Annotated in this window: 49 protein-coding genes and 1 tRNA gene (2 of these 50 running past the window's edge); 32 read left to right on the top strand and 18 right to left on the bottom strand. The window is 59.4% G+C overall.

The window, feature by feature from the left end:
* Both LRS06_RS15000 and LRS06_RS14995 read left to right on the top strand, forming a co-directional pair.
* Nucleotides 1-805 carry the end of a hypothetical protein gene (locus LRS06_RS15000; protein WP_257872210.1) on the top strand. 1,148 nt of this gene lie to the left of the window's left edge, so only the last 805 of its 1,953 coding nucleotides appear in the window; the start codon falls outside the window, past its left edge; it ends in the stop codon at nucleotides 803-805.
* Nucleotides 806-951: 146 nt separating this feature from the next.
* Nucleotides 952-1,452 (top strand): hypothetical protein, encoded by a 501-nt coding sequence (locus tag LRS06_RS14995; RefSeq protein WP_257872209.1) that lies wholly within the window; start codon nucleotides 952-954, stop codon nucleotides 1,450-1,452.
* On the opposite strand, the gene LRS06_RS14990 is transcribed toward LRS06_RS14995, so the two are convergent.
* A complete protein-coding gene (locus LRS06_RS14990; RefSeq protein ID WP_257872208.1) occupies nucleotides 1,449-2,801 on the bottom strand; it encodes a D-alanyl-D-alanine carboxypeptidase/D-alanyl-D-alanine-endopeptidase in 1,353 nt (450 codons plus the stop codon). The genes LRS06_RS14995 and LRS06_RS14990 overlap by 4 nt on opposite strands.
* Nucleotides 2,802-3,367: 566 nt before the next feature.
* Between LRS06_RS14990 and LRS06_RS14985 the strand changes: the two genes are divergently transcribed.
* The 3 genes from LRS06_RS14985 to LRS06_RS14975 all read left to right on the top strand — a co-directional run bounded on the left by LRS06_RS14985 (nucleotide 3,368) and on the right by LRS06_RS14975 (nucleotide 6,855).
* Nucleotides 3,368-4,804 (top strand): Gfo/Idh/MocA family oxidoreductase, encoded by a 1,437-nt coding sequence (locus LRS06_RS14985; protein ID WP_257872207.1) that lies wholly within the window; start codon nucleotides 3,368-3,370, stop codon nucleotides 4,802-4,804.
* Nucleotides 4,805-5,898: 1,094 nt separating this feature from the next.
* Nucleotides 5,899-6,303 (top strand): transposase, encoded by a 405-nt coding sequence (locus LRS06_RS14980; RefSeq protein ID WP_257872206.1) that lies wholly within the window; start codon nucleotides 5,899-5,901, stop codon nucleotides 6,301-6,303.
* Nucleotides 6,304-6,855: an IS630 family transposase gene (locus tag LRS06_RS14975; protein WP_257872205.1), complete on the top strand. Its 552-nt coding sequence runs from the start codon at nucleotides 6,304-6,306 to the stop codon at nucleotides 6,853-6,855. It begins immediately after the preceding gene.
* Here LRS06_RS14975 and LRS06_RS14970 read toward each other — a convergent pair.
* Complete coding sequence (locus tag LRS06_RS14970; protein ID WP_257872204.1) at nucleotides 6,850-7,104, bottom strand: hypothetical protein; 255 nt, start codon at nucleotides 7,102-7,104, stop codon at nucleotides 6,850-6,852. The genes LRS06_RS14975 and LRS06_RS14970 overlap by 6 nt on opposite strands.
* 176 nt (nucleotides 7,105-7,280) lie before the next feature.
* On the opposite strand from LRS06_RS14970, the gene LRS06_RS14965 reads away from it, so the two are divergent.
* The 3 genes from LRS06_RS14965 to LRS06_RS14955 all read left to right on the top strand — a co-directional run bounded on the left by LRS06_RS14965 (nucleotide 7,281) and on the right by LRS06_RS14955 (nucleotide 12,046).
* Entirely contained in the window at nucleotides 7,281-8,924 is a 1,644-nt protein-coding gene (locus LRS06_RS14965; RefSeq protein WP_257872203.1) for a CTP synthase, read from the top strand.
* A 454-nt stretch (nucleotides 8,925-9,378) separates the two neighbouring features.
* On the top strand, nucleotides 9,379-11,202 hold the full coding sequence (gene yidC / locus LRS06_RS14960; RefSeq protein WP_257872202.1) for a membrane protein insertase YidC: 1,824 nt from the start codon (nucleotides 9,379-9,381) through the stop codon (nucleotides 11,200-11,202).
* Nucleotides 11,203-11,539: 337 nt separating this feature from the next.
* Nucleotides 11,540-12,046 carry a DUF6438 domain-containing protein gene (locus tag LRS06_RS14955; RefSeq protein ID WP_257872201.1) on the top strand — a complete coding sequence of 169 codons (507 nt, stop codon included), beginning with the start codon at nucleotides 11,540-11,542 and terminating at the stop codon, nucleotides 12,044-12,046.
* 63 nt (nucleotides 12,047-12,109) lie between these two features.
* On the opposite strand, the gene LRS06_RS14950 is transcribed toward LRS06_RS14955, so the two are convergent.
* Nucleotides 12,110-13,795 carry an ABC transporter substrate-binding protein gene (locus tag LRS06_RS14950; RefSeq protein WP_257872200.1) on the bottom strand — a complete coding sequence of 562 codons (1,686 nt, stop codon included), beginning with the start codon at nucleotides 13,793-13,795 and terminating at the stop codon, nucleotides 12,110-12,112.
* An 87-nt stretch (nucleotides 13,796-13,882) separates the two neighbouring features.
* On the opposite strand from LRS06_RS14950, the gene LRS06_RS14945 reads away from it, so the two are divergent.
* The 3 genes from LRS06_RS14945 to LRS06_RS14935 all read left to right on the top strand — a co-directional run bounded on the left by LRS06_RS14945 (nucleotide 13,883) and on the right by LRS06_RS14935 (nucleotide 17,311).
* Nucleotides 13,883-14,563, top strand: a complete 681-nt coding sequence (locus LRS06_RS14945) for a metal-dependent hydrolase (protein WP_257872199.1) — start codon at nucleotides 13,883-13,885, stop codon at nucleotides 14,561-14,563.
* A 96-nt stretch (nucleotides 14,564-14,659) separates the two neighbouring features.
* Nucleotides 14,660-15,466: a ParA family protein gene (locus tag LRS06_RS14940; RefSeq protein ID WP_196956364.1), complete on the top strand. Its 807-nt coding sequence runs from the start codon at nucleotides 14,660-14,662 to the stop codon at nucleotides 15,464-15,466.
* 243 nt (nucleotides 15,467-15,709) lie between these two features.
* Nucleotides 15,710-17,311, top strand: a complete 1,602-nt coding sequence (locus tag LRS06_RS14935) for a PA14 domain-containing protein (protein WP_257872198.1) — start codon at nucleotides 15,710-15,712, stop codon at nucleotides 17,309-17,311.
* Between the two features lie 113 nt (nucleotides 17,312-17,424).
* Here LRS06_RS14935 and LRS06_RS14930 read toward each other — a convergent pair whose 3' ends face one another.
* The gene (locus LRS06_RS14930) at nucleotides 17,425-18,183 is read right to left on the bottom strand and encodes an IS5 family transposase (RefSeq protein ID WP_257870962.1); all 759 of its coding nucleotides are present in this window, start codon (nucleotides 18,181-18,183) and stop codon (nucleotides 17,425-17,427) included.
* Nucleotides 18,184-18,376: 193 nt separating this feature from the next.
* On the opposite strand from LRS06_RS14930, the gene LRS06_RS14925 reads away from it, so the two are divergent.
* From LRS06_RS14925 to lepB, 4 genes are all read left to right on the top strand, one after another.
* Nucleotides 18,377-19,324 (top strand): ParB/RepB/Spo0J family partition protein, encoded by a 948-nt coding sequence (locus LRS06_RS14925; protein ID WP_196956366.1) that lies wholly within the window; start codon nucleotides 18,377-18,379, stop codon nucleotides 19,322-19,324.
* 37 nt (nucleotides 19,325-19,361) lie between these two features.
* A complete protein-coding gene (locus LRS06_RS14920) occupies nucleotides 19,362-19,973 on the top strand; it encodes a DUF5683 domain-containing protein (RefSeq protein ID WP_257873419.1) in 612 nt (203 codons plus the stop codon).
* Nucleotides 19,974-20,693, top strand: coding sequence for a 4-hydroxy-tetrahydrodipicolinate reductase (dapB, locus tag LRS06_RS14915; RefSeq protein WP_257872197.1), 720 nt, complete (start codon nucleotides 19,974-19,976; stop codon nucleotides 20,691-20,693). It begins immediately after the preceding gene.
* A gap of 154 nt (nucleotides 20,694-20,847) precedes the next feature.
* Nucleotides 20,848-22,026 (top strand): signal peptidase I, encoded by a 1,179-nt coding sequence (gene lepB, locus LRS06_RS14910; RefSeq protein WP_257872196.1) that lies wholly within the window; start codon nucleotides 20,848-20,850, stop codon nucleotides 22,024-22,026.
* Nucleotides 22,027-22,205: 179 nt separating this feature from the next.
* Here the strand turns inward: lepB and LRS06_RS14905 are convergent, their stop codons facing one another.
* Complete coding sequence (locus tag LRS06_RS14905; protein ID WP_257872195.1) at nucleotides 22,206-22,871, bottom strand: uracil-DNA glycosylase; 666 nt, start codon at nucleotides 22,869-22,871, stop codon at nucleotides 22,206-22,208.
* Between the two features lie 111 nt (nucleotides 22,872-22,982).
* Between LRS06_RS14905 and apaG the strand changes: the two genes are divergently transcribed.
* Nucleotides 22,983-23,369 (top strand): Co2+/Mg2+ efflux protein ApaG, encoded by a 387-nt coding sequence (gene apaG, locus LRS06_RS14900; protein WP_196956371.1) that lies wholly within the window; start codon nucleotides 22,983-22,985, stop codon nucleotides 23,367-23,369.
* 108 nt (nucleotides 23,370-23,477) lie between these two features.
* The gene (locus LRS06_RS14895; RefSeq protein ID WP_257872194.1) at nucleotides 23,478-24,308 is read left to right on the top strand and encodes an O-methyltransferase; all 831 of its coding nucleotides are present in this window, start codon (nucleotides 23,478-23,480) and stop codon (nucleotides 24,306-24,308) included.
* A gap of 185 nt (nucleotides 24,309-24,493) precedes the next feature.
* On the opposite strand, the gene kdsA is transcribed toward LRS06_RS14895, so the two are convergent.
* Together kdsA and LRS06_RS14885 are read right to left on the bottom strand one after the other, a co-directional pair.
* Nucleotides 24,494-25,318: a 3-deoxy-8-phosphooctulonate synthase gene (gene kdsA, locus LRS06_RS14890; protein WP_257872193.1), complete on the bottom strand. Its 825-nt coding sequence runs from the start codon at nucleotides 25,316-25,318 to the stop codon at nucleotides 24,494-24,496.
* Between the two features lie 111 nt (nucleotides 25,319-25,429).
* Entirely contained in the window at nucleotides 25,430-26,032 is a 603-nt protein-coding gene (locus LRS06_RS14885; RefSeq protein WP_257872192.1) for a TPMT family class I SAM-dependent methyltransferase, read from the bottom strand.
* Nucleotides 26,033-26,142: 110 nt separating this feature from the next.
* Here LRS06_RS14885 and LRS06_RS14880 point away from each other — a divergent pair, with 110 nt between their 5' ends.
* Entirely contained in the window at nucleotides 26,143-27,090 is a 948-nt protein-coding gene (locus LRS06_RS14880; RefSeq protein WP_257872191.1) for a hypothetical protein, read from the top strand.
* Nucleotides 27,091-27,252: 162 nt separating this feature from the next.
* Here the strand turns inward: LRS06_RS14880 and cphA are convergent, their stop codons facing one another.
* The 6 genes from cphA to LRS06_RS14850 form a co-directional block, all read right to left on the bottom strand.
* A complete protein-coding gene (gene cphA / locus LRS06_RS14875; RefSeq protein ID WP_257872190.1) occupies nucleotides 27,253-29,886 on the bottom strand; it encodes a cyanophycin synthetase in 2,634 nt (877 codons plus the stop codon).
* Nucleotides 29,887-30,142: 256 nt separating this feature from the next.
* Nucleotides 30,143-30,213, bottom strand: a tRNA-Cys gene (locus LRS06_RS14870).
* A gap of 154 nt (nucleotides 30,214-30,367) precedes the next feature.
* Nucleotides 30,368-32,476 (bottom strand): 30S ribosomal protein S1, encoded by a 2,109-nt coding sequence (gene rpsA, locus LRS06_RS14865; RefSeq protein WP_257872189.1) that lies wholly within the window; start codon nucleotides 32,474-32,476, stop codon nucleotides 30,368-30,370.
* A 166-nt stretch (nucleotides 32,477-32,642) separates the two neighbouring features.
* Complete coding sequence (locus tag LRS06_RS14860; protein WP_257872188.1) at nucleotides 32,643-33,323, bottom strand: hypothetical protein; 681 nt, start codon at nucleotides 33,321-33,323, stop codon at nucleotides 32,643-32,645.
* 90 nt (nucleotides 33,324-33,413) lie between these two features.
* Nucleotides 33,414-34,478, bottom strand: a complete 1,065-nt coding sequence (locus LRS06_RS14855) for an acyl-CoA desaturase (RefSeq protein ID WP_257872187.1) — start codon at nucleotides 34,476-34,478, stop codon at nucleotides 33,414-33,416.
* A 238-nt stretch (nucleotides 34,479-34,716) separates the two neighbouring features.
* Nucleotides 34,717-35,955, bottom strand: coding sequence for a DUF3298 and DUF4163 domain-containing protein (locus LRS06_RS14850; protein WP_257872186.1), 1,239 nt, complete (start codon nucleotides 35,953-35,955; stop codon nucleotides 34,717-34,719).
* 138 nt (nucleotides 35,956-36,093) lie between these two features.
* On the opposite strand from LRS06_RS14850, the gene LRS06_RS14845 reads away from it, so the two are divergent.
* Complete coding sequence (locus LRS06_RS14845; RefSeq protein WP_196956380.1) at nucleotides 36,094-36,963, top strand: alpha/beta fold hydrolase; 870 nt, start codon at nucleotides 36,094-36,096, stop codon at nucleotides 36,961-36,963.
* A gap of 135 nt (nucleotides 36,964-37,098) precedes the next feature.
* On the opposite strand, the gene LRS06_RS14840 is transcribed toward LRS06_RS14845, so the two are convergent.
* The 4 genes from LRS06_RS14840 to tsaD form a co-directional block, all read right to left on the bottom strand.
* Complete coding sequence (locus tag LRS06_RS14840) at nucleotides 37,099-37,593, bottom strand: HNH endonuclease (protein ID WP_196956381.1); 495 nt, start codon at nucleotides 37,591-37,593, stop codon at nucleotides 37,099-37,101.
* 100 nt (nucleotides 37,594-37,693) lie between these two features.
* Nucleotides 37,694-38,497 carry a C40 family peptidase gene (locus LRS06_RS14835; protein ID WP_257872185.1) on the bottom strand — a complete coding sequence of 268 codons (804 nt, stop codon included), beginning with the start codon at nucleotides 38,495-38,497 and terminating at the stop codon, nucleotides 37,694-37,696.
* Nucleotides 38,498-38,637: 140 nt separating this feature from the next.
* Complete coding sequence (gene smpB / locus LRS06_RS14830) at nucleotides 38,638-39,111, bottom strand: SsrA-binding protein SmpB (protein ID WP_257872184.1); 474 nt, start codon at nucleotides 39,109-39,111, stop codon at nucleotides 38,638-38,640.
* 143 nt (nucleotides 39,112-39,254) lie between these two features.
* A complete protein-coding gene (tsaD, locus tag LRS06_RS14825) occupies nucleotides 39,255-40,259 on the bottom strand; it encodes a tRNA (adenosine(37)-N6)-threonylcarbamoyltransferase complex transferase subunit TsaD (protein WP_257872183.1) in 1,005 nt (334 codons plus the stop codon).
* Between the two features lie 293 nt (nucleotides 40,260-40,552).
* On the opposite strand from tsaD, the gene LRS06_RS14820 reads away from it, so the two are divergent.
* The 11 genes from LRS06_RS14820 (at nucleotide 40,553) to LRS06_RS14770 (ending at nucleotide 54,886) form a co-directional block, all read left to right on the top strand.
* Complete coding sequence (locus LRS06_RS14820; protein ID WP_257872182.1) at nucleotides 40,553-45,136, top strand: translocation/assembly module TamB domain-containing protein; 4,584 nt, start codon at nucleotides 40,553-40,555, stop codon at nucleotides 45,134-45,136.
* Between the two features lie 204 nt (nucleotides 45,137-45,340).
* On the top strand, nucleotides 45,341-46,234 hold the full coding sequence (locus tag LRS06_RS14815; RefSeq protein WP_196956385.1) for an ABC transporter permease: 894 nt from the start codon (nucleotides 45,341-45,343) through the stop codon (nucleotides 46,232-46,234).
* Nucleotides 46,235-46,300: 66 nt separating this feature from the next.
* A complete protein-coding gene (locus tag LRS06_RS14810) occupies nucleotides 46,301-46,618 on the top strand; it encodes a DUF3098 domain-containing protein (protein WP_257872181.1) in 318 nt (105 codons plus the stop codon).
* A complete protein-coding gene (locus LRS06_RS14805; RefSeq protein ID WP_196956387.1) occupies nucleotides 46,619-47,407 on the top strand; it encodes an undecaprenyl-diphosphate phosphatase in 789 nt (262 codons plus the stop codon).
* A gap of 46 nt (nucleotides 47,408-47,453) precedes the next feature.
* Nucleotides 47,454-48,266: a tRNA pseudouridine(55) synthase TruB gene (gene truB / locus LRS06_RS14800; protein ID WP_257872180.1), complete on the top strand. Its 813-nt coding sequence runs from the start codon at nucleotides 47,454-47,456 to the stop codon at nucleotides 48,264-48,266.
* A 45-nt stretch (nucleotides 48,267-48,311) separates the two neighbouring features.
* Nucleotides 48,312-49,265 (top strand): bifunctional riboflavin kinase/FAD synthetase, encoded by a 954-nt coding sequence (locus LRS06_RS14795; protein ID WP_257872179.1) that lies wholly within the window; start codon nucleotides 48,312-48,314, stop codon nucleotides 49,263-49,265.
* A gap of 231 nt (nucleotides 49,266-49,496) precedes the next feature.
* Entirely contained in the window at nucleotides 49,497-50,198 is a 702-nt protein-coding gene (locus tag LRS06_RS14790) for a CoA transferase subunit A (RefSeq protein WP_257872178.1), read from the top strand.
* Between the two features lie 12 nt (nucleotides 50,199-50,210).
* Nucleotides 50,211-51,512 carry a serine hydrolase gene (locus LRS06_RS14785; protein WP_257872177.1) on the top strand — a complete coding sequence of 434 codons (1,302 nt, stop codon included), beginning with the start codon at nucleotides 50,211-50,213 and terminating at the stop codon, nucleotides 51,510-51,512.
* 43 nt (nucleotides 51,513-51,555) lie between these two features.
* The gene (locus tag LRS06_RS14780) at nucleotides 51,556-52,212 is read left to right on the top strand and encodes a CoA transferase subunit B (RefSeq protein WP_257872176.1); all 657 of its coding nucleotides are present in this window, start codon (nucleotides 51,556-51,558) and stop codon (nucleotides 52,210-52,212) included.
* A 209-nt stretch (nucleotides 52,213-52,421) separates the two neighbouring features.
* Complete coding sequence (locus tag LRS06_RS14775; RefSeq protein WP_231403192.1) at nucleotides 52,422-54,044, top strand: bifunctional GNAT family N-acetyltransferase/carbon-nitrogen hydrolase family protein; 1,623 nt, start codon at nucleotides 52,422-52,424, stop codon at nucleotides 54,042-54,044.
* Nucleotides 54,045-54,166: 122 nt separating this feature from the next.
* Nucleotides 54,167-54,886 carry an SDR family oxidoreductase gene (locus LRS06_RS14770; RefSeq protein WP_257872175.1) on the top strand — a complete coding sequence of 240 codons (720 nt, stop codon included), beginning with the start codon at nucleotides 54,167-54,169 and terminating at the stop codon, nucleotides 54,884-54,886.
* Between the two features lie 207 nt (nucleotides 54,887-55,093).
* On the opposite strand, the gene LRS06_RS14765 is transcribed toward LRS06_RS14770, so the two are convergent.
* Nucleotides 55,094-55,813 carry an RDD family protein gene (locus LRS06_RS14765; protein ID WP_257872174.1) on the bottom strand — a complete coding sequence of 240 codons (720 nt, stop codon included), beginning with the start codon at nucleotides 55,811-55,813 and terminating at the stop codon, nucleotides 55,094-55,096.
* A gap of 260 nt (nucleotides 55,814-56,073) precedes the next feature.
* On the opposite strand from LRS06_RS14765, the gene LRS06_RS14760 reads away from it, so the two are divergent.
* Together LRS06_RS14760 and LRS06_RS14755 are read left to right on the top strand one after the other, a co-directional pair.
* Nucleotides 56,074-57,024 carry a stage II sporulation protein M gene (locus LRS06_RS14760; RefSeq protein ID WP_257872173.1) on the top strand — a complete coding sequence of 317 codons (951 nt, stop codon included), beginning with the start codon at nucleotides 56,074-56,076 and terminating at the stop codon, nucleotides 57,022-57,024.
* A 25-nt stretch (nucleotides 57,025-57,049) separates the two neighbouring features.
* Nucleotides 57,050-57,671 carry the 5' portion of a hypothetical protein gene (locus tag LRS06_RS14755; RefSeq protein WP_257872172.1) on the top strand. The gene runs 296 nt beyond the window's last position, so 622 of the gene's 918 nt are visible here — the first part of the coding sequence; it begins with the start codon at nucleotides 57,050-57,052; its stop codon lies beyond the right edge, outside the window.

Here is a 57,671-nt window from a genome sequence, read left to right as displayed (position 1 = left end):
CTACCGGCGCAAGGATGGTACAGAGCCTGCTGCTCCCACAGGCGCAGAGGTGGGCGAAGCTTTTCACTATAGCATCAACCAGTGGCTGGCAGACCAAAACTCGCCTTTGCGTCTCTACTTAGCCCACACACCCGACGCTCAATCGGTGTACGGCAATGAGCGACTGGGTCTATTGATTATGACTGCGCAGCAACGTGAGCTATGGGGCACCGGCAGCTATTTCCTATCCCAGGAATCACACGACAACCGCTATAATTCAGCCAGCGTTGAGAAACTGCTGGATTGGTACACCACCTTGGGCCTGTTCTCCCATTTATCTGCGGCCGAAAAGACCCAGGGCCGCCAAGCCGCCTTGAGCGGGCTCCAGACCAGTGTGGCTGAAGTCTTGCTCAGTTATCCGAAAGTTATATATGCATTCGATTGGGAGTCAGCAAATCCGCCTTATCCTTACGCGGCGCATACCCAGGCTTTAGCTGCTATCTCCCGCGGCCTATTCGTACCGACTGCTATACAGGATGGCTTCGGCACCAAGTTTCCGACTCAACCGACCATTCCCTATAGCTTTTGGTTGAATGGACACTTTTACCGAACCAAGCTTACGGTGCATTCTGATTGGTTGGATAGCAAATTTATTGATCTGATAAATCACGCTTTAAGTGCGCAGAAGCAGGCGGGAAAGTTCTACCCTTGCCTGGATGGCGAAGGGTATATATTTCTGACTCCTGCGCAACATACGCTATTGCTTCAGCGCCAACCTGAGCTGTTTAAAACTCCTCATGAACAGACGGAAGAACTACCTTTCTAAAAATTTATCTAGCCCTACATAAATGCTTTCACTAATCCCTAACGTTAAGGCGCATATTTGCTATACTATTATCTACCGCCGATGATTCGCCTTCTTTACAGAAGAAGCACATGCTCTTTACCGAGCAAAGTATACTTTATATGTATATGATACCCATCACCCTGCTTCTCAGCCTGCCTCTACTGGCTTCCAAGCCACACTACGCGGCCTTACCCGCGTGGGCGCAGACCCAGTGGCAGCAGCAAAAGCTTGATCAAACGTTCAGCCGCAGCAACTACCTGCACACTGCCTTGCTGCAGGCTGACTTCAACGGGGACGGAAAAGTAGATGTGGCCATACCCGTAGTCCGGCGCGTTACCGGCAGCCAGGGCGTTATTATCTTCCACCAGGGACAGGCCGCGCCGTTCATGATTGGTACTACCAGCAACCCGACTGATGAGCTTCCAAAAGGAAGCTTAGCTTGGGCTACTCAGTGGAAGATTTTCACCAAGCGGAAGACGTACGAGGTGTATCTAGACAAGCAGGAAACCCTGCGGGAACGTCCTGTTACCTTGCGCTACTCGGCCATTGAATTTTCGGATGGCGAGAAAGGCGGCATTCTGTACTGGACGGGCACCCATTACCGGTGGCTGTACCAAAGCTGCTAAAGCCGCTCCCGCACCTGGGTCAGGATTCGTTCCATCTCGTTGCGCACGGCCGTGTCGTCGCCGGGGATGTTGTTGTTCAGGAAGCTGAAGGCCAGCACGCGACCTTTGCGGGTGCGCAGGTAGCCCGTCAGGTTGTGGATGTTGGTGAGGGTGCCGGTTTTGCCCCAGAGCCAGAGGCCGCGCGGGTCGCGGTAGCGGCGGCGCAGGGTGCCCTGGCGCCCGCCGGCGGCCAGCAGGTCGAACAGGCGCTTTTCGGGTACTTCGCGGTGCAGCTTCAGGAGCAGGGCGGTGAGGGTGCGGGGTGTAGTCAGGTTCAGGCGCGACAGCCCGGAGCCATCCACCCAGCGCAGCGTATCGGGCAAATCCGTGAGGAGCTGGCGCTGCACCTGCCGGATGACGCGTTCCGTGCTCAGGGAATCGGCACCCAGCTGCGTGGAGCACATCAGCAGCAGCTGTTCAGCCAGAAAGTTGTCGGACACCCGCAGCATGCGCCGGTACAAGGAATCCGCGCGTAGACCGTTTATGGTTTGCATATCGGCCCCAACAAAACCCGGCTGCCAGGGCAGCTGCCCCACATTTTTGCGTAGGGTATCCTGCAGCAGCGAGGACAGCAGGCCGGTGCTGGTCCGGAAAGGTGTTTCGTCAATCCAGCTTTTCTGGCTGGGCAGCACGAAAAAGCGGTTTTCCAGTACGGCCCGCCGCACATGATCGGAGGTGCTGTGGTACTGGGCCGGGGCCGGCTCCACGCTGGCCGTAAACACGGCTGGCAGCACCCGCGGCTGACTTTGGCCAGCGCGGGCGTAGAAGCGCACGGTGTTGCCGTAGATCGGAAAAGGGCCGCGCTCCGGCTGGTAGTAGTAATTGTAGTCGTCCCAGCTCCAGCCCGGCCCGAAGGTATCCACGCACGGAATGGGCATGTAGAACAGCTTTTCGGGGCGGCTTTGCAGAAACCGGAAGGCCCGACCGGAGGGCACGTCGCCGTGCAGCAGGGTAGGGTCGCCGGTGCCCCAGAAGATCAGGGAGTCGTGGCGCACCACGTAGCGCAGGCTGGGCAGGGAGTCGGGCAGCAGGTGCAGGCCCGCATAGAAGCTGAACAGCTTCATGGTGCTGGCTGGCACGAAGTAGTCTTCTTCGTTGAGCTGGTACACCCGCTCACCCGTGGCTACGTCTACCAAGCTCATGCCCACGTGGTGCTGCTGTAGTACCGGTGAGCGGCTGATAAGCTTATGCAGCCAGTGCGGCCCGCGCCGCAAAGCCACTTCGGCCTCGGCGTTTTCGTCACCGGAAGCGTTAGCCGGGCCACAAGTGAAGACAAGTGCAAACAGGAGAAGCAGATACAGGCGGCCCATGGCAGAGTGCGCCCGTTTATAAGCTTAGGCGCTGGCTGTTTGTGCATTCAGCACGCCTAATTAAAGCTTTACTTTAATAAAATGTCAAGTATTGATTTCGCAATACTAGTTATTATATCTGTATATCAATTAGTTAAGTATTAAAATAATTTTTCAAAAATACAGAAAGATCAGTTGATATGGTCACAGAAGCGTCATATGAAGTCAAGCTACTCTGCTCTCGGTAGCTACCGTAACCGTTTCTAGAACAGGGTAGAGACGCATACTTGCGTCTGCTTATCTGCACCGGCTGCTGTTCAACAAGGAGACGCAAGTATGCGTCTCTACAACCTCAATACACTGGTTCCAGAATTTGTCATAGAACCCCACTCCCCTACCCTGCTGCTATAGCATCTGTGGGGCGTATTGGTCGAGGCTGACAGGTCAACCTTTTCCCGCCGTGCCGGGTAAACCAAGTAGCAACGTTCAGCAGATGACATTCTAGGAAAGCAGGTAATACTGTCATTCCCCGTCGTCTGCTTACCCTGGCCCTACACGTTACCTCAATACCAACGCCCTTCTTCTCCATGGCCCTCACCAACGAACTATTGAATACCGTCCTGCGCCACGCCGGGCAGGAAGTGTCGCGCAAGGAGTTTCTGAGCTTGGCCGGGCGCGGGCTGGCCGTGGGCGTGGCGGCTACCACGCTGGCCAGCTGCCAGTCGGGCACCCCGGATGCCAAGGCGGCCGACGCCACGCCGACCACAGGCACACCGGCCTCGGAAGTAGAAGCTACCACCTATACCGCGCCGGGCGGGCAGAAAGTACCGTCGTCGGAGGCCGTGTCGCCGCCGGCCAAGGTGCCGGCCGATGCCAGCAAGCCGATTGAGCTGGAAGCGTGGAAATCGGATGTGGACCCCAAATCGGGACCCGTGCCAACGCCGCTGCCGCCGGATAAGCGAGTGGGCTATGCCTTGGTGGGTCTGGGGCATCTTACCCTGGAAGAGTTGCTGCCGGCTTTTGGAGAGTGCAAGAAGTCGAAGCCGGTGGCGCTGGTGAGCGGCTCGCCCGAGAAGCTGAAGAAGGTTGCCGCGCAGTACGGTATCAAGCCCGAGAGCTGCTACAGCTACCAGGACTACGAAAAGCTGAAGGACAACCCCGAGGTGCACGCCATCTACATTGTGCTGCCCAACTCCCTGCACGCCGAGTACGTGATTCGGGGCGCCAAAACCGGCAAGCACATCCTCTGCGAAAAGCCCATGGCCAACTCGGCCCGGGAGTGCGAATTGATGATTGACGCCTGCAAAAAGGCCAACGTGAAGCTGATGGTGGCTTACCGCATTCAGTATGAGCCCTACAACCGGCAGGTGCGCCAGATGATTCGGGATGCCAAGTTTGGGAAGGTGAAATACATCCAGACCCAAAACAGCCAAAGCTCAGCCAATCCCGACCACTGGCGCCACAAGAAAGCCCTGGCTGGGGGCGGCGCCCTGCCCGACATTGGGCTGTACTGCCTGAATACCTCCCGCTTTGTGCTGGGCACCGAGCCCACCGAGGTGTTTGCCTACAGCCACAGCACGCCCGGCAACCCGCTGTTCAAAGAAGTAGAGGAAATGATGAGCTGGCAGATGCGCTTCCCCGACGGCGTCATCGTCAACTGCATCACCCACTACAACACCCACGACTCGCGGTTCTACCGCGTGAATGCCGAGCGCGGCTGGCTGCACCTCGACAACGCCTACGCCTATCAGGGCCAGCGCCTGCAAACCTCCCACGCCGAGGGCAAGGTCAAAATACAGAACCAGATTACCCTACCCACCAAAAACCAGTTTGCGGCCGAAATGGACCACTTTTCGGAGTGCATCCTGGAAAACAAGCAGCCCCACACGCCCGGGGAGGAAGGCCTGCAGGACCACCGCATCATGGAAGCCATTTACCAGTCGGCGCGGGAAGGACGGCCGGTGAAGCTCACCGCCGTGAAAGGCCCGGATGCCTTCCGCGGCCCTGAGCCTAAGGAGGCGTAGCCGAAGGGGCGGTTAAACCTTTAAAGCGTCATGCTTGGACTTCGCTCAGCATGATGGTCGTTTGGACTCTGGCGCTTTTCCTCTCAAGCTCTTACACTAGATTTCTGAACGGTGTATCAGGAATGTAGAGACGCATATTTGCGTCTTCCTGTTGAACAACAGCTGTTGCAGAAGAGGAGACGCAAATACGCGTCTCTACATTCTTCGATGAACTGCTACAGCACGGGTTACACTGCGCTAAACTCGCGTCGGCGAGGATAGCTGTTGTTTTTTACTTAGAGCGTGTTTGGGAATTTATGAAAACGTCGTTTCTGTCATGCTGAGCCTGCCGAAGCATCTCTACCGCTTCGTTGAAAAAGCCCCAAACGAAGCGGTAGAGATGCTTCGGCAGGCTCAGCATGACGTTCTTTTCAAATTCCCAAACACGCTCTTATAGTATACTTCGCCATTGCATTCGTAATAGAATCTATACCTGCCCTTTTGGTTAGCAACATCCAAATAGGTTTTGTCCTTAATTTTGACTACAGTATCACCGGCCTGAATCCTTCTCCCATGTTTACCAAAGATTAAATACCATCCGCTGATATCAGTATATACGACTCTTTCTTTAGAAATAACATTATATCCAACTAGCCTAAAGTCTCGGCTGAACTCCGGAGTTTCAGCTACAATCATATTTATCGAGGTATATTTAAAACTATCAACAAGAGAGTTGCAATCTACATTGCAGGAAGTTAACACAAGGAATACAAAAAAGATATTTTTCATCATAACTCAATTAAAATTATCAATGAAATATTACCGAAAATAAACCAATTTATTGTTTATTCTTAATCAATTCTTACTTTTCTCTTCTACCACCTCAATCTCGCCTTGCCAAAAGCAAGCGACAATATGTTCCATATAAGGATCAACCGCTGTCGTATTCAAACACCATTGCCAATCCACAATATCTTCATTAGAAGGCATGACTAACTTTTTGCCATTCCCGAATTCAAGTGTCAAATTATATAGATCATCCAGCTGTATATCTATAACTATAGCGGTTTCGTGAACGGTGTAGCTGCTTTTACACAAGATACGTACCGCGTTGTATGCAAGCCTATTCTTTGGATTTGCGCCAGCGCGTGGCGCAGGCGCTGGCCGAGCCGGGTGCCCGGCAGGCGCAGGTGGCGGCCCGCTTTTGCGTGAGCCTGGCCTTCGTGGGCAAACTGCTGCGTCGGCAGCGGCACACCGGTTCGCTGGCGGCGCTGCCCGGCCGGGGCGGGCCGCCGCGGTGCCTGGACGCGACGGCGCAGGCCTGGCTGGTGGCGCAGGTCGGGCGCCAGTCGGACGCGACGCTGGCCGAGTTGCGCGACGCGCTAGCGGCCGACACGGGGCAGCGGGTGAGTGTGGGCGTCATCTGGCGCGTGCTGGACGAGCACGGGCTACGCCGCAAAAAAAGCCTGCACGCCACCGAGCGTGACACGCAACGCGTGCACGAACTGCGGCGCCAGTAGGTGGAAACAGTGAGCGCGCGCGGCGACGTGCACCGGTTTTACTTTCTGGACGAGACCGGTCTGCGCCTAGATTACACGCGGCGTTACGCGCGGGCCGTGGGCGGCCGGCGCGCGGGCGGGGCCGTGCCGCTGCGGCGCGGTAAGAGCCTGACGCTGATCGGGGCGCTGGGCGTGCGCGGGCTCAAAGCCGTGCAGGTGCTGGATGGAGCGTTAGACCAGCGCAGATTCGCCTTCTACATCAGCCAAGTGCTGGGTCCGCAACTGCGCCGCGGCGACGTGCTGGTGCTCGACAACCTGCCGGTGCATAAGCTCGGCGGCTTGCAAGAGGAACTGGCCCGGCGCGGCGTCGAGGTGCTGTTTTTGCCGCCCTACTCGCCCGACTTTGCCCCCGTTGAGCAGGCCTGGAGCAAGCTCAAAACCAAGCTCCGTCAGGCCCAAGCCCGTACCCGCCAGGCGCTGGAGCAAGCGTTGCAAACCGCCATCGACTGGATTACCAGCCGCGACGCCAAAGCCTGGTTTAACCACTGCGGCTACCACGTACACCGTTCATGATTCCGCTATATATTGCCGCATACATGCAGATACTACAGCACATTTACTAACGTTTTCCTTGTCAATAGCCTTTTGAAATGGCTCATAGTTGCTTTGCAGCCATTGATTCAACACCAATTCATCATCTGATATAATATTTTGAGTAACAAGATAGTAATCTCCAAAACACAAACTCCAGTTGTCTCCAATACTAAACCATGAGATAAAATTATTGCAAAGGGCTTCTTTCAGTATCTCTAATGCTTTCATGCTTCATACAAAGAGTCATTTACGACAGGCTGTTGAATCGCCAGCACCGTTGCTCCCCACTGTAATACTACCAAAGAAACCCAGCCTACGCAACCACGCTGCCTAGGCTCTCCTCCACCAAACTCCACCCCGTATAGCCCGCCACCCAACTCTTTACCGTACCTTTGGCTCCCGTTATGCCAGACCGAAATACCACTCTCCCGGCTGCAACGGCCAAATTCATTTTCGTAACGGGCGGGGTGACCTCGTCGCTGGGCAAAGGCATCATCTCGGCCTCCCTGGCCAAGCTGCTGCAAGCCCGCGGCTTCCGCGTCACCATCCAGAAGTTCGACCCCTACATCAACATCGACCCCGGCACGCTCAACCCCTACGAACACGGGGAATGCTACGTGACCGACGACGGGGCCGAAACCGACCTCGACCTGGGCCACTACGAGCGGTTCCTGAACACGCCCACCTCCCAGGCCAACAACGTGACCACCGGCCGCATCTACGACACTGTGATTCGGCGGGAGCGGGAAGGCGCGTTTCTGGGCAAAACGGTGCAGGTAGTGCCCCACATCACCGACGAAATCAAGCGCCGGATGCTGCTTCTGGGCCAGGATAACCGGTTCGACGTGGTGATTACCGAAATCGGGGGCTGCATCGGCGACATCGAGAGCCTGCCCTTCGTGGAGGCCGTGCGCCAGCTGCGCTGGGAGCTGCCGCCCAACGATTCGCTCGTAATTCACCTCACCTTGCTGCCTTACCTGAAGGCGGCCGGGGAGCTGAAAACCAAGCCCACCCAGCACTCGGTGCGTGACCTGCGCGAGGCCGGCCTCCAGCCCGACATCCTGGTGTGCCGCTCCGAGTACCCCATTCCGCCCGACATGCGCCGCAAGATTGCGCTGTTCTGCAACGTCAAAATCAACTCCGTCATCGAAAGCCTCGATGCCGACTCCATCTACTCGGTGCCGCTCCTGATGCTGAAGGAGCAGCTCGATGAGCGGGTTATCAAGAAACTGAAGCTGACCGGTGGGGCCGTGCATCCCGACCTCGAAGCGTGGAAGGACTTCCTGGGCCGCCTGAAAAACCCTACTGAGGAAGTCACCATTGCTCTGGTAGGCAAGTACGTGGAGCTGCCCGATGCTTACAAGAGCATCAACGAGGCCTTTGTGCACGCCGGCGCCCACAACGAGTGCAAAGTGACGGTGCGCAGCATCCAGAGCGACCATATCAACCCCGACAACATTGCCCAGCTGCTGCACGGTGTGGACGGGGTACTGGTGGCCCCCGGCTTTGGGGAGCGGGGCTTCGAGGGCAAGATTGAGGCGGTGCGCTACGTGCGCGAAAACCAGATTCCCTTCTTCGGCATTTGCCTGGGCATGCAGGTAGCGGTGGTGGAGTACGGCCGCCACGTGCTGAACCTGCCCGGCGCCAACTCCACTGAAATGGACGCGCAGACGCCCAACCCCGTCATTGCCATGATGGAGGAGCAGAAAAACGTAACCCAGAAAGGCGGAACCATGCGCCTGGGCGCCTACGACTGCGAGCTGCGCAAGGGCTCAAAGGCGGCCAAAGCCTACGCCCGCAACCACATCAGCGAGCGGCACCGCCACCGCTACGAGTTCAACAACGCCTACCTGGAGCAGTACGAAGCCGCCGGCATGGTGGCCTCGGGCCGCAACCCCGAAACCGGCCTGGTAGAGGTAATTGAGCTAACGAACCACCCCTGGTTTGTGGCCGGCCAGTTTCACCCCGAACTGAAAAGCACTGTGCAGAACCCCCACCCGCTGTTCGTGCGCTTCGTGAAAGCCGCCATCCAGCACCGGAAAGTCTGAGTTAATGTGCTAATGTGTTGGAATGTGCTGATGTGCTAATGAATGATGTGAAAAACGGGTCATTGCGAGCGAAGCGAAGCAATCCGTCCTGAGCAACTTACCGAACACTCTTCTACCAGAAAGCCCTTATTCGTGTGTAACGAGTAAGGGCTTTTCACGTCTCAGGGTTCAGCACGGTGTTCAGGACGGATTGACGCCGCTTTATACGCGGAATGTCCTTCGTCCTCGCAATGACAGGCGGCGGGCTTTTCACCTTTCAGGGCTTGTTACATTGCCCAGGACGGATTGCTTCGCTACGCTCGCAATGACACATATCCCCTTTAGCACATTACCCACATTTCAACACATTAGCACATTCCCTAAAATATTCGGCCGACAACTACGACCTTTGCGGAAGATTCGCCGGGCTTTGGTCGGGCGGGCCCAGCTACTTTTTTGCCTTACCCTCTTCCTGATGGATAGAAATTCAGCAACCGGCGCCTTTTTGATTGCGGCCGTGTTCATCGTGTACCTGTTTTTCTTTAAGCCGACGCCGCCCGACGAAAAACCCGCTGCCACTCCTGCTGCCACGGCCAAAGCGGCCGCTGCGCCTGCCCCCGCTCCGCTCGACTCGGCCGCTGCCGCCCGCAAGCTGGGCGCCTTTGCCGCCGCTGCGGCCACGGATACCGCCGCCAGCCAGACGCAGCTGCAAAACGACAACCTCACCGTCACCTTCAGCTCGAAAGGCGGACGCGTGCAGGCCGTGCGGCTGAACAAGTATAAAACCTTCTTCGGACAGCCGCTCGATCTGCTGGATGCCCGCAGTTCCTCGCTCGACGCCAGCTTCCGCACCCTCGACGGCAAAACCGTAAAGCTTTCGGACCTGAACTTCCAGCCCTCGGCCGCACAGGCTTTCACGGAGGGCAAAAAGCAGGGCCAGCGCCTCACCTTCACGGCCCAGGTGGCCGGCGGCCAGATTGAGCAGGTGTATTCCCTGCCCCAGGATTCGTACGAGGTAGGCTATGATCTGCGCTTTGTAAACCTGCAGAACGCCGTGGCCCAGCAGCCGCTCACGTTCACTTTCCTGGACAATGTGCGCCAGACCGAGCAGGATGCCAAGCAGAACCGCAACCACGCCACCATCAACCACTACCTGGCCTCCGACGACCACGGCGCGCTAAGCGAAGCCTCCGAAAGCCCGGAGGAGCTGGTAGTAAACGAGCCCGTGAAGTGGGCTGCCCACAAGCACGACTTCTTCGTGGCCGGCCTCATTGCCGACGGCACGCCATTCTCGACCGGCAAGTTTGCCTCTACGGTGAACCTGGCCGACTCAACCTACCTCAAAACCCTGACCTCCACGCTCACCCTGCCCATTGCCGATGTGCAGAACGGCAAGGCGCACTTCCGCTACTTCTTCGGCCCCAACTCCTTTAGCCTGCTGAAGGAAGTGACCCCTGATTTCGACCGCAACGTGTACCTGGGCTGGGGCTTGTTCCGCTGGGTAAACCGCTTTGTGGTGCTGCCGGTGTTTCATCTGCTGGAGCAGTTCATTTCTTCCTACGGCGTCATCATTGCCATTCTGGTGGTGCTCATCAAGCTCGTGACCTGGCCGCTGACGTACAAAACCTACGAAAGCCAGGCCCGCATGAAAGTGCTCAAGCCGGAAATCGACGAAATCAAGGAGAAGTACCCCGACGACCAGATGAAGCAGCAGTCGGAGACGATGAAGGTGTACCAGTCGGTGGGCGTGTCGCCGCTGAGCGGGTGCGTGCCCATGCTGCTCACGATTCCGATTCTGTTTGCCATGTTTCAGTTCTTCCCCAACGCCATTGAGCTGCGCCAGCAGCCTTTCCTGTGGGCACGGGACCTGAGCACCTACGACGACCTGATCAAGCTGCCGTTCGAAGTACCCTTCCTGGGCCGCCATCTCAGCCTGTTCACCTTGCTGATGACGGTTTCGACCCTGGCCATGACCTACCAGAGCAACCAGACGAACACGGCCATGCAGGGGCCTATGAAGTTCTATAGCTACCTGATGCCGGTCATCTTCCTGTTTGTGCTGAACAGCTTCTCGGCCGGTCTCACGTGGTACTACCTGGTATCGAACGTGGTGACGCTGGCCCAGCAGGCCATTACCCGCCGCTTCGTGGACGACAAAAAAATCCGCGCCCAGCTCGACGCCAACAAAGTCAAGAACAAGGACAAGAAGCCCGGCGGCTTCCAGGCCCGCCTGGCCGAGGCCATGAAGTCGGCGCAGGAAAAGGATTCGGAGGCCCGCAAGCCCACCCGCCGCAAATAACCGGCTGACCCTTTACCCGAAACGCCTTTTTGCCCGCGCAGAAAGGCGTTTCGCTTTTTACACTCATCATGAAGTGGTTTGCGAAAATGCGGTAGGGTGCGGGACTTGTCCCCGCCCGTCGTTGCACGAGTACGCTCGAACGGCGAGGCCGACGGGCGGGGACAAGCCCCGCACCCTACTTGATGACGGGTACAATACAGTCATGCTTCGGCTCGGCTTGTAGCAAAAGGTCGTTTTTTTCCGACTCAAACCGTTGCCTGCGCTACTTTTACCGGCAGGTCAAAACTCCGGTCTGGTTTTTGGCAACTGCGCCGACGTATCTTCCTTCCGCTTCTCTATGCGCCTTCTTGCTTTCTCCCTGCTGACTTTCCTGCTAAGCGGCGCCTGCGCCCAGCGCAGCACCACTGCCGCCCAATCGAACCTTACGGCGCAGGGTACGGCGGCTGAGGCTACCGCCGCGCCGCAAGCCAAGGGGCCGGCGCTTATCTTCCGCAAAACGCCCTGCTTCGGCACCTGCCCGGCCTATACGGCCACCATCTATGCCGATGGCCGCGTGGAGTACGAGGGCCAAAGCAATGTGCCGCTCACCGGCACGCACCAGTTGCGTCTCCCGGCCGATACTGTGGACTACATCCGCCGCGAGGCCGACCGTATCGGGTTTGCCAAGCTGCGGCCCGTATACACGGCCAACATCAGTGACGTACCCTCTACCTACCTGACCATGCCCCAGCCCGATGGCACGATGAAGGAAGTGCGGGTGGACGTGGATGCCCCCGCCGAGCTGACGAAGCTGCTGGAATACATTCACCAGCAGATAAAAAGCGTTGCGGTAGCCAAGAAGTAAGTCTTCGGCCTTCAGCAAGGAAGCCCCGCTGCCAGGTTGGCAGCGGGGCTTTTTCAGTTGAGGCTAACTTAATCTGCTCTTTACTCCTTGCGCACGCGCTCCAGCACCAGTTGGTTCATGGGGTTGGGCGTGAGGCCCTGGACGTTGTTCTGGGTAAGGCGCACCACTTCGTCGTAGTACAGGGCAATAACGGGGCTTTCCTCCACGATAATGCGGTCCATCTGCTGGTAAAGCGCGTAGCGCTTTTGCACGTTCTGCTCGCGGTTGGCCTGCTCGTAGAGCTGGTCGTAGCGGGCGTTGCGGAAGCTGGGTTTTATTGGGGCCGGCCGGGGCGAAGTTCTTGCTGTAAAACAAAGCCAGGTAGTTTTCGGCGTCGGGGTAGTCGCCCAGCCAGCTACGGGTGAAGAAGGCGGCGCGGCCGTTGTCTACCAGCTCGCCGTGGGCCGCGCCCTGGTTTACATCAATGTCGACTTCCACTCCCACTTCGGCCCACTTCTTCTGGTAGTACTCGCAGAACTCCTTGGTTTCAGCCACGGTGTTCAGGCGCAGGCGCAAGGGTTTGCCAGGGCCGTAGCCGGCGGCGGCCAGCAGCTGCCGCGCCTTCTGGGGCTGGTAGGTGTAGCCCGGCACCAGCTGCTGACTGAACGAAGGCAGCGAAGCTGGCACAAAGCCCGAGGAGCCCGGCTTGCCCACGTTGTTGAGAAAATAGGCCAGAAACTCGGGCTTGTTGAGGGCGTAATTCAGCGCCTGACGCACCCGCTTGTCGCGCAGGGCGGGGTTGGCGGCCTCCCCGCGCAGGTTGGCGGGGTCCTGCTGAATGCCGATGTACTCGGTGTTCAGATAAGGTACTTTCTGCAGCCGGAACTTGCCCCGGAAGTCTTCCCGGATGGTGCCGTCGGGGTACATAATCAGGTCGCGGGAGCCGCTGCGGATGCCGCTCAGGAAATCCAGCTTCCCCTGCATGAAGGTGAGGAACTCGGTTTTGCGGTCCTGGATAAAGCTGATCTGCACCGCGTCCAGGTACGGCAGCCGCTGGCCCTGGGCATCCTTTTTCCAGTACGTAGGGTTGCGGTGGTAGATGATGGCGTTGCCCTCGTCCCACTCCCTGAACTGAAACGGCCCGGTGCCTACCGGATGCTCCCGAAAGTCCTTGCCCCACTTCTGCACGGCCTCGCGCGGTACCACGTAGGCGTAAGGCATCGTCAGAATGCCCAGAAACGGAATGAATGGCTCCTTGAGGTGAATGCGCAGCATCGAGTCGTTTACGGCTACGAAAGCCGTGTCGCGCGGCTCGCCCTGGGCATCTTCAATCACCTTGCCCCGAAAAATCCAGCCCCCGGAGCTGGCCGTAGTTTTGTCGAGCAGCCGCTGGAAGCTGTACACGAAATCCGGAGCCGTAACGTGCCTTCCCTTGCCGCCCGCAAACACCTCTGAATCGTGAAAATACACGTCGGGTCGCAGCCAGAAGGTGTAGGTTTTGCCATCGGGCGAAATGGTGTAGCGCCGGGCCACCGAGGGGCCGGGCTTGAGGGAGTCGTCGAGCTCCACGAGGCCATTGTAGAGCTGTGTCACAGCCCAGGTATTGGCCTGGTTGCGGGCAAAGGCCGGGTCCAGCGAGGTCAGGCTTTCGGGCTGATTGTAGCGAAACACGCGGCGGCTGTCGGTGGGCTGCGCCGGCCCGGTGCAGGAAGCCAGGGCAGCAAGTAGCACGAACACAGAACCGGTAGCCGGGCGCAAAGTCGAAAGCATGGGAAAGGCGGAATCACGTATATTTGTAGCAAAGGTACCCGGTCTGGCCGATGCACTGCGCACCCGGTTTGCCTCTTTCCCCTTCGTATGCAGCTTACCTATTTCGGGCACTCGTGCTTTCTGCTGGAAACCGGCGGCAGCCGCCTGCTCTTCGACCCGTTTATTCGTCCGAACCCGCTGGCCAAAGACGTGGACGTAGACGCCATTGAGGCCGACTACCTGCTGCTCAGCCACGGGCACGGCGACCATGTGGCCGACGCAGAGGAAATCGGCAAGCGCACCGGCGCGGCCCTCATCGGCATGTTTGAGCTAGCCAACTGGTTTGGAGCCCGGGGCCTAAACGCCCGCTACGGCATGAACCTCGGCGGCACGCTGCGCTTGCCCTTCGGCACGGTGAAGATGGTGCCGGCCCTGCACTCCAACTCCCTGCCCGATGGCTCCTACGGCGGTCCGGCTGTGGGCTTCGTGGTAGAGTCGGAAGGCAAAACCCTGTACTTTGCCGGCGACACGGCCCTGAGCTACGAAATGAAGACGCTGGCCGAGCAGCACGCCATCGACGTGGCCCTGCTGCCCATCGGTGACCTGTTCACGATGGGCATCGACGACGCGCTGACGGCTGCCCGCTGGGCTGGCGCCCCGCGCGTGGTGGGCATGCACTACGACACCTTCCCGCCAATAGCCCTCAACCACGAAGAAGCCCAGGCCAAAGCCCAGCGCGCCGGCAAGGAGCTGCTGCTGCTGAAGATTGGCGAAACCATTACCATATGAGTTGCCCGTTGTCAGTTGCCCGTTGTCCGTATAGTACCCTAAACGGCAGCCTGCACCCACTGACAACCGGCAACTGACAACTCACGACTGACGAACATGGGAAAAATCATTGCGGTAGCCAATCAGAAGGGCGGGGTGGGCAAAACCACTTCTTCGATCAACCTCGCGGCCTCCCTGGCGGCGCTGGAGTATCGGACCCTGCTCGTGGATGCCGATCCGCAGGCCAACGCCACCTCCGGCGTGGGCTTCGACCCGAAGGATATCCAGAATAGCATCTACGAGTGCATGGTGGACGGCATCAATGCCCAGGACATTATCCTGCAAACCAACGTGCTGCCCCACCTCGACCTCATGCCCTCCCACATCGATCTGGTGGGCGCCGAGGTGGAAATGATTAACCTGCCCAACCGGGAAGAGAAGATGAAAGACGCGCTGCGGCCCCTGGCCGATCAGTACGACTTCATCATCATCGACTGCTCGCCTTCCCTGGGCCTCATCACGGTGAATGCCCTCACAGCCGCGCACTCCGTCATTATTCCGGTGCAGTGCGAGTACTTTGCCCTCGAAGGCTTGGGCAAGCTGCTGAATACCGTCAAAATTATTCAGAGCCGCCTAAACGAGGAGTTGGAGATTGAGGGCATCCTGCTCACGATGTACGATGTGCGCCTGCGCCTCTCCAACCAAGTGGTGGAGGAAGTAAAGCTGCACTTCCAGCAGCTGGTGTTCGATACCATCATTCCGCGCAACGTGAAGCTGTCGGAGTCGCCCAGCTTTGGTATTCCCGTTATTCTGCACGACGCCGAGAGCAAAGGCTCCATCAGCTACCTGAATCTGGCCCGCGAAATCGTGGAAAAGAACTCGGTGGACGCTACGCCAGAAGCTGCCGAGGACAGCGCGGCGTAACTATACTATATAGCGCCCCGGCTCTGGCCGGGGCTTTTTTATGGTTGAGCTTGTGGCCGAATTTTTCCGGCAGCCGCTCACCAAAAAATGTATTTACCGCTCCCATTAGCCCTTTACCGGTTCCTATCCGTAGGATGCTCACCAGTTTCTACCCGTAAGAATTGGGCTGACTAACTGATAAGCAGTAAATTCAGGTCTTCGACGGGAGCTTTTCCGGCCCATCATCTCAAACGTTTCCTTGCTGTGCGTTCTTTAGTACTCTGTTCACTGGTAGCCGGGCTTTGTGTGGTCGACGCGGCGGTAGCAACGGCCGGCGGTGCGCTGGTGGTTTCGGCAGCGCCCGCGCAGGGTGCCGGCACGGGCCTCACGGCCAGCTACTTCAACAATGGCACGCTGGCCGGCTCACCCGCCATGCGCCGCATCGATAAAACCCTGGATTTCCGCTGGGGCATGAACCCGCCGGCCCCGAACATTCCGGCCGATTACTTTTCGATTCGCTGGGAAGGGCTGCTGGCCGCGCCCACCACGGGCACTTACCGCTTTGTGGCCGTGACGACCGATGAGGTGCGCCTGTGGGTGAACGGTCGCAAAGTGCTGGACACCTGGGGCGGCCGCAAAGCCGACAGCGGGGACGGCTTCATTCAGCTGGCAGCCAACGAAAAGACCACGTTCAAGCTGGAATTTGCGGCAGGCGAAGGCGACGCTAAGTTTCAGCTCCAGTGGATGCCGCCCGGCCGCGCGCCCCAGGTTATTCCGACCGGCAATCTGTACCCCAACGGCTCTACCCTGATGCCTGACCCGGAGCCCGGCACGGCCCCGGCGGTAGCCGCCGCAGCTCCAGCGCCGGCCCCGGCCGCCCCGGTCAAGAAAAAGGAAAAGGTAGAGCGCAAGCCCCCGGCGCCCAAAGCGCCCGTGGTAGCGGCGGCTAAACCCGCTCCGGCCCCCGCCAAACCTGCCCCGGAGCCTGCCAAGCCGGTAGCCAAAGCCGAGAAGCCAGTTGCCAAAGCGGAGAAACCGGTTGCCAAAGCCGAAAAGCCCGCTAAGGTTACCCCGCCCCCACCGCCACCCCTGGAGCCGGCCATCTATATTCTGACCTCGCGCACCACGGGCCGACCGCTGGAGGTGGATGACCCTAGCCGCCCTAACATGCGCGCCTACCAGCCGCTGCCCGTGGGCACGGCCGTGGAGCCCAGCACCACGCCGCAGTGGCGCATCGAGAGTCTGAACAATGGCTTCTACCGCCTGATGGTACCCGGCAACAGCCGCGTGCTGGAAGTGCTGGGCAGCTCTACGTCCAACGGTACGCCCATGAATCTGTGGCCTTACTATAGCGGCAACAACCAGATCTGGCGCATCGAGCCTGTGGACAGCGGCTATTATAAAATCATTGCCAAGCACAGCAACAAGGCCCTCACTGCCCGCGACTCTACCGACAGCGGCGTGCAGCAGTGGCGCTACCGCGAAAATGAAAACCAGCACTGGAAGCTGCAGAAAGTAACGCCGCCTAAGACGGACTTTTCGCGCTTAGCAGTAAACCGACCGGGTATCGGCACCAACAACATGAGCATCTACCCCAACCCCAGCAATGGGGTGGCTCAGCTCACTTACACGCTCAAGGAAGAAACGCCCGTAGGCTGGGTGCTTTACAGCCAGCAGGGCGCCGTAGTGCGCGTGTCGGACTACCGGCGCCGGCCAGTCGGGCCCCAGCTTCAGACGCTGGAGTTTACTGATCTGCCCCCCGGCGACTATTCCTTGCACCTCACCGTAGGCACCTCCACCACGCGCCATCAGCTGTCGATCCGGCAGCCCAGCACTACCGCCACCGGGGCCAGCGCCACCGAATAGGCTCAATTCAGCTTTAGGTTTACGTTCCTGCCGGGCCGCATTATCGGGTGATAGTGCGGCCCGGCTTTTTTGCGCCAGCGCCTCCCTAGCTGCCTTAGAGGGTGTTTGGGAATTCAGGCTCGATTAAGGGCCATGGTGATGTTGGCCAGCAAGAGCCAGGCGGCGTGGCTAGCAGGGGTGAATTCGTAATCAACGACTACGCGGCGAAAACAGGCCAGCCAGGCGAAGGTACGCTCCACGACCCAACGCCGGGCCAGCGGCACGAAACCGCGCTGCGTGGGCGGGCGGCTGCTGATTTGCTGAGCCACCCCCAAGCTCAGCAGGTGGCGGGTGAAGCGCCCACGGTAGGCCGCATCGGTGAGCACCAGCTGAAGGCGCCGCGCCCACCAGGGGCGGTGGGGCAGCAAAGCCAGCGCGCTGGTGCTGTCATGGCGGTGGGCCGCGTGCACGTGCGCGGCCCAGATGCGCCCGCCCGAATCAACCAGTAGCTGACGTTTGCGGCCATTGACGAGTTTATGCGCGTCCAGGCCGCGGTGTTCGTAGATACGCGGAGCCAGCTTGACGCTTTGGCTGTCGATGCAAGCCAGCGCCGGGGTAGGTTCGCGGCCGTGTGCCACCCGGTCCAGGGCGTTGACGACCGTGTTGAGTTGCTGCCACAGGCCCAGACGCTGCCAGCGGTAGAAATAGTAGTACACCGCCGTCCAGGGTGGGAACTGCGGGGGTAGCGCCCGCCACTGACAGCCGGTGCGACACACGTAAAGCAACGCATCGAAGACGTGACGCAAACACAGGCGTCGGCGCCGTTGCACAGGCAGCAGCAACTCGATAACTTGCCATTGCGAGTCAGTAAGGGGTTGATAGCCGTCAACCATAAGCCGGAAGGAGCCTAGGAACTCCCCCGGCAACTTACTGACTCGCTTTTATTTACTCCCTACCCAATTCCCAAACACCCTCTTAGGCAGGGTGCTTTCAGCCGACGTCAACAAAATTTCCTGACCTTCCCCGGCGTTTATGTATTTTTGAATCCTGCTTTTGCCCGAAGTTGGGCGAAAGCGCATTGCAGGTATGTCAGAGAAACCCGAAGAGAAGTCGACGCCGGCAGCGGCCCCGAAGCGTAAAATTGGTGGGCTGGGCCGGGGCCTGAATGCCCTGATTGAAGGCAGCTACGAGAAAAAGAGCGAGCGGCTGGTGTCGCACCCCGTCAACTCGGTGGGGCTGATTCCGGTGGGCCAGATCCAGGCCAACCCCTATCAGCCGCGCACTCACTTCGACCAGGATGCCCTGCAGGAGCTGGCCGAAAGCATCAAGGTGCAAGGCATCATTCAGCCCGTAACGGTGCGCCAGACGGGCACCAACGCCTATCAGCTCATCAGTGGGGAGCGGCGCCTGCAGGCCTCCAAGCTGGCCGGTCTGGATGCCATTCCGGCTTACATCCGCAAGGCCGACGACCAGCAGATGCTGGAAATGGCCCTGATTGAGAACATTCAGCGCGAAAACCTCAACGCCATTGAAATTGCCCTCAGCTACCAGCGCCTAGTGAGCGAGTGCAACCTCAAGCAGGAAGAGCTGGGCGACCGGGTAGGCAAAAACCGCTCGACGGTGACCAACTACCTGCGCCTGCTCAAGCTCCCGCCCGATATTCAGATTGGCCTGCGCGACGCGGTTATATCCATGGGCCATGCCCGGGCGCTTATCAGTATTGATGACACCGAGCAACAATTGGCCTTGTTCCGCCGCATCGTAGCCGAGGAGTTGTCGGTGCGCCGGGTAGAGCAACTAGTGCGCAACGGGGGCAGCACGGCCAAGCCAGGCACGCCCGAGGCCCAGCCTACGGAGGAGCAAAGCCTGCACATACCGGTGGCCGAGTTACGCCGCACGGAGCGGCACTTGTCGGAGCGGTTTGGCTCCCGCGTGATGGTGAAGCCGGGGCCACAGGGGCGGGGTGAAATCAAAATTGCTTTCGACTCGGTAGAAGACATGCAGCGTATTCTGCACATTCTGCAACCAGCATAACTTCCTTATGGCCCCAAACCCGCGTGTTTTTTTGGTTGTGTTGCTGGCCGCCGGGCTGCTAACCCACGCGGGCCAGGCGCAAACCGTGACGGCCGGCCCCGATTCGACGCGGCTGCCGGCGCCCAAAGCGGTAAAGGACTCCAGCCGCCGCACCGAGAAGTTTCTGGGTTGGCGTGTGACGCGGCCTAAAAAGGCGGCGCTGCTGTCGGCCATTGCACCCGGTGCGGGCCAGATCTACAACCGTAAATATTGGAAGCTGCCGCTGGTATATGGCGCGCTCGGCTTTACGGTGGGCACAGAAGTCCTCTTTCAGAAGCGCTACAAAGAATATACCCTTGGCTATAAGGCCCGCACCGATGGCATTGTGGCCACGGTAGATACTGGACCGCGCTCTAGCAAGGAAGCATCGGCAGCCAACGTACGAACCAAGCTTGATGCTTTCCGGCGGGGCCGCGACATTTGGATTGCTTACTCGGCCGTGGCCTACACCCTCAACATCGTGGACGCCTTGGTGGATGCCCACCTGCGCGACTTCGACATCAGTGACGACCTGAGTTTGCAGTGGCAGCCGGATGTGCTACGCGTGCCCACAGCCCGCCTTACGCCCGGCGTGGCGGTTTCTCTTACGTTGAAATCCAACAAGAAGTAAATGAAGATTCTGCTGATTGGCTACGGCAAAATGGGTCGGGCGCTGGAAGCCCAGGCCCAGGTTCGAGGCCACCAGATTGTGGGCATCGTGGACCCGGCCCGGCCCGACGTGCGCATCACCGATTTCACCCCGGCCCAGGCCGACGTGGCCATTGAGTTCACCCACCCCGATGCCGCCTTCCAGAACGTGGCGACGACGCTGCGCCAGGGTATTCCGGTGGTATGCGGCTCCACGGGCTGGCTGCATCACTTCGAGGAGGCCCGCGCTGTGGCCCAGCAAACGGGCACGGGCTTGTTTTACGCTTCCAACTACAGCGTGGGCGTGAACCTATTCTTTCATTTCAACGAGTACCTGGCGGCCAAAATGCATCAGTTTGGCGGCTACGACGTGCGGGTGCGCGAAATTCACCACGTTCACAAGGTAGACCAGCCCAGCGGCACGGCCCTCACCACCGCCCAAGGCATCATGCAGCATTTCCCTACTAAAACCACCTGGCGCAACGAGCCCACCACGGCCGCGCATGAGCTGGCGGTGCTGTCAGAGCGCGAAGGAGAAGTGGTGGGCACGCACGAGGTAACGTACACCTCCGCCCTCGATACCATTGAGCTGCGCCACGAAGCCCACAGCCGCGACGCCTTTGCCCAGGGCGCCATGCTGGCTGCTGAGTGGCTGCCGGGCAAGGCCGGCATTTTTGGAATGAAAGATTTGTTGGGACTTTAAATGGGTTTGTGGTTGAATGGCTGATTGTTGACTTATTGCTTTCCCGGCCTGCCCGCTGTGCTTTTGTTCCAGGCGCAGCGGCTGGCCGCCCTCAACTCTTACCTATCCTAACCATGCAGCCGCTTAACCATATAACCATTTAGCCATTCACCTCATGGCCGTAAAATTCTGGGACAAACGTCCCGAAACGGAAACCGCTCCTAAAAAGCCCAAAAGCGCAGCCCGCGAGTGGGGTGATGCCATTCTGTTTGCCGTAGTAGCCGCCACGCTCATCCGCTGGGCCACCTTCGAGGCGTACACCATCCCTACGCCCTCTATGGAAAACTCACTGCTGGTGGGCGACTACCTGTTTGTGAGCAAGCTGCACTACGGTCCGCGCACGCCCCAGACGCCCCTGCAGGTGCCCCTCACGCACCAGACCATCTGGGGCACCAACATTCCGAGCTACTCCGAGGCCATTCAGTTGACCTCCCGCCGTCTGCCCGGCTTTTCGGAAGTGAAGCGCAACGATGTGGTGGTATTCAACGTGCCTTTCGAGAAGCAGCACCCCGCCGATTTGCGCACCAACTACATTAAGCGGTGTATTGGTATTCCCGGCGACCAGATAGAGGTGCGCCAGGCTCAGGCGTATATCAACGGCAAGCCGGCCACCAACCCGCCTCACCTGCAAACCAGCTACTCGCTCTATACCGACGCGCCCGTTCGCCCGGAAATCTTCCGCGAGCAGGGCATTGTGGACTATGATGCGGCCAACGGCGTGCCTAGCCCGGGGTATACTAACGCCAGCGACACCGTGCAGTATCCTGCGCTACATATGACTAAAGATGCAGCCGATTTTCTGCGGAAGCAGTCTTTCGTAAAACTTCTTGTGGAGCATCGCCTGCCCGCTGGAAAACCCGATGCGGCCGTGTTCCCCAACTCGGTAGATTTCCCAGCTCCCGCGCCCTTGAGTGCCACTACGCGCCCCTGGAACCCTGACAACTATGGTCCGCTGCAAATACCGAAGGAAGGCCAGACCGTGCAGATTTCACCCGAAAACGCGGGTATCTATTTCAAGATTATCGGTCAGTATGAGCATGTACCCGGCATCAGCTGGCAGAACGGCACCATATACCAGAACGGCCAGGCACTGACTAGCTACACCTTCAAGCAGGATTACTACTTCATGATGGGCGACAACCGCCACAACTCCCAGGACTCGCGCTACTGGGGCTTTGTGCCCGCCGACCACATTGTGGGCAAAGCGGTGCTCATCTGGCTTTCAGTTGACCCCAACGCCCCAAGCTTCTTCAGCAAAATCCGCTGGAGCCGCCTGTTCCACATCATCGACTAAACCCCAGATTCGCACGGATTCATCGGATTACACGGATTTTGTGGACGATTGTCCAGCAACAAAAAAAGCCTCGCACTGTGCGAGGCTTTTTTTATTGCTACTCCTCATGAAACAGCTGCCGACTGCGCCAACTACAGAATCCGCGTAATCCGATGAATCCGATGAATCCGTGGTTCCGGCTACCACACGATGGGCTCCTGGCCGTGCTGGGCGAGGTAGGCGTTGGTTTGACTGAAGGGTCGGGAGCCGAAAAAGCCCCGGTCGGCGGCGTAGGGCGAAGGGTGCGCGGCCTTGAGCACCAGGTGCTTCTTGGTGTCGATGATTTCGCCCTTCTTCTGGGCGTAGGCGCCCCAGAGAATAAAAACCACATTCTCCTTCTGCTCCGATACTTGCTGAATGGCGGCGTCGGTGAACTGCTCCCAGCCTTTTTTCTGGTGGGAGCCCGGCTCCCCGGCACGCACCGTGAGCGTGGCATTCAGCAGCAGCACGCCCTGACGGGCCCACCGGTCCAGGTTGCCGTTGGGCGGCGGAAGCGTGGCCGGAATATCCTCCTGTAGCTCCTTGAAGATATTTTGCAGGGATGGCGGCGTGCGCACTCCCTCCGCCACCGAAAACGACAGGCCGTGCGCCTGGCCGCGGCCGTGATAGGGGTCCTGGCCCAGAATAACCACCTTCACGGCATTGAACGGGCAGGCTTCGAAGGCGTGAAAAATCTGGGGGCCGGGCGGGTATACCGTGGCCGTAGCGTACTCCCCACGCAGAAACGTGGTGAGGTGCTGAAAATAGGGCTTTTCAAACTCGGGCTGCAGGGCCTTGCGCCAGCTTTCTTCTATCTTTACCGTCATTGGAATAACATTTCTGGGCGGTTGGAGTGGGCCGAGGCATTCGGGCTTGCGTAAATAAACCAAATTCCGCAACCGGGTGTTACTTTCATTCCACCGCTTTGCCTTGCCGACATGAATACTATCAGTACGCAGGGAGTAACCGTGAGTGTTACGACCAACTATCTGCCCGACTATTCCAGCCCCAGCCAGGAGCACTACGTCTTTGCGTATAAGATTGCTATCCGCAACGACAGTGAATATACCGTAAAGCTCTTGCGCCGCCATTGGTACATCTACGACGCCAACGGCGTGGTGCGTGAGGTGGAAGGCGAAGGTGTGGTAGGCCAGCAGCCCGTGCTGGAGCCCGGCGAGTCGCACCAGTACGTGTCGGGCTGCAACCTGAAGACGGGCGTAGGCAAGATGCGCGGCACTTACCAGATGGAGCGCCTCGTAGATGGCAGCCACTTTGATGTGGACATTCCCGAGTTCACGCTCATCGTCCCGTTCCGGTTGAATTAGTTTAGTGGGACTTGAGGACTTGGGGCTTGGTTGACGCGCAACGAAGCGTTGTCTTCCAGAACATTAACCAAGACCCTAAGTCCCCAAGACCCCAAGTCCCTAATTCTCTTGCTGCACCAGATTCTTAGCTATTTCCGGTTTTTGCTCCGCTCGGGGAATGCGCATGGGCTGCATTCCCCGTTCGTTTTTGGGCTCTACGCGCACGTCATCAACCACGACGGGGAATTCGCGGCCTTTGCGGCCATCGAAAAGCGTCGCCGGAAGCTCTTGGCCAGCTCGGAGCAACTCACGGTCCGCGACTTTGGGGCGGGCTCGCACACGGGCGCTGGTCGCCAGCGCCGCGTGCGCGACATTGCCCGCACGGCTGCTAAGCCGCGGCCGTTGGCTCAGCTGTTATTCCGGCTGGTGAACTGGCGGCAGCCGCACACTGTGGTGGAGCTGGGCACGTCCCTGGGCCTCACTACTACCTACCTGGCCGCTGCCAACTCACGTACGCAAGTACTCACGTTCGAGGGCTGTCCCGCTACGGCGGCTGTGGCCCGGCAGACTTTCCAGGAGCTTAAACTGAATAACATTCAGCTCATAGAAGGCAACCTCGATGAAACCCTGGGGCCGGCCCTAACCCAACTGCCGCAGTCACTGGATTTCGCCTTTTTCGACGGCAACCACCGCTACGAGCCCACCATGCGCTACTTCGAGCAGTGCCTCCGTTACCGCACCGACGACAGCCTGTTCATCCTGGACGATATTCACTGGTCACCGGAAATGGGACGAGCCTGGGCCGCCATCAAGCAGCACCCCGAGGTGACGCTCACCATCGACCTATTTTTCGTGGGCCTGGTATTCTTCCGGAAAAATCAACCGAAGCAGCATTTCATCCTCCGCTTCAATCACGCCGTGGATAAGCTGCTTGAGCGTACTCGTTGGCTTTCGGCTTGAGTTTCGTGGCATTGCGAGGCATGCGGCACATCAAGCCAGGGTTTGAAGCAATAGTTCTGGACAAAATCAGCCCCGTTTTTATACCAGAAAGCCCTTACTCGTTGCGCACGAGTAAGGGCTTTCTGCATTTCAGAGCGTTGTTTAGGACGAATGGCTTCGCCGCCTGCCCGCAATACCACCGGTTTTTACCGCACGGCGTCGCGTACCCGCGTGAGCTTCACCAGCAAATCTTCCAGCTGCTGCAGCGGCAGCATGTTAGCGCCGTCGGATTTGGCGGTGGCGGGCGTAGGGTGCGTTTCGATGAACAGTCCGTCGGCGCCTACGGCAATGGCAGCCTTAGCAATGGTTTCGATGAGTTGGGGCATGCCGCCCGTTACGCCGCTGCTTTGGTTGGGCTTCTGCAGGGAGTGCGTCACGTCCATCACCACAGGCACCCCGAAGCTGCGCATGGCGGGCAGGTTGCGGAAATCCACCACCAGATCGGAGTAGCCGAAGGAGTTGCCGCGGTCCGTCAGAATCACGTGCTCATTGCCTGACTGGCGCACTTTATCCACCGCAAACTGCATGGCCTCCCCGCTCAGGAACTGGCCTTTTTTGATGTTAACTACTTTTCCCGTCTGGGCCGCCGCAATCAGCAGGTCGGTCTGCCGGCACAGGAACGCCGGGATCTGCAGCACGTCCACGTACTCAGCGGCCAGCGCGGCCTCATCCGATTCGTGAATATCCGTAACGGTGGGCACTCCGATTTCGCGGCCTACCTTCTGCAGAATTTTCAGCGCTTTTTCGTCGCCGATTCCGGTGTAGGAATCCAGGCGGGAGCGGTTGGCCTTACGGTAAGAGCCCTTGAAGATGTACGGAATCTGCAGCTTGTCGCAGAGCGTGCGCACCTGCTCCGCAATGCGCAGGGCCATGTCTTCGCCCTCAATCACGCAGGGCCCGGCCATCAGAAAAAACTGACCAGAGTTGGTATTGCGAAAGTGCGGCAGCGCGTTGGCGAGAGTTTCAATCATGGGTGAGAATGGTAAGAGGTGACACGTAACAGGTAAAAGGTGACACGTGACAGGAAGAAGAAACACCAACTGTTTTGAGCTTGTCACGTGTCACCTGTTACCTGTTACGTGTCACTTCCTTTTTAAACAAACGAACAGTTCCCTACCCTGCCGGGGCTTGAGCGAGTTGATGGCCGTGTCGAAGTGCTTGAACTCGAAGTACGGTGCAAAGTACGACCGATACTCTTCCCGCGTACCGCCAAACGGCGGGCCGGGCTGGCTGAACTCGGTATCGAAGAGCAGGCCCATGAGCATACCGCCCGGCCGGAGTAGGTGCGCGCACTGGCGGGCGTAGTCGGGCCGCAGAGCGGGGTCGAGGGCACAAAAGAAGGTCTGCTCCACGATGAGGTCGTAGGGCGGCTGAGGTTCCAGCGCAAAGAAATCCTGCAGCAACAGGTGCGTGGCCGGAAAATCGGGCACGCGCTGCTGCAAGTCGTGCAGCGGCTGCGGGGCCACGTCGGCCACGAATACCTGGGACCAGCCCTGGCGGTGCAGGTACTCGGCTTCGTAGGCCCGTCCGGCCCCGGGAATAAGGATACGGCGGGCATCGGGCGGGCCCAGCTGCGCGAAATATTCACGCAGGGGTGGCGTTATGGCGCCGGCGTCCCAGCCGGTCTGGCCGAGGTCGTAGCGCTGCTGCCAGTAGGCGGCATCGAGGGCAGATTCAGGCGACATATTCGGGCAGGATTGTACCTTGGGGCTTGCCCAGGTACGGAACTCCGTTATTTTTGCCTGAAGGTACTGCCCATCCCGGATTGTCCGGTCTCTCACCTAACCTCTTTGTAATGGAACAAAATCAAACCCCGGAGCCCAAGAACAACAGCCGCGTGCTGCTGATTGTCGCCCTGATTCTGGTACTGTTGGGCATCAACGGTGTCCTTTTCTACATGAACCAGCAGAAAGGCAAGCAGAACGAGCAGCTCACGGCCGATGTAAAAGCCAAAGATGTAAAGCTGGAAGAGCAAATCAAGCAGTATGAGGCCCTGAAGGCTGATTTTGAGCGCCAGAGCCAGGAAATGCAGGGCATGGGCCTGGCCAACGACTCGCTGAAAAACCGCATTGCCTCCATCAATGCCGACCTGCTGAAGCTGCGCTCCTTCCGCGCCGGCTCGTTCACCATCACCGATCAGAAGCGCTTCCGCGACCGGGCCGCTAACTTCGAGCGTCAGCTGCGGGTAAAGGATGAGGAAATTGCCAAGCTGAAGGCCGACAACGAGGCTCTCTACACCGAAACCACCACGCTGAAAGAGCGTCAGAACAAGCTCACCGACACCATAAGCACCATTGCCCGCACCAACCAGGAGCTGACCGACAAAGTAAATCTTGCCTCGCGCCTGCAGGCCGAAAACATCCGCGTGAACGTTATCAACGGCCGCGGCAAGGAGAAAGACGATGACAACGACGAGTTCAAAGCCAAACGCGTGGAGAAAGTGAAAATCAACTTCAACCTGTCTCGCAATGATGTAGCACCCAAGGAAACCAAGCAGATTATGCTGCGCCTGATTGAGCCCGACGGCTCGGCGCTGTACAACCTGAGCACCGGCGGTGGCACCTTTATGGTGGATGGCGCGGAGGCGTTCTACACGTCCAAGCAGGAAGTGGTTTTCGATAACACCAAGCAGGGCATCCAGTTTGTGTACGCCAAAGGAGCCGACTACAAGCCCGGCGCCCACACCATCGAGCTGTATGCCGACGGCTACCTGATCGGCACCTCCAAGTTCACGCTGAAGTAAGAACCAGCGTCGGAACCACGGATTCGCACGGATTTTGTGGACGATTTTCCAGCAACAAAAAAGCCTCGCACTGCGAGGCTTTTTTGTTGCTTATATGTTACCGGCACTAATTGCGCCGTCTACAAAATCCGTGGAATCCGAAAAATCCGTGGTTCCGACGCTCTAGCGGAACTGCTGTTCGAACTCGTCCAGCTTTTTGAGCGTGCCGCTGATGTTTTCGGTGAACATGACGACGACGGAGCCTTCCGGTGCATTTTGCAGCGCGTAGTCGATGGCCTCCATTTCGTTTTCGATGTAGCGGATGGGTACTTCCGGCTTGTCGAGCTGCAGGCCACGCGTCATGATTTCGCGCAGCTGTTCGGCGGTTTTGCCGCGCAGGTCACGGTCCTGGCGCAGAATGACCTCATCGAACATGCGGCCCGCAATGCGTGCAAAGCCCAGCGTATCCTCGTCGCGCCGGTCGCCCAGCCCCGATACCATCCCGATTTTGCGCGTCGCCGACGTTTGATTCAGGAATTCCTCGAATTTTCCGATGCCGTGCGTGTTGTGGGCATAGTCCACAATGACTTCGAACTTCGGAAACTTGTACACATTCATACGGCCCGGCGTTTTGGAGCTGGAGGGCACGAAGGTGCGCAGGGCAGTCTTAATCTCATCTTTCTCAAAACCGCACAGATAGCCCGTGAGAGCGGTAGCCAGCGAGTTTTCGATGTTGAAGCGGGCACGGCCCCCAAACGTCACCGGAAACTCCGCCGCGTGGTCGATGCGCAGCTTGTAGGAGTTCTTGTAGATGCTCACGTAGCCTTCTTCGTACACGGCCGCCACGCCGCCGTTTTCCACGTGGTCAAGGATACGCGGGTTGTTTTCGTCCATGCTGAACAGCGCCACGCGGCACTCCAGCTTTTCGCGCATAGCGTACACCAAATCATCATCAGCATTGAGCACGGCCCAGCCATTTTTGCGCACCGTGCGCGGCAGCACGCCCTTCACGGCGGCCATTTCCTCCACCGTATGGATGTCGCGCATGCCCAGGTGGTCGGCGGCTACGTTGGTTACTACGGCAATGTCGCAGGTATGGAAGCCAAGGCCGGAGCGCAACATGCCGCCGCGGGCCGTTTCCAGCACCGCGAAGTTCACGGTGGGGTCTTTGAGCACAAACTCTGCGCTTTGCCCGCCGGTACAGTCGCCTTTCTGCAGCTGCTTGCCCTGGATATAGATACCGTCGGTGGTAGTGAAGCCTACTTTGTAGCCTTTTGACGATACCATGTGCGCAATAAGGCGCGTGGTGGTGGTTTTACCGTTGGTACCCGTAATGGCAATAATGGGAATGCGGGCCGTACTGCCGCGTGGGAACAACATATCCACCACCGGCGCGGCCACATTGCGCGGCAGCCCTTCGGTGGGCGCAATGTGCATGCGGAAGCCAGGCGCGGCGTTTACCTCAATCACGGCACCGCGCGTTTCATTCAGTGGAATGGCAATGTCGTTGGTCAGCAGGTCGATGCCGCAGATATCCAACCCTACAATACCGGCCACGCGCTCAGCCAGCAGCACGTTGTAAGGGTCCACAATGTCCGTTACGTCGGTAGCGGTACCGCCGGTGCTGATGTTGGCCGTGCTTTTCAGGTAGAGCACCTGCCCCGCCGGCAGCACCGATTTCAAGGTCAGCCCCTGCCCTTTCAGGATGTCCAGCGTGTGTTTGTCGGCCTTGATGCTGGTAAGCACTTTTTCGTGGCCCACGCCCCGGCGCGGGTCTTTGTTTACTTCCTCAATGAGCTGCTGAATAGTGCTGGTGCCATTGCCTTTTACAGCGGCGGGGGTGCGCTTGGCAGCGGCCACCAGCTTGCCATTCACCACCAGCAGGCGGTAGTCGTCACCCACAATGAACTGCTCCACAATCACGGCGCGGGAGTATTCCTGTGCGGCTTTCAGGCCGGCCACAGCATCCTTCCAGTTGGTGATGTTGATGGTGGCCCCCTTGCCGTGGTTTCCGTCGAGCGGCTTGGTTACGATAGGAAAGCCCAGGTCGTCGATGGCGTCGCGCAGGCCGGCCTCGGAGTACACGGTGGTGCCGTTGGGCACCGGTACGCCCGCATTGCGCAGCAGAGCCTTGGTGCGGTTTTTATTGCCGGCCACTTCTACCCCGGCGTGTGAGGTATAGCTGGTGGTTGTAGCCCAGATGCGCTTCTGGTTGCAGCCGTAACCCAGTTGGATAATGCTGCTGTCCTGCAGCTGAATGTAGGGAATGTTGCGCGAGGCCGCCTCGGCTACAATGCTGTAGGTGCTCGGGCCGAAAAACTCTTCTTCCCGGATATCGTGCAGCTCGGCTACAATGGGCTTTATATCGACCTTTTCCTTGCGACACAGGGCCTCTACAATCTCCACGGCGGCTTTACCGGCTACGCGCCCGGCCCGCTCTTCCTGGTAGGCAAACACCACGTACTCCACGCCAGCTTCGTGCGCCGGGTACGACTTGCCCCAGTGTACCGTCATGCCGGCCAGGCGCTGCAGCTCCAGCGCCACGTGCTGGATGACGTGGCCCAGCGGCTCGCCATCGGCCAGCAACTCCTGGGTGAGCGGTGGGTGCTTGAGGGCCTGCGGCGTGGCGTAGGCGGTGTGGGTCTGGGGCTGGCCCAGGTCAGGTAGCAGCTTGGTCAGGCGCTTGTCGAGACCCGAAAAAGCATTCGACCACTTGTCGGCCAAATCTTCCAGGTCTACTTTCATCACAATAATCTTGTGGTGCTTCACCGACCAATAGCTCGGCCCGCGCATAGTGCGGAGGTCAACAATCTTCATATAAGCGAAAGAAGGAGAGAACAGGGTTTCGTGCGCGGTTGTACGGGCTACCGAAATGTAGGGATTCCCATCCGGGAAACCTGCAGCTGCTTTTTTCTCTTCTTTCTTCTTTCCTGGCAAGTAGACGCGCAACTCGTGTTCCTAACGCCTTTGCTTTAGCGCTGAGCCATCAGGCACAAAAAAAGCCCCAGCCGGGGCTAATCGACTGGGGCACTCATCCATACCTGCCCGAAAACAGGAAACGGCAGGTAAGAAGAGGTGACGAGCGGATTCGAACCGCTGTAGGAGGTTTTGCAGACCTCTACCTAGCCACTCGGTCACGTCACCGGGCTTTTGAGGTTGCAAACTTACAACCTTAATACGGCTTCTACCAAACCCCGCAACGGTTTTTCCGGCAATGGACGGTAAGTAGTTGGCCATGTGTCATAAAAAAAGCCCCGACTCGCGCCGGGGCTTTCTTACACTTCAGAAGCAGGGCTGCTTAGGCGTTCTTCTTCTCTTCGGCGTTGTCGTCGGCTTTCTCGTCGCTCGACAGGGCGTTTTTCACCGTGTCTACTACGTCACCGGCTACTTCCTTGGCTTTCTCCACGATACCGGAGTGCGAAGCGGCCTCTACTACGTCGCCAGCTACTTCCGTCACCTTGTCGAAGGCAGCCGAAGCGGCACCAGCTACAGCGGCGAAGATGCCACCTTCTTCGGCAGCGGGAGCTTCGTCAGCTTTGGCAGGGGCCTTCTTATCGGCCTGCGTCTTCAGCTTCTGCTCACCGGCTTCGCGCTCGTTGCCCATCATTTTGTCGCGCAGGGCGCTGAGGGCGTCGAGGTCACCGAGGGTAGATTTCTCAGCTACAGCAGGCTTCTTCAGGTCGCTCAGCTTGCCTTCACCTTGCGAAGCAGCAGCACCGGCACCGCCGGCAGGCTTCTTCTTGGCGAACTTGGCGTTGCGGCTGTCTTCATCGGCCTGCTGGTTGTAGGCAGCGGAGTGCGACAGCACGATGCGGCGGTCGTCCTTCGAGAACTCAATCACGCGGAAATCGAGGGTTTCGCCGTTTTCAGCCTGCGAGCCATCTTCTTTGGCCAACGACTTGGGATAGGCGAAGCCTTCGATGCCGTAGGGCAGCTCGAGCACGGCACCACGGTCGGTTTTCTCCGTGATGGTAGCCTTGTGAACCGAGCCGGGGGTGAATACCGTCTGGAACGTATCCCATGGGTTTTCTTCCAGCTGCTTATGACCCAGGGCCAGGCGGCGGTTGTTCACGTCCAGCTCCAGAACTACTACGTCCAGACGGTCGCCAACTTTTACCACTTCCGAAGGGTGTTTCACCTTCTTGGTCCACGACAGGTCGGAAACGTGCACGAGGCCGTCAACGCCTTCTTCCAGCTCTACGAACAGGCCGAAGTTGGTGAGGTTACGCACGAGGCCGTTGTGCTTGGTACCCACGGCGTACTTCGAGCCGAAGTCGCCACGCGTCCAGGGGTCTTCGCTCAGCTGCTTGATACCCAGGCTCATCTTGCGGTCGTCGCGGTCGAGGGTCAGAATCTGCGCCTCTACTACGTCGCCCTGCTTGATGAAGTCCTGCGGGTTGCGCAGGTGCTGGCTCCAAGACATTTCCGATACGTGGATCAGGCCTTCTACGCCGGGCACGATTTCCATGAACGCGCCGTAGTCGGCCACGTTCACGATGCGACCCTGCACTTTCGAGCCGGGCTGCAGGTCCTGGGGCAGCGAATCCCATGGGTGGGGCGTCAGCTGCTTCAGGCCCAGCGAAATACGCTTCTTGGCTTCGTCGAAGTCCAGAACTACGATGTTCAGTTTCTGGTCGAGCTGCAGAACCTCCGAGGGGTGCGCAATGCGGCCCCACGAGATGTCGGTGATGTGCAGCAGGCCGTCGACGCCGCCGAGGTCGATGAACACACCGAAGTTGGTCATGTTCTTGATAACGCCCTCCAGGATCTGGCCTTTTTCCAGGTTGTTGAGGATGGCTTCGCGCTGCTTCTCGAGGTCTTTCTCGATCAGGACTTTGTGCGATACAACCACGTTGTCGAAAGCGGCGTTGATTTTCACCACTTTCACTTCCATGCGGCGACCCACGTAGATGTCGAAGTCACGGATAGGCTTCACGTCAATCTGCGAGCCGGGCAGGAAGGCTTCTACGCCGTCCAGATCCATGATCAAACCACCTTTGGTACGACGCTTTACCACGCCTTCCAGCACGGTGTCGTTTTCCAGGGCGTCGTAAATGGCTTTCCAGGCCTGCTTGATCTTCGCCTTCTTGCGCGAGAGGATCAGCTGACCGTTCTGGTCTTCCTGGTCTTCGATGAACACCTCTACCTCGTCACCGATTTTGAGGTCGGTCAGGTCGCGGAATTCGGAGAGAGGCACCAGGCCATCGGATTTGAAGCCGATGTTGAGGATAACGTCGCGGTCGGTGATGCCTACCACGATGCCTTTTACTACTTCTTCTTCCTGTACCGTCGTGAGGGTCTCACCGTACATCTGCTCCATTTCGGCGCGCTGCTCGGCGGTATAGTTACCTCCGAAGCTGTTCGCTCCGACGTTGTCCCAGTCGAAGTTGTCTACTACTTCTGCCATGATATTATGCAGTGGCCCTCGTATACACGTCCGGCGCAGGGCCCGCCTCCGGAACGCGTTTTTGTTTGATACACAGCGCACTTACGCCGGCCCGCCACCCTGGCGGGGGCGCAAAGATACTGTTTTCAAAGCAAAAATTTGGCGATTTGCTTCTAGTTTTTACCAGCTAGTCAAGGGCATAGTCAGAAGCAAACTCAATTGAAGAGAGCTTCTGCTTGTCAAAGGTGTAGTAGTGCTTGATGCCGTTCAGTGCTGATTCTAGCACAATGACTTTTCCTCCCTGCATCAGCAGCCGGGGTGTTGATGAGAAGTATGTGTTGAGGAAAGCTTGTTTGTGCATTCCGACAGTAGTTGCATCCGCCAGGGGCAATGAGCCATCAATTACTCTTCCCGACACGATGTAAAAGACCTTGTCCTCATAAGATTCTTCGTCGTCTTCCATTCTTATAAAATTTATGGCATTAGGGCCGTTCTGCATGTCATCAACAATGATATTGGCGTCCTTTCGGTAGCTGCTTATCTTATGAGTATAGCCAACTGCGTAAGCACTCTGAAGTGCGGAAATGGTATGATACTTTCCGAGAGGAAAGAATAGCGCCCGATTCTCCAGCACGAGGGTAACAGTATCGTTACGGGCCATGAGCGTATTTAACTGATGCTCTGGCTTGACTACTGCCGACAGCTGCTCAGTTTCCACTGAATCCAGGTGGCTGATATATGTTAGCTTATCCGTCTCGTTTTTCGGCTTCGTTAACGTCGTTTGTACAGGTAATGCTTGTTCGTTTTTGTTTTCAGTAGAACAGGCGGCTGATACCAGCACGCAAATACATAGGACAGTTTTCTTCATTCTTCAAGTTATGCAAAGCCAAAGAGAACAATAAGGGCCCGCTTCGTTTGAAGCGGGCCCTTATTGTTCTTGTACTAAACTGTAACTAGCCTACCGCCGCCCCAGCTCCCGCAAATGGGCTACGTGCGATGCCACGGCGTAGCGCATCTTGGGGTACTCGTGGTACTCGATGTTAAACTCCTCGCACATCTGGCGGATGATTTTATTCAGGGCCGGATAGTGGACGTGGGAGATGGTAGGGAACAGGTGATGCTCAACCTGGAAGTTAAGGCCACCTACGAGCCAGCTGATAAGCTTGCTGTCGGTGGCGAAGTTGGCGGTGGTTTTGATCTGGTGGATGGCCCACTCGTCCTCAATCTTGCGGGTGGTTTCGTGGGGTACTACAAAGCTGGTGTGCTCCACGGTGTGAGCCAGCTGGAACACGATGCTGAGCGTGAAGCCCGCCACGCAGGCAAAAGCTACAAACCCAATCAGCCAGCTCCAGAAGCCCACCGTGTAGATAGGCAGCGCCACGAACAAGCCCAGGTGCAGCACCTTGAAACCCCAGAACACGCCTTGGTCGGTGGCTGTCATCTTCTTGATGGGCGTCTCCCCTATTTTGCCCTGGAAATACTTCTGGTAGTCCATGTAGAATATCCAGGCAATGAACAGCAGGGCGTAGAAAAACCAGAAGTACAGGTGCTGAAAGCGGTGAAGAAAGCGGCGGGGCTGCTCGGGGCTGAGGCGCAGCCAAGGCTGAGCGTCGAGGTCGTCGTCCACGCCTTCCACGTTGGTGTACATGTGGTGGATGAGGTTGTGCTTCATGTTCCACATGAAGGAGTTGCCGCCCATTACGTTGAGCGTGAAGGCCGCAAACTGGTTCACGAACTTCGACTTGCTGAAGGAGCCGTGGGCGCCGTCGTGCATGACGTTGAAGCCAATGGCCGCGCCGATAAGGCCCAACATGGTGCACTCCAGCACCGCCACCAGGGCGGGCGGCGTCCAGAACACGATGTGCAAATACACGGCTACAAAAGCTGACGTCAGCAGAACAGCTTTGAAGAACAGGCTTTTGCCGCCGGTGGTGGATTTGCCGGCTTCCTGAAAATACGCGTTGGTGCGGCGCTTCAACTCCTGATGGAAGGAGCGGGACGCGGCAAATTTGGGTGGCTGCATGAAGGAAATGGAAAAGAAACGGCCGTAAAGGTACCGTCATCTACGACGCCGGCCCGCCGCTGGACTGAAAAAGCCGGATTTTGTAAGCCGCTGCTCCCGCTGGCTACAGCAGAGGGCACACGGCCAAGTAGCCCTATGACAGGAACCACCCGGGAATCGTTCAGCCCGCAGCCGGTGCCAGGTGAAGCGTAGCGGTTGTCAACCCGGCAAGTTAGCAGTAAGCAGCAATAAGCTGAAGCTACTTCGCAGCAACCTCTCCCCCACCCGGCAGTGGCAGCCCGGGTTTCAGCAGGCCCCGCAGGTCCCGGAGGGGCACAAACAGCCGGATTTCGCCGAAGGCATACGCAGCCACTTCGTAGGGCACATAGATGAATACCGCGCCTCCGCTGGTGAGGTACACGTTGTGCGTAACGGACAGTGGCTCTTCGAAGATGACCTCGGAAAGCGAAGCACCGGGCGCCAGCTGATAGGCCCGCCGCAGCGCGGCTGCCAGCAGAGGCCGCAACTTTTCATCGGAGCCAGGCCGGAAAATAGCCTCGTAGGTGAGTCGGCGGCCGGTGCGCGTGTCGAAGCTGGCGACGGTGGTGCCGTAGTTGCCGTGGGCGCCGCCCGTGAAGCTGTAGTGGTAAAAGCCCAGGCTCAGCAGCGGCGCCTGGTTCCAGAGAACATGCGCAAAATGCTGCTCCTCATAGTTCAGGCCAATGCCGAATTCCGGATAATCGGTGGAGTCGCCGGCGGCGGGGTGCATGGGGGCCATGTCCTGACGGTAGTCCTGGGCGTGGGTGCGGCGACGCTGCTGCCAGAAGGAAGCCAGAGCAGGTACCGGCGCATCGGGCAGCGTGTCGCCGCGCAGGCAGCGCACCACGTGGGCCACAAGGGCAGCCGAGGCCGCGCCGGCTGCTGCGGGCTCCAGGGCCAGCACACTCAGGCAGGCGCGGGGCGAGTTGGACAGCTTGGGAAACGCCACCACGGAATCCTGCAGAAAGACGCTGCGAAACGCGAGACTGCCGGCCGGATGGGCCAGGCGTAGCTGCACTGGTTTTCCATCCCAGGTGCCCACCAGCGCCCGGCCCTGGCGCCGCAGCCGCCAAGCGGGACCATTGGCGCCCGGCTTCGGCGCGTGCTCAGGGCTGAAGTCAATCAGCACCACGCTATCCGGAGAGGCACTGCCCCGGCCGCCCAGCTGGTAGGGCTGCCCGTCGGAGCCGGCGTAGGTACCCAGTAGGCCTTCGGTTTCGGTGTCGCCGGGGCGGCTCGGCCAGGTTTGCAGGTGCAGCGTAATGGAGTCGGCGGAGCCGGGCAGCACGCCCCGGTACTGCGCGTAGGTGGCTCCCCGTGAGTCGGGCATAGCAGTAGTCGCAGGCGCAGTGGCTGGAGGGCTGGTTGTTGTGTTCTGGTCGGCGTCGGCGGAGCGGGAGCGGCAGGATAGGGCCGCCAGGCTCAGGGCACCAATGAAAAGGAAACGGGTAGTTGACATAGCCCGGCAAACGTACGCAGCCTCCGTTTAGCACGCGTAAGCTCTACCGTGTATATAATACGGGCCTTGGCTGATCTACGGCTTAGCTGGCCGCGTATGTACCAACACTGATTTACACAACTCCCCATACCACGCTTCATGAGCTACATCACCGCCGGCCGCGACGTAAACGGCCACGACATAAAGCTGCATTACATTGACCAGGGCGAAGGCGACCCGATTGTGCTGATACACGGCTGGCCCGCCACCTACGAAATGTGGGAATACCAGCTGGCCGAGCTGCCCAAGCACGGTCACCGCGTGGTAGCCTACACTCGTCGGGGCTTCGGCAACTCCTCCAAAACCTGGGAGGGCAACGACTACGACACCTTTGCCGACGACCTGAAAGCCGTGCTCGACGAGCTGAATCTACAGAACGTAACGTTGGTGGGTTTCTCGATGGGTGGGGGCGAAGTGGCCCGCTACATGGCAAAATACGGCGGCGCCCGCGTTTCGCGGGTGGCTTTCGTTTCGGCCGTGACGCCCTTCCTGCTGCAAACCGATGACAACCCCGATGGCGCCCCCAAAGCCAACTTCGACAAGATGGTGGAAGGCATCCGCAAAGACCGGTTCGACTTTCTGGCTACGTTCGGCAAGCAGTTCTTTGGCGTAGGCACCATCAGCCACCCCGTCAGCAATGCTACGCTGAACTGGATGCAGGCCATGTGCCAGCTGGCTTCGCCCCGCGCCACCGAGCAGTGCGTGTACGCCTTTGCCGCCACGGACTTCCGCCAGGATCTGAAAACCATCAAAGTGCCCACGCTCGTTATCCACGGCAGCGACGACGCCACGGTACCCGCCAAAGTAAGCGGGGAGCGGATGACACAGTTTGTGCCGCACGCCCAGTTTGTGGAGTACAGTGGCGCCCCGCACGGCCTGTTCATCACCGAAAAGGACCGCCTCAACCACGATCTGCTGCAGTTCGTGGGCGGCACCAAGGTCACGAACTCCAACGCCTTCGCCTGGTAGTACTCCCGCCCGCTTCGGGTTTGTTGCGCCGCCGGTTCCTGATTTTTTCGGGAGTCGGCGGCGTTTTTGTGGGTGCATTTTCGGCTCAGTATCGAGCAAAACAAAAAACGGCAGCGAGGCCAATGCCTGCTGCCGTTAGTTGAGGTACGCGTGCCAGTTTTCGTCGATGGAGCCGGCACTGAGCTTGAGGAAGCCGGAAAGCGTGGGTTTCTTGGGTTGCTGCCTGATGGTGAGGCCGGCTTCCTGGGGGGTGCGGTGGCCCTTGGCGTGGTTGCAGCGGGCGCAGGCCGTGAGCAGGTTGCTCCAGCTGGAGTCCCCGCCCCTACTCCTGGGCAGCACGTGGTCCAGGGTCAGGTTTTTGGTGGCCCCGCAGTACTGGCACTCGAAATGGTCACGCTTCATGATGTTATGGCGGCTCAAGGCAATGCCTTTGTAGGGCACGCGCACGTAGCGCTGCAGCCGGATGATGCTGGGCTTGGGAAACGCCTGCGAGATAGTGCGCAGCACACCCTGCTCCGACTTGGCAATCATTTCCGCCTTATCCAAAAAAAGCAGCACAAAGGCCTTTTGCACGCTGCACAGAGTAATGGCCGTATAGTCGCCATTCAAAACAAGCACTTTGTGGTCCATACGCTAGAATACAGAATCATCGGGTACAGCGAAAGCTAGATGATTCTAAGCGTATTAACAACAAGTGGCAGAGCGAAGTTGCGAAGTTGTCAGTTCTCCTTTATTCCGCCAATATGCGCTTGATGAGGCGGAGCTTGTGGGAGTACTTCTGCCGGTCGCGGTTGAAGATGCCGTTGTGGTCGAGCGGGTCGATGCGCACTTCGCCGTGGGCGTGCAGAATGGTCTGGTCGTCGAGCACTAGGCCGACGTGAATAATGTGGCCGTCAGCGTTGTCGAAGAAAGCCAGGTCGCCGGCGCGGGTCTGCGTCACGAAGTGCACCGGGTCGCCAAAGTCAATCTGCTGGCGGGCGTCGCGGGGAAGCTGCACTCCAATGAAGCCGTAGAGCTGCTGCACCAGGCCCGAGCAGTCGAGGCCGAACACGCTTTTGCCGCCCCACACGTAGGGCGCCTTCAGGTACAGCTGAGCTACTTTCAGCAGCAGGCGCAGGCGCGGCTCCACGGCGCCGTGGGGGCCGTGTCCATTCTGGGGGTTGGTGGCGGCGCCGTTGTAGAACAGCTGCTGACTGCCCAGACGCAGCGTCATCCCATCAAAAAACGGCAGGCGGCAGCCCAGCGTCACGGGAATGCGGGTTTTGGCCTCGCTTACTACCTGTACCACATCGAGGCAGCGCGGGTGGTCCTGCTGCTGCCAGGCCTGGAAGTACTCGCCCGTGACGGGCGTGTGCTGCTTGAAGTCAATCCAGCCCACGTACTGATCGGCGGCCAGGCGCACCTGGTGCCAGTTGCCCTGGGTTAGCAGAATGGAATAGCATTCACCAAAAATCAATTCGGTTACCAGCTCGGCCTTGTCCGCAGGCTCGGCCCGCACCGGCACGGCGCTCAACGCGCAAATTCCGTGGTCCAAATGGTGAAGTTGTGAAAGGTGAAGTTGTGAAATGCGAATAGCCTTTATTGTGACAGGCTTACGCATCCATAATGCGAAACTCTGCCTTTAAACTGAACTTGCCAAGCAGCGCTTCGCAAATTCACCTTTCACAACTTCGCTTAATAATCCCGGGCGCGGTCCATTTCGCGCTTCTGATCTTTGGCTTTGAGGTCTTCGCGCTTGTCGTAGAGCTTTTTGCCTTTGGCCAGGGCAATTTCCAGCTTGGCAAAACCCCGGTCGCTCACGAACATACGCACCGGAATGATGGTGAGTCCCTGCTCGGTGGCTTTATCGGCCAGCTGGCGCAGCTCGCGCTTGTTGAGCAGCAGCTTGCGCGGGCGAGTGGGCTCGTGGTTATTGTAGGTGCCCTCGGTGTACTTGGCAATGGTCACGTTGTGCACCCACAGGCTGCCATCGGGGTGGAAGGAGCAGAAGCCGTCCTGGAGCTGTACGCTGCCGTCGCGGATACTCTTGATTTCGGTGCCCTGCAGCATCAAGCCCGCGTCGTACTGCGCCAGGAAGCTGTACTCGTGGCGGGCGCGGCGGTTCTGGATGTTGATGTGCTTGGGCTTGTCGTCTTTTTGCTTGGCCATGGGAAGAAAGGAAGTTGGCCGGGGCGGCAGCGCCAAAGTTGGCCAACAAAGGTCGAAAGAAGTCAGCAGCGGCTTCCTGGCCGGCTATACGCAGGGCGGGCAACGGAGTATACCCCAGGCCGAAACCCACCGGCAATTTCCGGCTACGAGAGTTTCAGGCGCGGATCGGAACTGACGAGTTGGGAAGCAAAATCACCGGCCTGGTACTGGAAGTGGGCCGTCATGGCCACCATACCGGCATTGTCGGTGCAAAACTGGAAAGCGGGAATAAATACCTGCCAGCCCTGGGCGGTGGCTTCGTCCTGCAAAGCCTGGCGCAAACCGCTGTTGGCAGCCACCCCGCCGGCCAGCGCCACCTGCGTCAGCCCATTATCGGCGGCGGCACGGCGCAACTGGCGGAGCAGGGTCTGGATGATGGTGTGCTGGATACTGGCGCAGAGGTCGGCCAAATTTTCCTGCACGAAGTCGGGGTTCTGGGCGGTTTCCTTTTTCAGAAAGTAAAGCACCGCCGTTTTCAGTCCGCTAAAGGAGAAGTCGTAGCCCGGCATGGCGCCCACCGGAAACGGGAAGCGCGTGGGGTTGCCCTGGCGGGCCAGCTTATCGAGGTGGGGGCCGCCGGGATAGGGCAAGCCCAGCAGCTTAGCGGTTTTGTCGAAGGCTTCGCCGGCTGCGTCGTCGATGGTCTGGCCGATGATTTCCATGTCGAGGGCGCTGCGCACAACAACCAGCTGGGTGTGGCCGCCGCTCACAGTAAGGCACAAAAACGGAAACACGGGGCGCGGCTCCTCTATGAAGTGGGCCAGAATGTGGGCCCGCATGTGGTTCACGGCAATAAGTGGCTTGCCCAAAGCAAGGGCCAGGGTTTTGGCAAACATACCGCCCACCAGCAAGGAGCCCAGCAACCCCGGCCCCTGGGTGAAGGCTACCGCGTCGAGGTCTTTTTTACTGATGCCCGCCTTGTGCAGGGCCGCTTCTACCACCGGAACAAGGTGCTGCTGGTGGGCGCGCGAGGCCAGCTCGGGCACCACGCCGCCATACTGCTCGTGCACCTGCTGGGTAGCCACCACGTTGGAGCGGATTTCCCCATCGACCATAACGGCGGCTGAGGTATCGTCGCAGGAACTCTCAATGGCCAGAATGGTTGGCATCTTCTTTAAATTCTGAATTATGAATCTTGAATTATGAATTGACGGCGGTTTGGAGCCACATGGCTTATTACCAGACAACCTCTCAAGTAAAATTCAGAATTCATCATTCAGAATTCAGAATTTCTCCGACAAAGGTCGGGGCAAAACGCTAAACTGCCGCGTCGGGCGTTTACCAGGGCCAACCTGCGCCGTACTTCCGCCGTTTTGAGCGAAAAATACCCGCCAGGCAACGGTCTTGGGCAACCCTTTATCTTTGTTCCGATTAGCTGCCGCGTTTTTCTTTTCCTGCCTTCGTGCCCCGTTTCCTCTCCATTCTGCTGAAAGCCCTGCTCGGGCTGGTGCTGCTGCTGGCTCTCGTGCTGGTGGGCACGCTGGTGGCATTGCGGCTGCCGGGGGTGCAAACGCGGCTGGCCCACGAGGCGGCCACCATGCTCACCAAGCGCCTGGGCCACCGCGTGATGGTGGGCCGGGTGGATGTGCGCCCGTTTTCGCGGGTGCTGCTGGAGCAGGTGCGGGTGCTCGACCGGCGCGGCAACGAGCTGTTCAACATCGGGCGGGCCGATGCCGATATTACGCTCTTCTCGGTGTTCGACCCCAGCCACCTGCACGTGGGCAAGCTCACGCTGGAAGAGCCGCGCTTTTCGCTTATCACCTACCCCGGCCAGCCCGATAGCACCAACCTCACCGAGTTCCTGTCGGCGGTGCGGCGCCTTATCGGCCCCACTGACACTACCAAGGTCAGCAAGCCGTTCGACTTCAAGATTGACGCCATCGGGCTGCGCAACGGCCGCTTCGTGCTCGACGACCGGAATAAGCCCCGGGAGCCGTATTACGGTCGTACGATGGACTACGCCCACATGTACCTCGACAGCATCTACGGCGACCTGTCGGGGATTCAGCTGCGCGGTGACACCATCTATACCCGGGTGCAAAGCCTGCGCACCGTGGACGCGCCCTCCGGCACGCGCCTGCGCGAGCTCACGGCCGACATGACGTACGCCGGCAAGTTCTGGGAGTTCGACAAGCTGAACCTGCGGGTGCAGAACAGCCAGCTTCGGCACTACCTGCGCTTTGAGTACAACCATTTTCTCAACTTCACTGACTTCAACGACTCGGTAAAGGTCATTGCCCGCCTGAGCCCGTCCAGGGTGTACTCGGATGATATTGCCAAGTTCGCGCCCCAGGCAGACTTGCAGACGCTGCACGAAACCGTGCTGCTCTCGGGCGAGGCCAAGGGTTACGTGCGCGACTTCGCCACCAAAAACCTGGACGTGCGCTACGGCCGCAACACCCACGTGCTGGGCAACATCAGCGTGCAGGGTCTGCCCAATTTCAAGGAAAGCTTCGTGGAAATGCGCCTGCAGCCCTCCGTCGTAGACGGGCGCGACATCCGGCGCTACATCCCGGCTTCGGGCTGGCCCTATGTGCAGCGGCTGGGCACCGTGAAGCTAAAAGGGCAGTTCCTGGGCTTCTACAATGACTTTGTGGCTAATGGCTCGTTCCAGACGGCGCTGGGCTCGGTGGTGAGCGACGTAAACCTCAAGTTCAAGACCGACCCCAGCAACTCCAGCTACGAGGGCAACGTGAAAACCACCGCCTTCCAGCTGGGCAAGCTCCTGGGCGACGAAAGCCTGGTGCGCGACGTGACCATGAACGGGCGCGTGGCGGGCGTGGGCTTCACGCCCGCCGGGGCGCGGGTACGAGCCAATGCCACCGTGCAAAGCATCTGGCTGCAGGGCTACCGCTACCGCAACATCACCACCAACGGGCAGTTCAGCCGCCAGTCGTTTGCGGGCAAGCTCAGCATCGACGACCCCAACCTGCGCGCCACCGCCGATGGCAGCGTGGACCTGAACCCCAACCGTCAGGCCTTCGACCTGCGGGCTACCGTGCGCCGGGCCAACCTGCGTGCCCTCGGCCTCACCAGGCAGAATCTTACGCTGGCCACCACCGCCGACGTCCGCTTTCAGGGTTTGCAGCTTGACAAGCTGCTGGGCAGCATTGTGCTGCGCAACTCCCGCCTGGGCTTCGACGGCCGCACGGTGCCCATTGATACCTTCGACGTGTTTTCGCGCCGCGACCCGGACGGGCAGCGCCGTCTGCTGGTGCGCTCCGAAGTGGCCGACCTCACGGCCGTAGGCAACTTCGACTTTTCCCGCGTGATGCGCGACGTGCAGACGCTGCTGACGGAGTACCAGCTCAACTTTGAAAGCGACGAAGCCGCTACCGCCGCCTACTACCGCCGCAAGCGCCGCCTGCCCACCCCCGACTACGCCATTAACCTGAATGTGTACCTGAAGCGGCCAAATCCGGTGCTGCACCTGTTTGTGCCCGCTCTCACGCTCTCCGATTACTCGCGCATTGATGGCTCTTTCCGCAACGGCAACACGTCCATTTTCTCGCTGGGCGGGCATTTTGATGCCTTGCAGTACGACAGCGTACGGACGCTGAACACAGATTTCGACTTCACTACCTCCAAGCTGCCATACCAGCCTGAGGTGCTGGCCCAGGCCAGCGTGACCTCGCAGCGGCAGCGCGTGCCGGGGCTGGGCAACACCCAGGATTTCTACGTGGAAGGCGTGTGGGACCAGGAGCGTATCAACTTCTCGACGTCCCTGGCCCAGACGGGCACCACCAACCGTGCTCAGATCAACGGGGCCTTATCGTTCCTGCCCCAGGCCGTACAAATCGTGTTCCGGCAGTCGGGGGTGAACCTGCTGGGACGCGAATGGGCCATTGCGGCCGAAAACTCCGTGCTCATCAGCGGGGGCGGGCGCGAAATCGACGTGCAGAACCTCAACCTTTCCAACGGCTCGCAGAGCATCAGCGCCCAGGGCCAGCTTTCCCAGGACCCTAGCAAGCTGCTACGGCTGGCGGTGCAGAACTTTGAGCTGGGCACCCTAAACCCGCTCACCCACCAGAATATTACCGGCCGCGTAAATGCGGTGGGCGACCTGCGCGGTGTCTACGGCCAGCTGGTGGCCAGCGCCCGCCTTGATGTGGATTCGCTGGTATTTGACAACGTGCTGATTGGGGACGTGGCGGGCGTAGCCGACTGGGACAACCCGGCTCAGCTGCTGCGCCTTTCGGCCAATGTGCTCCGTGACCAGCAGCGCCTAGTGGCCCTCAGCGGTACCTACAAGCCCAGCGAAGCCGTGGACCAGCTGAACGTGACGGCCGTGCTGAACGACGCGCCCGTGAAGCTGGCCGAGCCCCTGCTCAACACCCTGTTCAGCAATATGGGCGGCCTGGCCAATGGCACGCTACGTCTCACCGGCCGCCTGGCCGCGCCCAACCTCATCGGCACCATCGACGTGACTGATGGGCGACTCACTTTCGATTACCTAGGTACCACCTACACCTTTGCCGACCGGATTCGCTTTCAGGAAGACCGGATCGGGTTTCGCAACATCCGGCTGCGGGACCCGCTGGGCAACTATGGCACCCTGAACGGTAACATCTTCCACCAGGGCTTCCAGAATATGTCGATGGCGCTGACGGCGTCGTTCCGCAAGCTGCAGGTGCTCAACACCACCCGCAAGGACAACGACCTGTACTTCGGGACGGCCTATGCCACCGGCGACGCCCGCATAACCGGCCCCTCCGATAACCTGGTAGTATTTGTGACGGCCCGCAGCGAGGATGGCACCCGGTTTTCCTTGCCGCTTGACAACGCCGCCAAGGTGGAGCAGGCCAGCTACATCAAATTTGTAAACCGGAACCTCTCCGATACGGCCCGCACCGTGCGCGTGCCCGCCGAGGCCGAGGGCCGGATTGACCTATCGGGCATCCGCCTTAACTTCAACCTCGAAATCACGCCCGACGCCTACATTGAAGTCTTGCTCAACGAAAGCACCGGCGACGTTATCCGGGGCACGGCCAGCGGGCAGCTGCGCCTGAACATCGACACCCGGGGCGAATTCAACATGTACGGGCAGGTGGAAATCGTGCGCGGGCTCTACAACTTTACCCTGCAGGGACTCGTGAACAAAGAGTTTCAGGTGCGGCCGGGCGGCACCATCAGCTGGAACGGCAACCCGCTGGACGGGCAGATGAACGTGACAGCCACCTACACGCAGCGCACCTCCCTGGCTCCCATCATTGCCAACAGCACCGCTACCATTCCTGTGACGGCCGTGATGAACCTGACCGGGCCGCTGCTGCTGCCGGTCATTCAGCTAAGCTTGGAGTTCAACGACATACCTTCATCGGCGGAGGGGGAGCTGACCTCATTCATTACCTCTCTGCGCAACGATGAGCAGGAGCTCAACCGGCAGGTATTCAGCTTGATTGTGTTCCGGCAGCTCACCTCGCCGGGGTCGTTGTCGGGCGTAGGCAAGTTTGCGGGCTCCGATTTGGGCGTGGGCAATAGTGTAGGACAGATTATATCCACCCAACTGGGGCTGCTCACGGCCCAGATTGACCCCAACCTGGAAATTGCCTTCAACATTAACGGAGTAACGCCTGAGGAGCTACAGGCCTTGCAGGTGCGCCTGAGCTACAACCTGCTGGGCGGCCGCCTGCGCGTGACGCGGGAAGGCGGCTTCAGCAATGCCCCCGTAACTACCTCCGACGGTACCGTGATTCCGGGGGCGCAAAACTCGCTTGTAGGGGATTTGAGCCTGGAATATTTCCTGCGCGAGGACGGCAAGCTGCGCCTGCGCCTGCGCTACGAAACCACCCCGCGCGACTTCAGCCAGGCCATAGCCGCCAGCAACCAGAACCAGGCCCGGGCCGGCATGAGCGTGCTGCACACCGAGCAGTTCAACTCTCTGCGCGAGCTGCTGGCCCGCAAGCGCCTGCGCCGCCGCGACGAAGCCTCCCGCAAAGCCCGCGAGCTGAACATCGACGACGACCCCAGAACGGTGGTAAATTGAGGGTGAAGAAGTGTCATTGCGAGGCGGAGCCGAAGCAATCCGTCCTGTAAATGCCTGACACTCCATTCTACCAGAAGGCCCCTTTCCGTGCGTAACGAAAAGGAGCTTTTCACATTTCAGGGCTTGGTACGTTGCCCGAGACGGATTGCTTCGCTTCGCTCGCAATGACACTTCTTCGGTCTTAAATCGGTAGTTTTGCCCTCTATGCCTCCAACGCGCCCGACCCGCAAGAAAAAGCTTGGCTCCTATCCGCACACGATGGTGGTGTTCAGCATTACGCTGGCCTTGCTGGTCATTGGGTTGTTTGGCCTGCTGCTGCTGCACGCGCACCGGCTGTCGGAGGTGGTGAAGGAAAACCTGGAAATGCAGGTATACCTGGAGCGCGACCTGCCCGAAGCTCAGCTGCTGCGCCTGCAGCAGACCTTTGCGGCCAAGCCCTTCATTGCCTTCCGCGACAACCAGCCCCAGGTGCGGTTCCTGTCGAAGGAAGAAGGTGCCCGGCAGTTCGTGGAGCAGACCGGTGAGGACTTCCAGCAGTTTCTGGGCGACAACCCCCTGCGCGACGCCTACATCCTCAAAATTAACCCTGAGTTTACGGATAAGGCTGGCCTGGCCCGCGTGGAAAAAGAGCTGCGCGCCGAAACCGGCGTGTTCGAGGTGCAGTACGTGCAAAGCCTTATTGAATCCATCAACCACAACCTGCGCAACATCAGTCTGGTGCTGCTGGGCTTTGCGGCCGTGCTGACTATTGTGGTAGTGGTGCTCATCAACAATACCATCAAGCTGGCCTTATTCTCGCAGCGTTTCCTTATCCGGAGTATGCAGCTGGTGGGCGCTACGTCCATGTTCATTCAGCGGCCGTTTCTGCGGCGCGCTACCTGGCAGGGCTTCGTGAGCGGGCTGCTGGCGGCGCTGCTGCTGCTGGCCTTGCTGCAGTACGCCTACCTGCGCGTGGAGGAGCTACGCCTGCTCCGCGACGAGCGGCTGCTGGCCGTGCTGCTGGTGTTCCTGGTGGCGCTGGGCTCTTTTATCGGCTTTATCAGCTCTTTCCGCGCCGTGCGTAAGTACCTTCGCCTTTCCCTGGATGAGCTGTATTAAACGTGAGAAGCAAGCTTGCGCAGGCTGCTGACCAAAAACGAAAACCTAATAACGAACACCGACTTTATGGCAAATCAACGTTTCGCTTTCGGGCCGCGCAACTACCGGCTGATGTTCATAGGCCTGGCCCTGCTGGCCGCCGGCTTCATTACCATGACGCTTGACACGACCGAGTACGGCGAAGGGTTTCTGGGAATTACGCTGGGGCCGCTGCTCTTATTTGCCGGGTTCGTAGTGGAGTTTTTTGCCATTATGGCCAAGTCGGGCAACGTAACCGAGGCCGCCCCTACCACCGTAGCTGCTCCTAACACGTTTACGCCGGCGGCTCCAGCCACCCCGGCAGCTCCGGCAGAGCCGACTCGTCCTACCTACAAGCGCCCCTAGATGAGCTACTGGCATGCCCTGCTCCTGGCCATCATTGAGGGTCTGACGGAGTTTTTGCCCGTTTCCAGCACGGGACACATGATTATCGTAGCCAACCTGCTCGGCATCGGGCAGCTGACGTTTACCGATACCTATATCACCTCCATTCAATTGGGGGCCATCCTCTCGGTGGTTGTGCTGTACTGGCGGCGGTTTGTGCAGAGCTTCGACTTCTACCTGAAGCTGGCCGTGGCCTTCGTGCCCTTCGGCATCCTGGGCTTTCTGCTGAAGGATGTTATCGAAAGTCTGCTCAAGAACGTGGCGGTGGTGGCCTGGGCGCTGCTGGTAGGCGGCGTGGTGCTGGTGTTCATCGACAAAGTATTCAGCGGTCCGCGCAAGGAAGTGACCACGCCAAACTTCCGGCAGGCGCTCAAAATCGGGCTGTTTCAGTGCCTGGCGCTGGTGCCGGGCGTGAGCCGCTCGGCGGCTACCATTGTGGGCGGGCTGGCCCAGGGCTTCGACCGGCGCTCCGCCGCCGACTTCTCCTTTCTGCTGGCCGTGCCTACCATGTTCGTCATCACGGCCTACCAGCTTTACAAAACCTATAAAATAGCCCCGCCTGGCGCCGAAGACCTCAAGCTGCTGCTGTTCGGCAACGTGGTGGCCTTTATCGTGGCCCTGCTGGCCGTCAAGACCTTCGTCGATTTTGTATCGCGCTTCGGGTTCCGGGCGTTTGGGCTTTACCGCATTGTGGTGGGCGTGGTTATCCTGGTGATGATGGCGCTGGGCATCGACCTGCACGTGCTTTAAGCCGCTACCGTTTTTTCGGCCCGCGCCCCGGTGCGGGCCTTTGCTTATGGAAACTCCTTCTGCTGCCGCGTTTGATTTTGAAGCCGGCGAAGTGCTGCTCGTCGACAAGCCCCTGACCTGGACTTCGTTCGACGTGGTGCGCAAAGTCAAGAATACGCTGCGCATCAAGAAAATCGGCCACGCCGGCACCCTCGACCCGCTGGCTACCGGCTTGCTCATTCTCTGCACCGGCAAGAAAACCAAGCAGATTGACCTCATTCAGGCCCAGGAAAAAGAGTATACTGGCACCTTCCGCCTGGGTCAGACCACACCTTCCTTTGACCTGGAAACGCCCGTAGACGGTGAGCTGCCCTACGAGCACCTCACCGAGGAGCAGGTGCGCGCCGCTACCGCGCAGTTTGTAGGGCTGATTGAGCAGACGCCCCCGCTGTTTTCGGCGGTGAAGGTGAACGGAGAGCGAGCCTACGAAGTGGCCCGGCGCGGCGGTGAGGCCGAAATCAAGAGCAAGCAGGTCACCATCCGGGCGTTTGAGCTTACCCGCATCGAGCTGCCCGAGGTGGATTTCCGCGTGACCTGCTCCAAGGGCACCTACATCCGCAGCCTGGCCCGCGACTTTGGGCTGGCCCTGGGCTGCGGCGCCCACCTCACCAAGCTCGTGCGCACCCGCATCGGGGAGTACGCGGTGGCCGATGCGCTGAGCATGACGCAGCTGGAAGCCCTGCGCCCGCCCCGCCCCGAGGGCGCCGCCGACAGGCCGGAGCGGCCCCAGCGGCAGCGTCAGCCGGAGCGCCGGGCCGGGCTGGAGTATTTTCAGGCAACCAGCACCCCGCAGGCGCCCGACGCGGCCGCTTCTTCGTAGAACCGGGCTGACTTTCCACCGTACCTTTTCACCTTTTCCCTGCTGATGCTCGTCGTTCGGGACCCCGCGCAGTTTCCTTTTCTCGGTCAGGCCGTGGTGACCAGTGGTACCTTCGATGGGGTGCACCTGGGGCACCAGAAGATTCTGCAGCGCCTGCTGGAAGTGGCCCGGCAAAGCGGCGGCCCGGCTGTGGTCATCACCTTCTGGCCCCACCCGCGCCTGGTGCTGGCCCCACCACCCACGCACCCCCAGCCCCAGGATCTGCACCTGCTGAACACCCTGGAAGAGCGGGCCCAGAAGCTGGAAGATTTTGGCGTCGACTACCTGCTCATCGTACCCTTCACCAAGGAATTTGCGGCTCTTACCTCCGAGGAGTTTATCCAGCAGGTCCTGCTCCAAACGGTGGGCACCGGCAAGCTCGTCATCGGCTACGACCACCGCTTTGGCCGCAACCGCGAAGGCGGCTTCGACTACCTCAGCCAGCACGCCGACCGCTACGGGCTGACCGTGGAGGAAATTCCGCGCGAGGACGTGGACGCCGTGGGCGTGAGCAGCACCCGCATCCGCCGCGCCCTGGAAAGTGGCGACATTCTCACGGCCAACCGTTACCTGGGCTACCCCTACCCGCTCACGGGCACGGTGGTACGCGGGCAGCAGCTGGGCCGCACCATCGGCTTCCCCACGGCCAACATCGTGTGCGACGAACCCTTAAAGCTGATTCCGGCCCGGGGCGTGTACGCGGTGATGGTGACGACGGCGGCCGGCACCGTACACCAGGGCATGCTCAACATCGGGGTGCGCCCCACCGTGGGCGGGCAGCTCAGCCAGACCACCGAAGTCCATCTGCTCGATTTCGACGACGACCTGTACGACCAGCTGCTGTCGGTGCAGTTTGTGGCCCGCCTGCGCGACGAGCAGAAGTTCAGTGGCCTCGACGCCCTGAAAGCCCAGCTGGCCCTCGACGCGGACAATGCGCGGCGGCATCTGGTAGGCGGGTAAGAACAAAGCACTGTTATGGCCGCGCTTCGCTCGCCATGACAGTGCTTTTCAGAACCAGACGCACTCTTTCACCAGAAAGCCCTTACTCGTCGCGCACGGTTAAGGGCTTTTCACATTTTGGGACTTATCATATTGCATAGGACGGATGGCTCCGCGCTGCTCGCCATGACAACTCGCCATTCCTCATTCCTTTATTACCTTCCCGCTCCCAAACCCACCCAACTCTGACGTATGATAAACAAAGTAGTGGCCGGCCCCCAGGCGGCCCTGGACGGCCTCACCGACGGCATGACGCTCATGCTGGGCGGCTTCGGCCTGTGCGGCATTCCCGAAAATGCCATTGAGGAAATTCTGCGCCGCGGCGTGCGGAACCTCACCTGCATCAGCAACAACGCCGGCGTCGACGACTTCGGCATCGGGCGCCTGCTCCAGACCAAGCAGGTGCGCAAGATGATTTCCAGCTACGTGGGCGAAAACGCCGAGTTTGAGCGCCAATTGCTGAGCGGGGAGCTGGAAGTAGAACTGATTCCGCAGGGCACCCTGGCCGAGCGGTGCCGGGCCGGGGGCGCGGGCATCCCGGCCTTCTATACCCCCGCGGGCTACGGCACCGAGGTAGGCGAAGGCAAGGAAAGCCGCGAGTTCAACGGCAAGATGTACCTGCTGGAAACCGCCCTGCACGCCGATTATGCCCTGGTGAAAGCCTGGAAGGGCGACACGGCCGGCAACCTCATCTACAAAGGCACGGCCCGCAACTTCAACCCCATGATGGCCACGGCCGGCAAAATCACGGTGGCCGAGGTGGAGGAGCTGGTGCCCGCCGGGGAGCTGGACCCCAACCAGATTCACACGCCTGGCATTTTTGTGCAGCGCATTTTCGAGGGCCAGAACTACGAGAAGCGCATTGAGCAGCGCACGGTGCGCTCCACTGTCTAACCCCAACGGCGGATGAAAACCCAACTCTTCGGCCTGCTCCTGCTGCTGAGCATCAGCGGTAGCACTCTGGCCCAACCCACGGTACTGCGCGAAGCCAAGCCGCAAGCGGTGGGCGTAGCCCCGGAGCGGCTGCAGCGCGTCGACCAGCTGCTGCGGGATTTTACGGCGGCCAATTACGCGCCGGGCGCTATTGCGCTGGTGGCTCAAAATGGTAAAATTATCTACCATAAAGCCTTTGGGGTGGACGATGTAGCTACTAAAAAGCCTCTAAAGACCGATGCCATTATGCGCATTGCGTCCCAAACCAAGGCCATAGCCAGCGTGGGTCTCATGCTGCTCTACGACGAAGGACGGTTTCAACTCGACGACCCGGTTTCGAAGTACATTCCCGCGTTTCGGAACCCGAAAGTCCTGACGTCTTTCAACGAAAAGGACTCCACCTACACCGCCGCACCGGCCAAACAAGAGGTAACTATCCGCCATCTGCTCACCCACACCTCGGGCATTGGCTATGCCACCATTGGCAGCAAGGAATCCAACGCTATTTATGCCAAGGCCCATATTCCGAACGGCATTGGCACGCCCAACGGCAACCTGGCCCGCTCCATGCAGGCCCTGGGCGCACTGCCGCTGATGCACGAGCCAGGCACGAAGTTCACCTACGGGCTGAACACGGATGTGGTGGGCTACCTGGTGGAGGTGCTGTCGGGCCAGCCGCTGGATACCTTTTTGCGCACCCGCCTGTTTGAGCCGCTGGGTATGCGCGACACCTACTTCTACCTGCCCGACAACAAACAAGCCCGCCTGGCGGTGCTCTACACCGAGGACGACGCCAAAAACACGGTGAAAGCGCCGGCAAAGAATGGGCTGGGCGTCAACCCCGACTACCCGAAGCTGGCCGGCACTTACTTCTCTGGCGGCGCGGGCCTGTCGTCTACCATCTACGACTACGCCGTTTTCCTGCAGATGCTGCTCAACGGCGGCGAGTATAACGGACGACGTTTCCTGAAGCCCGCCACCGTGCAGCTGATGACCACCAACCAGATTGGCGACGTAAACCAAGGCGCCAATAAGTTTGGGCTGGGGTTTGGCCTCGTCACGGCGGCCGGGGCCCGGCAGATGGAGCTGGCGGAGGGCTCCTACGAATGGGGCGGCATCTTCGGCACTTCGTACTGGGTTGATCCGAAAGCCAGGCTTGTGGTTTTGCTTTACACTCAGAAGTTTCCCAACAGCCACGGTGAGCTGACCAACCAATTTCGCCACCTGGTATACGAAGCCGTAACGGTGCCCAAGGCCGCACAGCCTGCCCGGTAGCTCCAACTCAACGCGCATTTCCCACCTACCCCACCCTCCCCCTATGCTCGACAAACACGGTATTGCCCGGCGCATTGCGCAGGAAGTTCAGAACAACTCCTACGTCAACCTGGGCATCGGCATTCCCACGCTGGTGGCCAACTACATTCCCGACGGCATCAACGTGGAGCTGCAAAGCGAAAACGGCCTGCTGGGTATGGGCCCCTTCCCCACTGAAGCCGAAGTAGACCCCGACCTCATCAACGCCGGCAAGCAAACCGTCACCACCTTGCCTGGCTCCAGCCTCTTTTCCTCGGCCGACTCCTTCGCCATGATTCGCGGGGAGCATGTGGACCTCACCATCCTGGGCGCCATGGAGGTGTCGGAAAACGGCGACATTGCCAACTGGAAAATTCCCGGCAAGATGGTGAAGGGCATGGGTGGCGCCATGGACCTGGTGGCCTCCGCCAAGAACATCATCGTGGCCATGCAGCACGTAGCTCGCGACGGTAGCTCCAAGCTTCTGCCCGCCTGCACCCTGCCCATTACCGGCCTGCGCTGCGTGAAGAAGATTGTAACCGAGCTGGCTGTCCTCGACGTGACTCCCGACGGCTTCGTGCTGCGCGAGCGGGCTCCGGGCGTGTCGGTAGAGCAAATTAAAGCCGCTACCGCCGGCAAGCTGGTAGTGCCCGCCGAGGTGCCTGAGATGCAGGGCGTATAACTATTTGCCTGCTTGGCAGGTTAACATGCTACCGCCCGGTGCCCGCATGGACATCGGGCGGTTTGCGTTCCAGTGCTTTAAATCCAACGCAACGCCTGCCCAAGCCGTACCTTTGGACTAAGACTTTTGCTTCGACCTATGCCTGCTTCTAACAATAAAACCGGCGGTAGCCACGCCAAAAACAAACGGTGCCCGCCGTAGCTGAGCGCATGACGCCCACGGCGGTGCCCGCTCACAAGCTGGTGCTGCGCACCCTGCGCAAGAGCGACTACAAAGCCGTGCGCGACATCATGGACAAGGTATACTCCAATATGGAAGGTGCCTGGGCCCAGGATGAGTACAACAACCTACTGCGCAAGTTCCCCGAAGGCCAGATCTGCATCGAGGACAATGGCATTGTGGTGGCTGCCGCGCTGGCCATCATCGTGCAGTACTCCGACTTCGGCGACCGGCATACCTACTCCAAGATTACCGGCAACGGCAAGTTCAACACGCACAATGCCGACGGCGACACCCTCTACGGCGTGGACGTGTTTGTGGACCCCGAGTACCGCAGCCTCCGCCTGGGCCGCCGCCTCTACGACGCCCGCAAGGAGCTGTGCGAAAACCTGAACCTGCGCGCTATGGTGGCCGGTGGCCGGATTCCCGGCTACGCGGCCTATGCCAATGAGATGACGCCGGCCAAGTACGTAGAAATGGTGCGCAACAAGGAAATTACCGACCCCATCCTCACCTTCCAGCTCTCCAACGAGTTTCACGTCCGCAAGATTATCCGCGGCTATCTGCCCTACGACTCCGAGTCGAAGGCCTTTGCCACGCTGCTGGAGTGGATCAACGTGTACTACGATGAGGACGTGGACAAGCTGATCGGCAACCAGAAAAGCAACGTGCGCCTGGGCATTGTGCAGTGGCAGATGCGCGCTACCCGCTCCCTGGAAGACCTGCTCCAGCAGATTGAGTTCTTCGTGGATACGGTGAGCGGCTACAAAGCCGACTGCGTGCTGTTTCCGGAGTTCTTCAACGCCCCCCTTATGGCCCTCACCAACGAGGACTCCCCGGCCGTGGCCATCCGGGCCATGGCGGCCTTTACCGAGCCCATTCGCACCAAGATGATGGAGCTGGCCGTGAGCTACAACATCAACATCGTGGCGGGCTCTATGCCAGTGTACGAGGATGGCAAGCTGCACAACGTGGCCTACCTCTGCCGCCGCGACGGCACCGTGGATGAGCAGTACAAGCTGCACGTAACCCCCGATGAGGCCTCCTATTGGGGCATGCGCGGCGGCGATAAGCTCAAGTGCTTCGATACGGATTTCGGCAAAATCGGCATCCTGGTGTGCTACGACGTAGAATTCCCCGAGCTGGCCCGCATGCTTTCAGATGAAGGCGTGAAAATTCTGTTCGTGCCCTTCTGGACGGACACCAAGAACGCCTACCAGCGCGTGCGCATCTGCGCCCAGGCCCGCGCCATCGAAAACGAGTGCTACGTGGCCATTACGGGCTCGGTGGGCAACCTGCCCCGCGTCGAGAACATGGACATTCAGTACTCGCAGAGCGCCGTGTTCAGCCCCTCCGACTTTGCCTTCCCCCACGACGCCATTGTGGCGGAGGCCACGCCCAACACCGAAATGACCCTCATTGCTGACCTAGACCTGGACCTGCTCAAGGACCTGAACACCAGCGGGGCAGTTCGCAACCTGCGCGACCGGCGCAAGGACCTGTATTCGTTGAGCTGGACGGTAAAGAAAGCCGAGCGCGACGACGAGCTGCTGGCCCAGGGCGAAGAGCGGGCCCCTCGGGTAAGCAAGCGCAAGGCCGTGGCGGCTGGCTAAGCAGCCTTCATCAGCACTTATTTTCAACAAACGTACACGGCTGCCCATTGGGTGGCCGTATATGTTTGCCAGGTTTTGTAAACTGCGCTCCGCAACCTGATTTACCTTCTCTCTTTCGACTTATGAAACGCGTCCTCATTACCGGAGCCAACCGAGGCCTGGGCCTGGAGCTGACCCGCCAGTACCTGGAGCGCGGCGACACCGTGTTTGCCACCTGCCGCCAGCCCGCCGCCGCCCAAGACCTGCAAACGCTGCAGGGCCTGCACGCCGGCCGCCTGCACGTCATTGCCCTTGATGTGACGGACGCGGCCACGATGGTAGCCGCCCGCAAGACCGTGCGCACTGTATCGGCGGGCCTGGATGTGCTCATCAACAACGCTGGTATTCTGCCCGGCGCCGGCCCCGAGGACCCCGCTCCCCAGCGCCTGGGCCAGCTCTCGGCCGATAATGCCCTGCAGGTGATGCGCGTGAATGCCATTGGCCCGCTGCTGGTGGCTCAAACCTTTCTCGACCTGCTGAAGGCCGGCGACAAGGGCCGTATCGTAAGCTTGTCGTCGGGGTTAGGCTCCATTACGTGGAAAGCTTCGGGCGAGCATTATCATTACTCCGCCAGCAAGGCTGCCCTGAATATGTACATGCGGGCGCTGGCCGCCGAAATCAGCCAGTACGGCCTGGTTTCGGTGCTGGTAGACCCTGGCTGGCTGCGCACGGGCATGGGTGGCAGCACCGCCGGCCTCCCGCCCGCCGACTCGGCCCGCGGCATCATCCGCCTTATTGACCGCCTCTACATGGAAGAAAACGGCTCTTTCGTCACCTGGCAGAACCAGCCCGTGCCGTGGTAGCGGTGAGCTGGTGAAATAGGGAGTTTGACGTTCTGCTGGCGCGGCTTTGCGCAAGTGGCGTCATCCATTTAACTCACTACCAACCCGCGCTTAAGTAAAAAGCTCCTGACGTTTTATGTACGTCAGGGGCTTTTTACATTATAATGCTTAGCACGGCTCAGAGCGGATGGTTTCGCGTCGCCCTGACAGCTTTAGTCACCTGCTTACTCATTCACCGCTCGCCAGGTGGGCATGGTCCCGGATGATGGTGCGCAGGAAAGCTTCATCGGGAATTTCGGTTTGGATGCCGGTGAGGTTTTTCACCTTGTTGGCGACTTCGTTGAGCAACAGGTAGTTTTCGCGCTCCAGGCCCTTGTAAAGCAGCTGGCGGATGGTGGCCACGTCGTGGTCGGCGAGCAGCGACGCCTGGGGGAATACCACCACGTAGCTGGCCTGGGGAAACTGCGGAGCCAGGGCGCCACCGGGCTGGCGCGGCTTTGTGCTGATGACGGCTGTGCCGGCGGCCATGTCCCCGAGGCGCTGGCCTTTGCCGCCGGCTACTATCGCAATAATAGCCACCAGGCCATACATCAGCGACACATCGATAGGGCGCAAAAGCCAGCGCAGCAGGTAGTCGCCGAAGCGGGGCGTGGTGCCATCAATCCGGATGACCTTGATGTGGCGGGCTTTCTTGCCAATGGTCTGGCCGTTGAAAAAGACCTCGCAAACCACGTCGTACAATAGGTAGGGAAGCGCCATGAGTACAATACCCAGCCCGATCATAACGTTTTTGCCGGGCTCAAGCCAGGATAACAGTAAAAACAGCACTATGATCCAGGCGAAAAGCACCAGATAATCGATGATAGTCGCCAGGATCCGCTCACCTACGCTGGCGGTTTCGTATTCGAGGGAAACGTTCTGGGTGGTCTGAACGCGAATTGTACTCATACAGGCAGAGAAGGATAGATACTACCGGCCGCGCGGCCAGCCAAACGGACTCGTTAGGGGTAATTGACGCGGTTTGGAAATTTTCCGGTGCCGGAATAGCTACAGGTCAGGAAAAACGCGCATCTTCGTTTGTTTTCCCGGTTCGCAAATTACCAAGTATTCTGCCGGAAGCCAGCATTTTTCACGCCCGTAAACAAATCGGCGCCGCTGCCCTGGCGGTAGTTTCTCTTCAACCCGGCCAGTTATAGCCAGCTATTCTTATGCGCGAAGCGGTATTTATGCGGCAAAATGAGGAGCGCTGGAAGCAGTACCAAGCCAGCCCCCCAGCCAGCCCCGACGACCTGGCGGCCCGTTTCGTAGCCCTCACCGACGACCTGGCCTACGCCCAGACGTTCTATCCCGGCTCGCCCACTACCCGCTACCTCAACGACCTGGCCGCCCGCCAGCACCAGGCCATTTACCGCAACAAGCCCGAGAAAACCAACCGCTTCCGGGCGTTCTGGCAATTGGAACTGCCCCTGCTGGTGGCCCGCCACCACGGCACGCTGGCCCTCAGCCTGGCCTTGTTTGTGCTCTTCACCTTCATCGGAGCCTTGTCGGCGGCCTACGACGACACGTTTGTGCGCGTGGTGCTGGGCGACGAGTACGTGAACCGCACGCTGGCCAACATTGAGCGCGGCGACCCTATGGCCGTGTACAAGAGTATGGACGAAACGCCCATGTTCCTGGCCATCACCGTCAACAACATCTACGTGTCGCTGCTGACCTATGCTATGGGCGCGCTGGCCGGGCTGGGCACGGTGTATATGCTGTTTCAGAACGGGGTGATGCTGGGTGCCTTTCAGCATTTCTTTTATCAGAAAGGCCTGCTGCTGCCTTCTATCCTCACCATCTGGATTCACGGCACCCTCGAAATTTCGGCCATTGTGCTGGCCGGGGGCGCGGGCCTCGTCATGGGCCGCAGCCTGCTTTTCCCCGGCACCTACTCCCGCCGCGACTCTTTCCGCCAAGGCGCCCGCGACGGGCTGAAGCTGGCCCTAGGGCTGGCCCCGATATTTGTGGTAGCCGGCTTTCTGGAGGGCTTTGTGACGCGCCACACCGGCATGCCGCTGCCTTTGAGCGTGACTATTATAGGGCTGTCGGCTGCGTTTATTGTCTGGTACTTTATTGTCTATCCTATCCGGCTGCAGCGCCGCCTGGCTGCCAGCTAGGCCGAGGCCATTATTCTATTCGCCTATGAAAACTCCGTTTACCAGCAAAGCCGATTTCTGCCAGGAGCGCGACTTTGGCCAGAAAATCAGCGCCACATTTGAGTTTCTGACGGCCCACGCCCAGCCGCTGGGCAAGTGCCTGCTGTATTTTGTGCTGCCCACGGCAGTGCTGGCGGGCATTGGGCAGGCCCTGGCCCAGCAGGAGGCACTGGAACTGATAGATGCTGCTGCCAAAGGCAACACAAGCGGCTTGCAGGGCTATAGCTCCTTGAGTAGCCTGAACTTGCTGCCCATGTTTCTGCTGGCCCTCAGCCACAGTATGCTGGCCTGCACCGTCTATAGCTACGTGCGGCTGCGGATTACGCAGCCAACCGACCAGGAAATAACCCCTTCTCAGGTCTGGCAGCAAGTGAAAAGCTATGTACTGCCTTTGATGGCGGCCAGTATTATTATCGGAATCGTGGTCGGAATTGGTATGCTGTTCCTGCTGCTACCAGGTATTTATCTGGCCATAGGTCTTAGTCTGGTCTGGACGATTGTGGTACTGGAAGACCGGAGCATCTCGGACTCATTCGGCCGCAGCCTGCACCTGGTGAAAGGCAAATGGTGGTCGACGCTGGGGCTGCTCGTCATTATGTACATCATCG

Source organism: Hymenobacter sp. J193, from assembly GCF_024700075.1.
Classification (GTDB): Bacteria; Bacteroidota; Bacteroidia; order Cytophagales; family Hymenobacteraceae; genus Hymenobacter.
Note: the sequence above shows the minus strand (reverse complement) of the source record. Positions and strands in the feature narration are given on the sequence as shown.

Coding starts and splice junctions, on each gene's coding strand:
- LRS06_RS14995 (WP_257872209.1), top strand. CDS start 952: ATGATACCCATCACCCTGCTTCTCAGCCTGCCTCTACTGGCTTCCAAG.
- LRS06_RS14990 (WP_257872208.1), bottom strand. CDS start 2,801: ATGGGCCGCCTGTATCTGCTTCTCCTGTTTGCACTTGTCTTCACTTGT.
- LRS06_RS14985 (WP_257872207.1), top strand. CDS start 3,368: ATGGCCCTCACCAACGAACTATTGAATACCGTCCTGCGCCACGCCGGG.
- LRS06_RS14980 (WP_257872206.1), top strand. CDS start 5,899: ATGCAAGCCTATTCTTTGGATTTGCGCCAGCGCGTGGCGCAGGCGCTG.
- LRS06_RS14970 (WP_257872204.1), bottom strand. CDS start 7,104: ATGAAAGCATTAGAGATACTGAAAGAAGCCCTTTGCAATAATTTTATC.
- LRS06_RS14965 (WP_257872203.1), top strand. CDS start 7,281: ATGCCAGACCGAAATACCACTCTCCCGGCTGCAACGGCCAAATTCATT.
- yidC (WP_257872202.1), top strand. CDS start 9,379: ATGGATAGAAATTCAGCAACCGGCGCCTTTTTGATTGCGGCCGTGTTC.
- LRS06_RS14955 (WP_257872201.1), top strand. CDS start 11,540: ATGCGCCTTCTTGCTTTCTCCCTGCTGACTTTCCTGCTAAGCGGCGCC.
- LRS06_RS14950 (WP_257872200.1), bottom strand. CDS start 13,795: ATGCTTTCGACTTTGCGCCCGGCTACCGGTTCTGTGTTCGTGCTACTT.
- LRS06_RS14945 (WP_257872199.1), top strand. CDS start 13,883: ATGCAGCTTACCTATTTCGGGCACTCGTGCTTTCTGCTGGAAACCGGC.
- LRS06_RS14940 (WP_196956364.1), top strand. CDS start 14,660: ATGGGAAAAATCATTGCGGTAGCCAATCAGAAGGGCGGGGTGGGCAAA.
- LRS06_RS14930 (WP_257870962.1), bottom strand. CDS start 18,183: ATGGTTGACGGCTATCAACCCCTTACTGACTCGCAATGGCAAGTTATC.
- LRS06_RS14925 (WP_196956366.1), top strand. CDS start 18,377: ATGTCAGAGAAACCCGAAGAGAAGTCGACGCCGGCAGCGGCCCCGAAG.
- dapB (WP_257872197.1), top strand. CDS start 19,974: ATGAAGATTCTGCTGATTGGCTACGGCAAAATGGGTCGGGCGCTGGAA.
- lepB (WP_257872196.1), top strand. CDS start 20,848: ATGGCCGTAAAATTCTGGGACAAACGTCCCGAAACGGAAACCGCTCCT.
- LRS06_RS14905 (WP_257872195.1), bottom strand. CDS start 22,871: ATGACGGTAAAGATAGAAGAAAGCTGGCGCAAGGCCCTGCAGCCCGAG.
- apaG (WP_196956371.1), top strand. CDS start 22,983: ATGAATACTATCAGTACGCAGGGAGTAACCGTGAGTGTTACGACCAAC.
- kdsA (WP_257872193.1), bottom strand. CDS start 25,318: ATGATTGAAACTCTCGCCAACGCGCTGCCGCACTTTCGCAATACCAAC.
- LRS06_RS14885 (WP_257872192.1), bottom strand. CDS start 26,032: ATGTCGCCTGAATCTGCCCTCGATGCCGCCTACTGGCAGCAGCGCTAC.
- LRS06_RS14880 (WP_257872191.1), top strand. CDS start 26,143: ATGGAACAAAATCAAACCCCGGAGCCCAAGAACAACAGCCGCGTGCTG.
- cphA (WP_257872190.1), bottom strand. CDS start 29,886: ATGAAGATTGTTGACCTCCGCACTATGCGCGGGCCGAGCTATTGGTCG.
- rpsA (WP_257872189.1), bottom strand. CDS start 32,476: ATGGCAGAAGTAGTAGACAACTTCGACTGGGACAACGTCGGAGCGAAC.
- LRS06_RS14860 (WP_257872188.1), bottom strand. CDS start 33,323: ATGAAGAAAACTGTCCTATGTATTTGCGTGCTGGTATCAGCCGCCTGT.
- LRS06_RS14855 (WP_257872187.1), bottom strand. CDS start 34,478: ATGCAGCCACCCAAATTTGCCGCGTCCCGCTCCTTCCATCAGGAGTTG.
- LRS06_RS14850 (WP_257872186.1), bottom strand. CDS start 35,955: ATGTCAACTACCCGTTTCCTTTTCATTGGTGCCCTGAGCCTGGCGGCC.
- LRS06_RS14845 (WP_196956380.1), top strand. CDS start 36,094: ATGAGCTACATCACCGCCGGCCGCGACGTAAACGGCCACGACATAAAG.
- LRS06_RS14840 (WP_196956381.1), bottom strand. CDS start 37,593: ATGGACCACAAAGTGCTTGTTTTGAATGGCGACTATACGGCCATTACT.
- smpB (WP_257872184.1), bottom strand. CDS start 39,111: ATGGCCAAGCAAAAAGACGACAAGCCCAAGCACATCAACATCCAGAAC.
- tsaD (WP_257872183.1), bottom strand. CDS start 40,259: ATGCCAACCATTCTGGCCATTGAGAGTTCCTGCGACGATACCTCAGCC.
- LRS06_RS14815 (WP_196956385.1), top strand. CDS start 45,341: ATGCCTCCAACGCGCCCGACCCGCAAGAAAAAGCTTGGCTCCTATCCG.
- LRS06_RS14810 (WP_257872181.1), top strand. CDS start 46,301: ATGGCAAATCAACGTTTCGCTTTCGGGCCGCGCAACTACCGGCTGATG.
- LRS06_RS14805 (WP_196956387.1), top strand. CDS start 46,619: ATGAGCTACTGGCATGCCCTGCTCCTGGCCATCATTGAGGGTCTGACG.
- truB (WP_257872180.1), top strand. CDS start 47,454: ATGGAAACTCCTTCTGCTGCCGCGTTTGATTTTGAAGCCGGCGAAGTG.
- LRS06_RS14795 (WP_257872179.1), top strand. CDS start 48,312: ATGCTCGTCGTTCGGGACCCCGCGCAGTTTCCTTTTCTCGGTCAGGCC.
- LRS06_RS14790 (WP_257872178.1), top strand. CDS start 49,497: ATGATAAACAAAGTAGTGGCCGGCCCCCAGGCGGCCCTGGACGGCCTC.
- LRS06_RS14785 (WP_257872177.1), top strand. CDS start 50,211: ATGAAAACCCAACTCTTCGGCCTGCTCCTGCTGCTGAGCATCAGCGGT.
- LRS06_RS14780 (WP_257872176.1), top strand. CDS start 51,556: ATGCTCGACAAACACGGTATTGCCCGGCGCATTGCGCAGGAAGTTCAG.
- LRS06_RS14775 (WP_231403192.1), top strand. CDS start 52,422: ATGACGCCCACGGCGGTGCCCGCTCACAAGCTGGTGCTGCGCACCCTG.
- LRS06_RS14770 (WP_257872175.1), top strand. CDS start 54,167: ATGAAACGCGTCCTCATTACCGGAGCCAACCGAGGCCTGGGCCTGGAG.
- LRS06_RS14765 (WP_257872174.1), bottom strand. CDS start 55,813: ATGAGTACAATTCGCGTTCAGACCACCCAGAACGTTTCCCTCGAATAC.
- LRS06_RS14760 (WP_257872173.1), top strand. CDS start 56,074: ATGCGCGAAGCGGTATTTATGCGGCAAAATGAGGAGCGCTGGAAGCAG.